Here is a 40748-nt window from a genome sequence, read left to right as displayed (position 1 = left end):
GGGGGCCCCCCCCCCCCCCCCGCCGGCGCGCCCCCCCCCCCCCCCCCCCTCGGCGCCCCCCCCCCCCCCCCCCCCCCCCCCCCCCCCCCCCCCCCCGGGCGGCGCCCCCCCCCCCCCCCCCCCCCCCCCCCCCCCCCCACCACAGGTGCCCGTAACAGGCGTGACGCCTGTTGATCTCCTACTGGTCGCGGTACATCTCGGCGACGAGGAAGGCCAGGTCAAGGGACTGGCTGCGGTTCAGACGGGGGTCGCAGGCCGTCTCGTAGCGCTGGTGCAGGTCGTCGACGAAGATCTCGTCGCCGCCGCCCACGCACTCGGTGACGTCGTCACCGGTGAGCTCGACATGGATGCCGCCCGGGTGGGTCCCGAGACCCTTGTGGACCTCGAAGAAGCCCTTGACCTCGTCGAGCACGTCGTCGAAGCGGCGGGTCTTGTGGCCCGAGGCGGCCTCGAAGGTGTTGCCGTGCATCGGGTCGGTCACCCAGGCCACGGTCGCACCGGAGGCGGTGACCTTCTCGACCAGCTCGGGCAGCTTGTCGCGGACCTTGTCCGCGCCCATCCGCACGATGAAGGTGAGACGGCCCGGCTCACGGTCCGGGTCGAGGCGCTCGATGTACTGGAGCGCCTCCTCGGCCGTCGTCGTCGGGCCCAGCTTGATCCCGATCGGGTTGCGGATCTTCGACGCGAACTCGATGTGCGCGCCGTCGAGCTGACGGGTGCGCTCGCCGATCCACACCATGTGGCCCGAGACGTCGTACAGGTGGCCCGTGCGCGAGTCGACGCGGGTCAGCGCCGACTCGTAGTCGAGGAGCAGCGCCTCGTGGGAGGCGTAGAACTCGACGGTCTTGAACTCCTCCGGGTCGGTGCCGCAGGCCCGCATGAAGTTCATCGCGTTGTCGATCTCACGCGCGAGCTGCTCGTAGCGCTGGCCGGACGGGGACGACTTCACGAAGTCCTGGTTCCAGGCGTGCACCTGGCGCAGGTCGGCGTAACCGCCGGTGGTGAAGGCGCGCACCAGGTTGAGCGTGGAGGCGGACGCGTTGTACATCCGCTTCAGGCGCTCGGGGTCCGGGATGCGGGCCTTCTCGTTGAAGTCGAAGCCGTTGACCGAGTCGCCCCGGTACGTCGGCAGGGTCACGCCGTCGCGGGTCTCGGTGCCCTTGGAGCGGGGCTTGGAGTACTGGCCGGCGATCCGGCCGACCTTCACCACCGGCACCGAGGCGGCGTACGTGAGGACGGCGCCCATCTGGAGCAGCGTCTTGAGCTTGTTCCGGATCTGGTCGGCCGACACGGCGTCGAAGGCCTCGGCGCAGTCGCCGCCCTGGAGAAGGAACGCCTCTCCCTTGGCGACGGACGCCATCCGGGCGCGCAGCTGGTCGCACTCGCCCGCGAAGACGAGCGGCGGATACGACGCGAGCTCCGCGATCACATCGCGCAGAGCCTCGGCATCGGGGTACTCGGGCTGCTGCGCCGCGGGCAGGTCTCGCCAGGTGTTGCCAGCGCTCGCGCTGGACTTAGCGTTCACGGTCACCCGGACAACATTACGGGGTCGTGTCGGGCGTCCCATCCACATGCCCATCAAGTGAGACGAACCGCGCTCGATCGGTGACTCCCCGGGCGGGGGGGGGGGGGGGGGGGGGGGGGGGGGGGCGGGGGGGCCGGCGGGGGGGGGGGGGGGGCGGGGGGGGGGCCCCCCCCCCCCCCCCCCCCCCCCCCCCCCCCCGGGGGACGGGACGGGGTCCTAGTCCACGTCGAGCCGGTCACGGTCGATGGAGATCCGTACACCGCCGTGGGTCTCGGTCGTGTCGCCCACGTACTGGTGGACGCGCTGGTGCTTGTTCCACAGCGTCGAGGGGATCGAGGAGTCCGACGTGCTCGACACGCGGTTCCAGCGGGCGAAGTGGATCACGTCGGGCAGGGTGACGCGGCTCTTGTTGGCGATCAGGTCGGACACCAGGGACGAGGTGTTGCCGTACGCGCCGGAGCGGTAGCCGAGCGCGTGCAGGCGCACGGTGTACGCCTGGAGGTAGGCGAGCACCGAGTCGGTGACCTTGCCTCCGGGCTCGTAGTGCTCCAGGTCGAGATAGAGCACCGTGCCCTTGCCGAAGCCCAGCGCGGCCGCCTGCTTGACGGCGTCGTCGGCGCCCGCGGTGCCTTGCGACACCGGGCTGGTGATGGCCGCGCAGCCGCCTCCGCAGCTGCCGCCGTCGGAGGAGGGCTGCCGGCCGACGTACAGCGGGAAGAACCGCCAGCCGCGCGTGTACTGCGTCCGCACCCAGTCGGCGGTCAGGTGCTGCTGGGCGCAGGCGCGGTTGATGCCGCCGATGTAGACACCGATGGCGCCGTACGGGGAGTCGTCGCGCCAGGCGTTCATCGCCGACTGGCTCGGGGCGGTGCAGGCGTCGAAGCCCTCGCCGCGGAAGGAGGTCGCGTCCTTCGGCAGCGGGGCCACCGCGCGCTGCCGCGCGGGTTCCTCGCGCCGGGCGGCGGCGACGGGCAGTCCGGCGCTGCTCAGGACGTCCTGGATGCGCGCGCGGTCGTATCCGTAGGCCGCGGTGACGGCGATGCGGTCGGCGGTGGCCCGGTAGGTGCGGGCCGTCGGGTTCTCGGTGACGGCCCTGGGGGCCACGGGGGCGGGCTGGACCAGCAGCGCCTCGGTACGGCCGCTGGCCCTGGCCGGGCAGTTCTGGTCGGTGCCGGGGGTGCCGAGGTAGACGGCGTGCCGGTCGAAGCGGACACAGGTGTCGGGATGTTTCTTCAGGTCCACGATCCGCCAGGAGTCGGGGACGGTGAAGATGTAGCCGCGGTAGGCGACCTGGGTGAGGTCCTCGGTGTCGCCCGTGCGCGGGGCGGAGCTCGCGGGGACGAGCGGCCCGGCGGCTAGGGCGGCCGCCGCGAGGAGCACGGTCAGGGCGCGGGCGCCCTTGCGGCGGGGCTGGGACGAACGGACTGCGTGCATGGTTCTCGTTTCTCGGTGCGTTCGGTCTGTCTGGCCATCCATGGCCGGTGACCGGACGGTCGGAACGCCCCGCGGGACCGTTTCACGCTGTTGCCCGCCCCTCACCGTCGGGTAAGGTGCGGCGCATGTTCGCGCATTCGAACCAGAACTGGTGGTGGACCGCTCATCCGGCGGCCCGCTGACTGCGCGTAGACACGACTTCGCGAAGGCCGCCCGAGGGGCGGCCTTCGGCGTTCGCGGACCCGGGCCGTTCCTCTCCGAGATGCACGATCCGAGAGAAGGACCGCACCGATGAACCTGCTCGACCTGCCGGCCGATCCCCGTCCCTTCGCCCTGCTGCGCCGCCGTACTCCCGGCCACGACCACGACGTGGTCGAACTGCTGCTGGGGCCGGTGCGCGAGGTGGAGCGCCTCGCCGACATCCCCGACGAGGGTCTCGCGCTGATCCCCTTCCGGCAGATCAGGGAGCGCGGCTTCGACGTCCGCGACGACGGCACCCCGCTCGCGGTGCTCGTCCCCGAGGAACGCCGTGAACTGCCCCTCGCCGAGGTGCTGGCCCAGCTCCCGGACCACGACGTACGGGTCGAGGGCGGCGGCTTCGACGTCGGCGACGAGGAGTACTCCGGGATCGTCGAGCGGGTGCTGCGCGAGGAGATCGGGCGCGGCGAGGGCGCCAACTTCGTGATCCGGCGGACGTACGAGGGCCGCATCCCGGGGTTCGGGCGGGCCGACGCCCTGGCGCTGTTCCGCCGGCTGCTGGTCGGGGAGCGGGGCGCGTACTGGACGTTCGTCGTGCACACCGGGGAGCGGACGCTGGTCGGTGCGAGCCCGGAGGTGCACGTGCGGATGTCCGCCGGGACGGTCGTGATGAACCCGATCAGCGGGACGTACCGCTACCCGGCCGGGGGCCCGACGCCCGAGGACCTGCTCGCGTTCCTCGCCGACGGCAAGGAGATCGAGGAGCTCTCGATGGTCGTCGACGAGGAGCTCAAGATGATGTGCACGGTCGGGGACATGGGCGGGGTGGTGATCGGGCCGCGGCTCAAGGAGATGGCCCATCTCGCGCACACCGAGTACGAGTTGCGGGGCCGCTCCTCGCTGGACGTGCGGGACGTGCTGCGGGAGACCATGTTCGCGGCGACCGTCACCGGCTCGCCCGTGCAGAACGCCTGCCGGGTCATCGAGCGTCACGAGGTCGGCGGGCGCGGCTACTACGCGGGGGCGCTGGCGCTGGTCGGGCGGCGGCGGGAGGACGGGCCGGACGACGGGCCCGGGGCGCAGACCCTCGACTCCCCGATCCTCATCCGCACGGCCGACATCGACGCGGACGGCCGGCTGCGGGTGCCGGTCGGCGCCACTCTCGTACGGGGGTCGGATCCGGCGGGCGAGGTCGCCGAGACACACGCCAAGGCGGCGGGGGTGCTGGCGGCGCTGGGGGTGCGGCCCGGCCGGCCGCGCCCGGACGGTGCCCGGCCGGGGCTGGGCGACGATCCGCGGGTGCGGGCGTCGCTGGACGGGCGGCGGGCCTCGCTGGCGCCGTTCTGGCTGCGGATGCAGGAGCGGTCCCGGGAGCTCGCCGGGCACGCGCTGGTCGTGGACGCCGAGGACACCTTCACCGCGATGCTCGCGCATGTCCTGCGCTCGTCCGGGCTCGATGTGACGGTACGCCGGTACGACGAACCGGGGCTGCGCGAGACCGTCCTCGCGCACGAGGGGCCTGTGGTCCTCGGCCCGGGTCCCGGCGATCCCTCCGACGCGGCGGACCCCAAGATGCGCTTCCTGCGCGGTCTGACCGCCGAGGTGCTGCGTGAGCACCGGCACGGCGTCCTCGGCGTCTGCCTCGGGCACGAGCTGATCGCGGCCGAGCTGGGGCTGGACATCGTCCGCAAGGACGTGCCGTACCAGGGCGCGCAGACCCGCATCGACCTCTTCGGGCGGCCCGAGACCGTCGGCTTCTACAACAGCTTCGTGGCCCGCTGCGACGACGAGGCGCTGGCGGAGCTGTCGGCGCACGGCGTCGAGGTCAGCCGGGCCGCGAACGGCGAGGTGCACGCGCTGCGCGGTCCCGGCTTCGCGGGCGTGCAGTTCCACCCGGAGTCGGTGCTGACGCTGAACGGCGCGGCCGTGGTGCGGGAGCTGACGGGTCAGCTGCGCGGCACGAGCACGTTCTCCGAGCGGCGGCCCTCGGTGTAGTCGAGGACGTTGGCGGCGGTGGCGTCGACGATCTGGCCGACCGCGTCACGGGTGTAGTAGGCCTGGTGCGAGGTGACCAGGACGTTCGGGAAGGTGACCAGGCGGGCCAGGGTGTCGTCCTCGACGGTCTCGAGGGACTTGTCGAGGAAGAACAGTCCGGCCTCCGCCTCGTACACGTCGAGGCCGACACCCGTGAAGCGGCCCTCGCGCAACTGGGCGACGAGGGCCTGGCTGTCGATGAGGCCGCCCCGGCTGGAGTTCACCAGGATCGCGTCGTCCTTCATCATGCGCAGGGCGTCGGCGTCGATGAGGTGCCGGGTCCCCGGCATCAGCGGGACGTGCAGGGAGACGAGGTCGGACTCGGCGAGAAGGCGCTCCTTGGAGACGTACGTCATGCCGAGCTCGACGCACGCCGGGTTCTCGGCGATGTCCCAGCCGAGGAGCTTCATGCCGAAACCGTGGGCGATCCGGGCGAAGGCCTCGCCGATCTTCCCGGTGCCGACGACTCCCGCGGTGCGGCCGTGCATGTCACGGCCCATCAGCCCTTCGAGACGGAAGTCGAAGTCGCGGGTGCGGTTGGACGCGCGCACGATACGGCGGTTGACGGCCAGGCCGAGGGTCCAGGCGAACTCGGCGACGGAGTAGGGCGAGTAGGAGGAGACCCGGGCGACCGTCATCCCGAGGCGCTCGGCGACGTCGAGGTCGATGTTGTTGAACCCGGTGGAGCGCTGGGCGACGAGCTGTGTGCCGCCGGCCGCCAGGGTCTGCAGGACACGGTGTCCCAGGGCGCAGTTGACGCTGGTGGACACGGCCTCGTAGCCGGTGGCGATGGGTGCGGTGTCCTCGCTGAGGAAGACGTCGAGGCAGCGGACCTCGTGGCGTCCCTCGAAGACCTTCTCGATCAGGGGCTTCTCGTCGGACTGGACGCCGAACGCCAGAATCTCCACCGGTCTCTCCCGTGCTGGGGTACGGGCCGAATATACGGCCCGTACCCCGGTGCCGCTCAGGCGCGGGCGGGGTGCCGCCTCAGCCGAAGAACACCCCGACCTCCGCGTACAGGGCGGGGTCGACCGTCTTCAGCCTGGCGGTGGCCTCCGCGATCGGGACACGGACGATGTCGGTGCCGCGCAGCGCCACCATCTTGCCGAAGTCGCCGTCGCGGACCGCCTCGATGGCGTGCAGCCCGAAGCGGGTGGCGAGCCAGCGGTCGAAGGCGCTGGGCGTCCCGCCGCGCTGGACGTGCCCGAGGACCGTGGTGCGGGCCTCCTTGCCGGTGCGCCGCTCGATCTCCTTGGCCAGCCACTCGCCGACACCGGAGAGCCGCACGTGCCCGAAGGAGTCCAGGCTGCCGTCCTTGAGGACCATGTCGCCGTCCTTGGGCATGGCGCCCTCGGCGACGACGACGATCGGCGCGTACGAGGCCTTGAAGCGCGAGGTCACCCAGGCGCAGACCTGGTCCACGTCGAAGCGCTGCTCGGGGATGAGGATGACGTTCGCGCCGCCGGCCAGACCCGAGTGGAGGGCGATCCAGCCCGCGTGGCGGCCCATCACCTCGCAGACGAGGACGCGCATGTGCGATTCGGCGGTGGTGTGCAGGCGGTCGATGGCCTCGGTCGCGATGTTGACCGCCGTGTCGAAGCCGAAGGTGTAGTCGGTGGCGGAGAGGTCGTTGTCGATGGTCTTCGGTACGCCGACGATGTTGATGCCGTACTCGTCGCCGAGCCGCGCGGCGACGCCCAGGGTGTCCTCGCCGCCGATCGCGATGAGCGCCTCGACCTCCTGCTTGACGAGGTTCTCCTTGATCCGGCGGATGCCGTTCTCCTGCTTGAGGGGGTTGGTGCGCGAGGATCCGAGGATGGTGCCGCCGCGCGGCAGGATCCCGCGCACGGCCGGGATGTCGAGCCGTACGGTGTCGCCTTCGAGCGGCCCCCGCCAGCCGTCCCGGTAGCCGACGAAGTCATAGCCGTACTCCTGCACGCCCTTGCGGACGACGCCCCGGATGACGGCGTTGAGCCCGGGGCAGTCGCCGCCTCCGGTCAGTACTCCGACCCGCATGGAAAGTCCCTTCGCCACGGTTGGCTGTCGGACTCACGCTAATAGTGATCCAGGTCACTTCGGCATGGTGCGGAAGGGCTGTTCCGGTGAATTGTCGGCCAGTTGATCAATAGATCACCCGAAAGACGGCATCTGTGGCGGTCAGGCCTCGTCCAGTCCGCGCTCTATGGCGTAGCGGACCAGCTCGACCCGGTTGTGCAGCTGGAGCTTGCCCAGGGTGTTCTGCACATGGTTCTGGACGGTGCGGTGGGAGATGACCAGGCGCTCGGCGATCTGCTTGTAGCTCAGGCCCTTGGCGACCAGGCGCAGCACCTCGGTCTCACGGTCGGTCAGCTGCGGGGCCCTCGGCTCGTCGGCGCCCGTGGCCGGGACGGGTTCCGAGGCCAGCCGGCGGTACTCGCCGAGGACCAGTCCCGCGAGGCCGGGTGTGAACACCGGGTCACCGGCGGCGGTCCGGCGCACCGCCTCGGTCAGCTCCTCCGCGGACGCCGACTTCAGGAGGTAGCCGGTCGCGCCGGACTTCACCGCCTCCAGCACGTCGGCGTGCTCTCCGCTGGCGGACAGGACCAGGACGCGCAGGGACTGATCGGCGCCGACCAGCTCCTTGCAGACCTGGACGCCGGGCTTGGCGGGCAGGTTCAGATCGAGGACGAGCACGTCGGGTGCCACCGCCAGCGCGCGGCGCACGGCCTGTTCGCCGTCGCCGGCGGTCGCGACCACGTCGAACCCGGCGGCCGCCAGGTCACGGGCCACGGCGTCACGCCACATGGGGTGGTCGTCCACCACCATGACCCTGATGCCGCTCTCCTCCGCCCGCGGCTGCGCCGCAGTCCCGCCCGTCATCGCCCTACCGTCGCCTTCGTCATCGTGTCCTCGCCTTCCCCCGCGCGTCCTTCGGTACCTTCAGCTCGACCTCGGTGCCCTGTCCCGGGACGGAGATCAGCTCCGCCGTCCCGCCCAGCTCGCGCAGCCTGCCGCGGATCGACAGCGCCACTCCGAGCCGCCCCTCGCCCTCGGCCTGGGCCAGGCGTCCCTCCGGGATACCGGGGCCGTCGTCGCGCACCGTCACGATCACGGCGTCCGGTTCGTCCTCGACCAGGATCCAGGCGCGGGCGTCCTCGCCCACGTGCTGACGGACATTGTCCAGGGCGGCGCCCACGGCCGCGGCCACCTCCCGCGCGGCGGGCGGGCCGAGCGGCACCGGCGCGCCGGGCTCGGAGAGGGTCACGCGCGCGGTGGCGTACGGGGCGAGCAGGGCGCGCAGGTCGAGCGGAGCCCCGGGGTCCGCGTCGTCGGGTTCGTCGACGGCGCGGACCACCGCGCCGAGCGCGGCGTCCTCCGACACCCGTGAGACGGGCACCATGCCGCCCGACACCAGCGTGCGCAGCGCGGCCTCCTGCTCGCCGGCCATCCGGCCGAGCTCCGCGGCCTCGCCGCCGAGCGCGCTGCCACGCCGCTGCACCATGGCGAGGACCTGGAGCACTCCGTCGTGGATGTCCCGGGCGAGGCGCTCGCGTTCGCGGGTGGCCGCCTCGATCTCCAGGGCGCGGGCGAGGGTGCGCTCGGAGGCGCGGGCCACCTCGACGACGTAACCGATGGCGATCGAGGCGACCCAGACGAGAATCACGTTGTGCACGGTGTCCCGGGCCGGGGCTCCGCGCTCGACGAGGTTGGCCGCGGCGACGAGTGTGGAGGCGAAGGCCGCCCACCGCCAGCCGCCCTTGATCGCGAAGGCCAGGACGGCACCCGCCGTCCATATCGACGGCAGCGTCGGGCCGCCCGCGTCGATGCGCTCGGCGGAGTCGGCGACACGGGTGAGCAGGATCCCGGCCAGTGCGACGGTGAGGTCGGCGACGAGGAACCGCTTGGTGCAGTTGGCCGCGCCGGCGACTCTCGGCAGCGTGGCCAGCGTCCAGACGAACAGGAAGGCGAAGAACGCGACGGCCACCCACGGGCGGGCGAACTTGTCGTACGTGGTGGCGAAGAGCCCGATCGCGTACAGCACGGTCAGCACCCGGTAGCCGCTCAGCGCACGCCACAGCGGCTGCTCGACCGACATCCTCATGACTCTCTCGCGCTTGGCCATGTCCCCCGCCCCCCGACTGCCGACGTCCCTACGGACGCTCCTGGGACCCGGACCGTTGCCTGTCGGCCGGCCCGGCTTCCCCCACGCCCCCCTGACCGGCCGGAGGACCGGCCTGATCCCCGTTTCGTTCCCCGGCCGGGTCCTCGGCCTGCTCCCCGGTCGGGTCCTCGGCCTGCTCCTCGGCCCGGTCCTCGGCCCGCCGGTCCTCGGCCTGGTCCTCGGCCCGGTCCTCGGCCTGGTCCTCGGGCGGTGCTTCAGCCTGTGCTTCGCCCAGCGCTTCGGTCCGCTTCCCGCCCAGCGCTTCGGCCTGCTTCTCGGCCTGTTCCCTGGCCGCCTGCTTCTCGGCCTGGGCGAGTGCCGCCCTGGCCGCCTTCTCGGCGTCCTTCTCGGCCTTCGCCGCCTCCGCGATCTGCCGCTTGGCGGCCGTCGCGTACATGTCGACGTACTCCTGGCCGGACAGCTTCATGATTTCGTACATGACCTCGTCGGTCACCGCGCGGAGCACGAACCGGTCGTGCTCCATGCCGCTGTAGCGGCTGAAGTCCAGCGGCTTGCCGATGCGGATGCCCGGACGCATCAGCTTGGGCATCAGCTTGCCCGGAGGCTGGATCTTCTCGGTGTCGATCATCGCCACCGGGATGACGGGCGCGCCGGTGGCGAGGGCCACGCGCGCGAGACCGCCGGGCTTGCCGCGGTAGAGGCGCCCGTCGGGCGAGCGCGTGCCCTCCGGGTAGATGCCGAACAGCTCACCGCGCTCGATCACCTCTATGCCGCTCTTGATGGCCGCCTCGCCCGCGCCGCGCGCGCCGGACCGGTCCACCGGGAGCTGGCCGACGCCCTTGAAGAAGGCGGCCGTCATCCGGCCCTTGATGCCCGGGGTCGTGAAGTACTCGGCCTTCGCGATGAAGGTCACCTTGCGTTCGAGGACCGCCGGCAGGAAGAACGAGTCCGAGAACGACAGATGATTGCTCGCCAGAATGGCCGGGCCCTCGGCGGGGATGTTCTCGAGGCCTTCCACCCAGGGTCTGAAGGCGAGCTTCAGCGGCCCTCCGATGGAAAACTTCATTGCGCCGTAGATCACCCGAGTGCCTCCTGTGTCGTGGATCAGACCTTAACCCGGAGCACCGTCAAAGGACCCGACGACCCTGGTCGGTGTCAGTACGGTCGCGTACGGTGAAGCACGACCCGGAGTCGTTTTCCGCCCCAACTCATGAACAGGAGACCGAGGTGCCGGTCCTTCCTGGAGCCGAGCCGTTCCGCCACGAAGGCGGAGAGGTCGGCGTCCTTCTCTGCCACGGTTTCACCGGCTCCCCGCAGTCGTTGCGCCCCTGGGCGGAGTACCTCGCCGAGCGCGGTCTGACCGTCGCGCTGCCCCTGCTCCCGGGGCACGGCACGCGCTGGGAGGACATGCAGGTCACCGGCTGGCAGGACTGGTACGCGGAGGTCGACCGCGAGCTGCGCGCGCTGCGCGAGAGGTGCTCGCGGGTCTTCGTCTTCGGGCTGTCGATGGGCGGCGCGCTGGCCCTGCGGCTCGCGGCCAGGCACGGCGACGACATCGACGGCATCGTGCTCGTCAACCCGCTGAACAAGGTGCACGGTCCCGCCGCCCGTCTCCTGCCGGTCCTGCGGCACCTGGTCCCCTCGACGAAGGGCATCGCGAGCGACATCGCGAAGGAGGGCTCCGAGGAGATCGGCTACGGCCGGGTGCCGCTGCACGCCGCTCATTCGATGCGCCTGCTGTGCGGGATCGTGGACGCGGAACTGCCGCAGGTCACCCAGCCGCTCCTGCTGCTGCACAGCCTCCAGGACCATGTGGTCTCCCCCGCCGACTCGGCGCGCATCCTCGGCCGGGTGTCCTCCATGGACGTGACGGAGATCGTGCTGGAACAGAGCTACCACGTCGCGACGTTGGACCTGGACGCGGACCGGATCTTCGAGGAGAGCCACTCCTTCGTCACCCGGCTCGCGCCCGGTGCCGGCAAGGAGGCCGACGCCGCTCGGACGGGCCCACAGGAAGGGACGGCAGCCGGTGGCTGAGCACGACGCGGACCGCGGCGATCCGGAGGAGAAGGGCGTACCCGTCGGCGAGCCGCTCGACGGGGCTCGCGGCGAGGGCCTCGGCGACGCGCTCACCGAGTCCGCCGGGGAGCGGCTCGAGGAGTCGCCCGGTGACGCCCGCGGGGAGTCCTCCGGCGACGAACAGAGCGTGCCGTTCGACGAGGAAGCCGCCTGGAAGTCGATCGTCGAGGGATACGGCGAGGAGCCGCCGGACCCGCCCGGCTCGCGGCCGTTCCGGTCGGTCGAGGATCTGGCACTTCCCGAGCCCGGGCCGGACACCGACTCCGGGAGCACCGGGGACGGCGAGGGCGACGACGCCCCGGATCCGGGAGCCGGGTCCGAGCCGGATGCCTCCACGGGCGACCTGCCCTCCCCCGGTGACCTGCCCTCCGTCGTCAAGCCGCTCGGCAGCTCGGTCGCCTTCGCCCCCGGTGTCGGCGGCCCGCGGGACTACCGCGCGCCCGAGCCGTCCGAGGGCGACTTCGACGAGGACGACGAGGGCCACTTCGTTCCGCCCGAGCCGCCTCCGCTGCCCGCCGCGGACACGACCGCCAAGTTCGCCTGGCTCGGCGTACTCGGCGGCCCCGCGCTGCTTCTGCTGGCCGTCCTGTTCGGCTGGGACATGACCTGGTGGCTCACCACCCTCGGCATCGGCGGTTTCCTCGGCGGCTTCGCCACCCTGGTGACGCGCATGAAGGACGACGACGAGGACCACGAGGACCCGGGACGCGGCGCGGTCGTCTGACCACGACCCCGCCCCGGCCCCGGGTGCGGGTACGGGTACGGGTACGGCGGGAGGTTCCGGCCCGTCCCGGGGACGGGGTGATCACGCGGGCACTCTGAGGGCGGCCAGTACGGGCAGATGGTCCGTGGCCGCCCTCAGGTCGTCCTCGCTCACGCCGGGCAGGCCGAGCGGCACTCCGCAGCCGAGGACCTCGATGCCGGGCGTGGCGAAGACGGCGTCGATGCGCCGGTCGGGGCCCGCGAACGTCCAGGTGTGCTCCCCGCCCCAGGGACGGGTCGCCCAGCCGTCCTGGAGCGCGCCCGCCAGACGGCGGAACGTCGGTCCTGTCGGGCGTTCGTTGAGGTCGCCGCCCACGACGGCGTGCGGGGTGCCGAGACCGGCGAGACGGTCGAGGAGCAGGCCGCCCTGCTCGTAGCGCTCGTCCTTCTGGAGCGACAGATGGCAGCTCAGCACGCCGAGCCGGGCTCCGCCGAACCGCACGGCCGCCGTGGCGAAGCCCCGCCGGTGCAGCCCCGGGGTGAGCGGGAGCAGGACGTCCTCGGTGCGCTCCACGGTGGCCCGCAGGGTGCACAGCAGCGCGGGCCCGGAGGCGGTGGCGCCTCCGGACAGGATGACGAGGCCGGAGGCGGCGGCGAGACGCGCGAGCTTCTTGCGCCAGCGGAAGAAGCGCGGCGCCTCCTGGACCAGGACGAGGTCCGGTGCGCAGGCGCTGATCACCCGGGCGAGCGCGGCGGTGTCGTCGCGCATCGAGCGGATGTTGTAACTGAGCACGCGGATGACGGCCGAACCGTCGGATTCGGTGCGGGACGCGGGCAGCGGACTGGCGGAGGAGCTGGTCGGCATGGCGATCAAGATACGCGCCGGGAGCCCGCCGGAAGGCCCGAAGAACCACATGGCTCGCCCGCACGGGGCGCCGGGCTGGTGGAGCGGTGTTCCTGACACGCCGAGGGACCCCTCGATCGGGTGAGGCGGACGCCTGGGCGGGGGATACGGCGGACACGGGGGGCGCCCGCCGTATCCCGTGGAGTCGGGCGGGCGCGGCGGTCCGGCGCCTCCCGGGGGATACGGCAGGCGCGGGGCGACGCCTCCCGGGGACGGGCCGGACACGGCGGCGCCCGCCGTCCTGTGAGGGTGCGGCGGGCGCTGCCGTGCGAGAGGTGCGGGACCTACATGATCGGGTCGGGCTCCCGGGCCAGGTCCGCCGCTCCGACGAGACCCGCCTTGTTGCCCAGCTGGGCGGCGATCACATCGGCGACCGGGCGCCAGTTGCCGCCGACCAGCCAGCGCTTGTACGACTTACGGATCGGGTCGAGGACCAGCTCGCCCTCGTCCGAGAGGCCGCCGCCGACGATGAAGGCGGACGGGTCGAAGAGCGAGGCGAGGTCGGCCAGACCCGCGCCGGCCCAGCGGGCCAGCTCGCGGTAGGAGTCCACCGCAACGTGGTCGCCCTGCCGGGCGGCCATGGAGATGTGCTTGCCCTCGATGCCGTCGGGGGTGCCGTCGCCGAGACCCAGGAGGACCTCCGCCGCCTCCGGGGTCGCGTTGGCCCGCTGCTTGGCGTAACGGACGAGGGCGCGCCCGGAGGCGTACTGCTCCCAGCAGCCCTGCGAGCCGCAGCCGCACAGCAGTCCGTCCGGCACCATCCGGATGTGGCCGAACTCCGCGGCCACGCCGAAGTGGCCGCGGCGCAGCTTGTTGCCGATGATGATGCCGCCGCCGAGGCCGGTGCCCAGGGTGATGCAGATGACGTTGCGGTGGCCCTTGCCCGCCCCGAACTTGTATTCGCCCCAGGCGGCCGCGTTCGCGTCGTTCTCCACGACGACCGGGAGGCCCACACGCCGCTCGACCTCGGCCTTGAGCGGTTCGTTGCGCCAGTCGATGTTCGGCGCGAAGTAGACCGTCGAGCGCTGGCGGTTCACGTATCCGGCGGCACCGATGCCGACACCGACGATGTCGTGACCGGCGCGCGCGCCCTCCACGGCCGAGGCGATGGCGTCCACGATGGCCTGCGGCGTGGTGGGGGTCGGCACCTTGTGCGTCGAGAGGATATTGCCTTCCTCGTCGACCACACCGGCCGCGATCTTCGTGCCGCCGATATCGACGCCGATGGTGAGTCCCATGAATCCCTCAGTTTCGGTCGAGCCCCGCTACGGCCAACCGTACCCGAGGGGCGATTAGTCCAGGTCGATGTGTTCGCCCGGACCGGACTCCTCGTCGCGGGAACCTGTGCCCCGAGTGGTCCAGCGGCGCTCCTGGTTCTCGACGGCCGAGCGGTAGGCGGCGAGCAGTTCCGAGCCCGCGGCCGCCAGGTGGTCGAAGACCTCGGGGTTGCGCTCCAGCACCGGTTCCACGGCGGCCTTGGCCTGCTGCACGACCTGGCTGACCATCTGCTGGGCGGTGCCGGAGGCGACCGCTCCGAACAGCGGCGACTGGAGCCCGGAGAGCTTGTCGGCGACGGCGTCGACGAGTTTGCGCAGTTCCTCGGCGGCCGAGCCGGGCGGCGGGCCGTGCTGGGCGCGGCGACGGGCCTGCTCCGCGGCGAGGTCCTCCGCGCAGGCCGTCGACCAGGCGTCGGCGTCCGCGGCGTGCGCTTCCTCGACGCGCACCTCGTCGGCCGTCTCCTCCTGAGCGGCGTCGGACGGTGGGCGCTCTTCGCTCATGGCGGGACTCCTGCCTACGTTTTCCTTGCTCTCGACGTTACCCGAACGGGGGTACCTCGTTCACCGTGCCCGGCTCCCCGGATCGGGTACGGCCGGTTCTCGGCGGCGCTTCACTTCTCGCGCGGCCACAGTCCGGGATCCGGCGTGAAACGGATGCGCAGCTCGCCCTCGCGCAGCGCGGCTCCGGCCACCGTGCAGCGGCGCAGCGCGGACGGGAGCGGGACGATCCTGCGGAACTGGCCGACGGTGACGACGAGTTCGTCGCCGCGCCGGATGAGGTCGAGTTCGTCGCGTATCGCGCCGGGCAGCGGAATGTGCCACACGAGCACGCCGTCGTCGGCGAGCCGGTCGGCGACGGGCCACTCGACGGGGGTGGGCGCGGTGTTGACGCCGGGCACGGCGAGCGCGGCGAGGTCGTCGGTGCCGCGCGGGTCGTGGCCGCGGTGCGGGACCTCGTGGACCGTGTGCGTCTCCCGCCACTCGTCCAGGGCCTTGCGCTGCTGGGCCGCGAGGGCTCCCAGCCAGGCGTCGTTGGTGGCGCCGGGCAGCACCCGGTTCGCGACGAGTCCGTCGACGGGCAGTCCGCGCAGGGCGAGGGCGGTGGCGGCGGTACGGACGGCGTCGGTGCCGGCGGGTCCGGGCTCGGCGACCAGTCGTACGGTCGTGGCGCGGTCCTCGACCACGCCCTGCACGGCGGCCAGCTCGATGTCCCAGCGTCCCGCGGTCTCGTACAGCCACTCGGAGGGCATGGGCACGCCCGCGAGCCGCCCGAGGACCGGGCGCAGGGCTCGGGCCGCCTGGCGCTCCGGCGGGAGCAGGCGGCGCAGATAGCGGCGGAGTTCCTCGGGCAGCGCCAGGAGGGCGAGGGCCTGCGGGGTCGGGGGCAGGTCCACGACGAGCAGGCCGTACGCCTCCGACAGCGCGGCGTCGCGCAGGGCGCGCAGCAGGGCGAGTTCCTCGGCGCCGGGGAGCGGGGTGACTTCCTCGGCGTCCAGGCGGGAGGCGCCGAGGAGGTCGAGGGCGGTGGTGGCGCGCCGCTGGAAGGCGGTGAGGTCGTCGCGGAAGCGGGCGGCTGCGTCGGGGCGCCAGGCCGTGAGACCGGGGGCGGCTTCCACGGGGTCGGGGCCGGTGGGGACGCCGAGGACGGCGCCGAGGGTGTCGGTGCGGTCGGCGGTGAGCACCAGGGTGCGGGTGCCTTGCCTCGCCGCCTTCAGCGCGGTGGCCGCGGCGACGGTGGTACGGCCTGTGCCGCCTTGGCCGGTGATCAGGATGGTGCGCATGGGGGTGAACGCTACCGGTGCGGTGGCCTCGGCGGTTTTCGGGTTCCGGTCCGGTGGGTGGGTCGGCTTCGGTCCGGTGGGTGGGTCGGGGCCGTGCCGGTGCATCAGCCCGTCGCCGTTGGGTGAGGCGTGGCCGTCGGTGGCGACGGGCATCGATGTACCGGCACGTCCCCTCACGCCGGATCCCGGCTGCGGGTACGCGCCCGCTTGGGTGCGGGTGCGGTATTCAGCCCCGGCCGGGAAGATCCAGCCCCTCCGGCGTTTGAGGAGCGGGGTCCGGGGCGGAGCCCCAGGGGGCCGCCTCCCTCCGGGCCGCCTTTCGGGTGCAGGGGCAATATTCAGCCCCTCCGGCGCTTGAGGAGCGGGGTCCGGGGCGGAGCCCCAGGGGTGGGACGGGTAGGGGCGGAGGGGGCGAAGACGTGCTTGTGGGGGCCGCTGGACCTGGGGCGGGATGAGACGCCGGGCAGACCGGGCCGGGGTGTGAGGGTGGGCCCCCTCGGGGGACTAGGCCGTTTCCTCTACGCGCTTCTTCAGGCCGGCCAGGGCGCGGTCGATGATGACCTTCTCGGCCTTGCGCTTGATCATGCCGAGCATCGGGATCTTGACGTCGACGGTCAGCCGGTAGGTGACCTCGGTGGCCCCCTCGCCCGCGGGCTTGAGGAGGTAGGAGCCGTCCAGCGAGCGGAGCATCTGGGACTTCACCAGGGTCCAGGAGACCTCGTGGTCGCCGGTCCAGGTGTAACCGAGAGTCTGGTCGTCCTTGATGGCGCCGGCGTCCATGACGAGCCGGACCTGTTCGGCGCGGCCGAGCTCGTCCGACTTGAGGACCTCGGCCTCCTTCACCTCACCCGTCCAGTCCGGGTACCGGGCGAAGTCGGCGATCACCGCCATGACGTCAGCCGGTACCGCCTCGATCGTGATGCTCGAACTGGTGTGTTCCGCCATCGCGGTGGCTCCTCCAGATGCGGTCCGGTGAGGGAGGTCGGTGCGCACGTGTGTGCAGCGTGAAGGCTACCGCGCACGACCACGGACGCCTCACCCCACCTGGCACTCGGAGCCGTCGCGGCGTCACCACTCCAGCGCCCAGGGCCGGCCCGACCCCGCGAAGTGCCCCACATTGACGCATTCCGTCGCCCCCACACGCATCCGGCGGACGAGAGGCTGATGGACGTGGCCGAAGAGCGCGTAACGGGGGCGCGTGCGCCGGATCGCGTCCAGCAGCGCGAGGGAACCGCGCTCGAAGCGGCGCGCCACGGTGTCGTACACGAGTTCCGGCACCTCCGGCGGGATGTGCGTGCACAGCACGTCGACCTCGCCGACCGCCTCGATCTTGGCCGCGTACTCCTCGTCGCTGATCTCGTACGGCGTCCGCATCGGTGTCCGCAGCCCTCCTCCGACGAAACCGAAGACGCGGCCGCCGATCTCGACCCGCTCGCCGTCGAGGACGGTGGTGCCCGGGCCGGCGTACTCCGGCCACAGGGCCGGCATGTCGACATTGCCGTAGGTCGCGTACGTCGGTTCCGGGAAAGCGGCGAACATCTCGGCGTACTGCCTGCGCACCGCCTTCTCGATCGCCGCGGCCCGGTCGGTGCCGATGCCCGCCCACAGCCGGGCACCGAACGCGCGCGCCTCCTCGAAGCGGCGGGCGGTGCGCAGCTCGACGATGCGGTCGGCGTTCTCCACGCCGAAGAGGTCCGGGAAGATGCCGCGCGCGTGGTCGGCGTAGTCGAGGAAGAGGACCAGGTCACCGAGGCAGATCAGAGCGTCGGCGCCGTCGCCGGCCCGCGCCAGGTCGCGGGCGTTGCCGTGCACGTCGCTGACCACATGAATACGCGTCCTGGGACGGCCGACCGGTGTGGATGCCATGACGATCAAGCGTAGGCCGGTGCGGCAAACGTGAACAGAGGCGGCCGGACCTGCGATTACTGGCACGCGCGGAAGGGCGTGGACTACTGTGCGCGCAGGAACGCCACCACGTGTGACGCATGGAACATCTCGCCGGGACCCCCTGTCGAAGACCCCATACCGGCGGGTAACGTCCGGGCAGTCCAGTCGTACTCAGGATTTCAACAAGTGATCTCTTGAGTACTTGCCCGAGCCTTGGACCGCACCGTCGCATCACACAGAGTCGTGGCGCCGGCGCCCTATGAGGAGCAGCAGTCTTGCGCGAGTTCAGCCTTCCGGCTTTGTACGAGGTCCCTGCGGACGGAAATCTCACCGACATCGTCCGCAGAAACGCCGCGCAGCATCCCGACGTAGCCGTGATCGCCCGCAAGGTGGGCGGCACCTGGACGGACGTCAGCGCCACCACCTTCCTCGCCGAGGTGCTGACCGCGGCCAAGGGCCTGATCGCCTCGGGCGTGCGGCCCGGTGACCGGGTCGGCCTGATGTCCCGTACCCGCTACGAGTGGACGCTGCTCGACTTCGCGATCTGGAGCGCCGGCGCCATCACCGTGCCGGTGTACGAGACCAGCTCCCCCGAGCAGGTGCAGTGGATCCTCGGCGACTCCGGCGCCACCGCCTGCATCGTGGAACTGCCCGCGCACGCGGCCTGCGTCGAGTCGGTACGGGACCGGCTGCCCGCCCTCGAACACGTCTGGCAGATCGAGGCCGGCGGCGTCGAGGAGCTGGGGCGCCTGGGCGCGGACGTCAGTGACGCCACCGTCGAGGAGCGCAGCTCGTTCGCGAAGGCGGACGACCCGGCGACCATCGTCTACACCTCCGGGACCACCGGCCGCCCCAAGGGCTGCGTCCTGACCCACCGGGCCTTCTTCGCGGAGTGCGGCAACATCGTGGAGCGGCTGCGCCCGCTGTTCCGCACCGGTGAGTGCTCGGTCCTGCTGTTCCTCCCGCTCGCGCACGTCTTCGGGCGGCTCGTGCAGGTCGCGCCGATGATGGCGCCGATCAAGCTGGGCTGCGTCCCGGACATCAAGAACCTCACCGACGAGCTGGCCTCGTTCCGGCCGACGCTGATCCTCGGTGTGCCGCGCGTCTTCGAGAAGGTCTACAACTCGGCGCGCGCCAAGGCCCAGGCGGACGGCAAGGGCAAGATCTTCGACAAGGCCGCGGACACGGCGATCGCGTACAGCCGCGCGCTGGACACCCCCTCGGGGCCGTCCCTCGGTCTGAAGATCAAGTACAAGACGTTCGACAAGCTCGTCTACAGCAAGCTGCGCGCGGTGCTCGGCGGTCGCGGCGAGTACGCGATCTCCGGCGGTGCCCCGCTGGGCGAGCGGCTCGGCCACTTCTTCCGCGGTATCGGTTTCACGGTCCTGGAGGGCTACGGCCTCACCGAGTCCTGTGCGGCCACGGCCTTCAACCCGTGGGACCGTACGAAGATCGGCACGGTCGGCCAGCCGCTGCCCGGCTCCGTGATCCGTATCGCCGACGACGGCGAGGTGCTGCTGCACGGCGAGCACCTGTTCCAGGGGTACTGGAACAACGAGGCCGCCACCGCCGAGGCGCTCGCCGACGGCTGGTTCCACACCGGTGACATCGGCACCCTCGACGAGGACGGCTACCTCCGCATCACCGGCCGCAAGAAGGAGATCATCGTCACGGCGGGCGGCAAGAACGTCGCTCCGGCCGTGATAGAGGACCGTATCCGGGCGCACGCGCTGGTCGCGGAGTGCATGGTGGTCGGCGACGGGCGGCCGTTCGTCGGCGCGCTGGTCACGGTCGACGAGGAGTTCCTGGCCCGCTGGGCCGCGGAGCACGGGAAGCCGGCCGGCTCCACCGCGGCCTCGCTGCGCGAGGACGCGGACCTGGCCGCCGCCATCCAGGACGCGATCGACGACGGCAACGCCGCGGTGTCCAAGGCCGAGTCGGTCCGCAAGTTCCGTATCCTCGACCACCAGTTCACCGAGGAGTCGGGGCACCTGACGCCGTCGCTGAAGCTGAAGCGGAATGTGGTGGCGAAGGACTACGCGAACGAGATCGAGGCACTTTATCGGGGCTGATGCCCGAGCGGCCGGGTTCCACCCCGGCCGGGAACTTCACGGCTCGGCCCCCTTCGCTGGAGGGGGCCGAGCCGTTTCCGTTCCTGGGTGCGGGGTGCGGGGTGCGGGGTGCGGGTGAGGGGGTCCGGATCCCGCCGTGGGGGTGGGGTTCGTCCCGGGCGGGAGGCTCGTCGTGGTTGCTCGCGCAGTTTCCCGCGCCCCTGAGCGCGCCCTGACGGGCGCCCGCCAGGGGGCCGTTCAGGGGCGCGGGGAACTGCGCGGCCCGCAGGCGCAGGCGGGCGGCAAGCGGCAGCCCCGCGGGCGGGCCCGGTACCGCTAGAGCAGCTCCCGGAGGCGTTCCGCCAGGAGGTCCCAGCGCCAGTTCTCCTCGACCCAGGCCCGGCCGCGTTCTCCCATGCGGCGGCGGAGTTCGGGGTCGCCGAGCAGGGTGACGATGCGGTCGGCCGCGTCCTCGGCGGAGCCGCCGCGGACGACCCAGCCCGTCTCGCCGTCGAGCACGGCGTCGGGCGCGCCCCCCGAGTCGCCGGCCACCACCGGAAGGCCCGTCGCCGACGCCTCCAGGTAGACGATGCCGAGCCCCTCGACGTCGAGTCCGCCCCTGCGGGTCCGGCACGGCATCGCGAACACGTCCCCGGCCCCGTAGTGCGCGGGCAGTTCCGACCAGGGCACCGCCCCGGTGAACCGGACCGAGTCCGCGACCCCGGTCTCGTGCACGAGCTTGCGCAGCTCCTTCTCGTACGGCCCGCCCCCGACGATCAGCAGCACCGCGTCCGGCTCCTTGGCCAGGATCCGCGGCATCGCGAGGACGAGGGTGTCCTGGCCCTTGCGCGGGACCAGACGGGAGACGCAGACGACGACCGGCCGGTCGGTGAGGCCGAGGCGGGCCCTGACCTCGTCGCCGCCCGAGCCGGGGTGGAAGGTCCGCTCGTCGACGCCGGGCGGCAGGCGCACCATGCGCGCGGCCGCCTCGGGGGTCAGCGCGGAGGCGATCCGCGAGCGCGTGTACTCCCCGAGGTGGGTGATCGTGTCGGTGGACTCTCCGATCCGGCGCAGCAGCGTGCGGGCGGCGGGAAGCTGGGCCCAGCCGGCCTCGTGGCCGTGCGTGGTCGCCACGAGGCGGGTCGCGCCCGCTCTGCGCAGGGCCGGCGCCATCAGGCCGAGCGGCGCCGCCGCCCCGAACCACACCGACGTACAGCCGTGTTCACGCAGCAGGCCGACCGCCCGCCGGGTGGCGCCCGGCGTCGGAAGCAGCATGGTCGTACGGTCCCGTACGACGGTGAAGGGCTGCTCGGCGTCGAACGCGGCGGTCGCCTCGGCACCCTCGTGGCCGCGCTTCCAGGTCGAGGCGTAGACGACGATCCGCCCGGGATCCAGGCGCAGCGCCATGTTGTGCAGAAAGGCCTGGATGCCGCCGGGGCGGGGCGGGAAGTCGTTCGTCACGATCAGGGTCTTGTGCATCGTGTTCGACAGTACCGAACCTATACTCACAGCTCCGCACGGCCGCGCTTGACGGCTCGTACACAGACCGGTGGGTCACCCTGGGGCCGCGAACAGCGCGGCGGCGAGACACACGCGGATTCCGGACGATGAGGGCCAGGTGGGCATGACCGGGGCACGGAGCGCGAGGTTCCCCTTCGCCATGACCGCACTGCTGGCGATCTGGGGCCTGACCAGGCTGGCGCTGCTGCTCTTCGTGGCCAAGGTGTACGTCTTCCCCGGCCCGGACGTCACCAGCGACGTCTCCGTGATCTACCACGGCTGGTACGAGGTCCTGCAGGACGGCCGGTTCCCGCTGCACGACGTCACCTGGCAGTACCCGCCGGCCGCCTCCCTCGCGATCCTCTCGCCCGCCCTGCTGCCCTTCCTCGACTACGCGCACGCCTTCTTCGTGCTGGCCTTCGTCGCCGACCTGGTGGTGTTCGGGCTGCTCCTGTACGCGGGCTCACGCTCGGGCAAGAGCGTGCGGGGTGCCTGGGTGTGGATGATCGGGGTTCCGCTGCTCGGCCCGACCGTGTACGCCCGCTACGACGTGATGGTGACGGCCGTCGCGGTCGCCGCGCTGCTCGCCGGCTCCCGCCACCCCCGGGTGATGGGCTTCCTCACGGGCTTCGGCGCGATGGTGAAGGTCTGGCCGGTCCTGCTGCTGCTCGGCGCCGTGCGCCGGCGGTCCTGGGCCTGGGCGGCGGGGACGGCGACCGGGGTCGCGGCGGTGTTCTTCGCGACGATGCCGGGCGCGTTCGCCTTCCTGACCTTCCAGCGCGACCGTGGCACCGAGGTCGAGTCGCTCGGCTCCCTCGTCTTCCACGTGGCCAGGCACCACGGCTGGAACGGTCGGGTGCTGCTCAACTACGGCTCGGTGGAGTTCGTCGGCCCCTACGTCGACGTGGTGAGCACGGCGGCCCTGGTCCTCACCGGGTTCGCCTTCGGCTGGCTGCTGCTGTGGCGGCTGTGCGTCAAGCGGTTCCTGTCGCACACGCTCGCCGACGCGGCGTTCGTCGCCGTCCTGATGTTCACCGCGACCAGCCGGGTCATCAGCCCGCAGTATCTGGTGTGGCTCGTCGGGATCGCCGCGGTCTGCCTGTGCTTCCGGGCGAGCCGGATGGTGCTGCCCGCCTTCCTGGTGCTGGTCGCGTGCTTCGTGACGGTGCTGGAGTTCCCGACCTGGTTCGGCGACGTCGTCGACAGCACGGACCTCGGCATCACCCTCCTGGTGCTGCGCAACGGCCTGCTGGTGGCCGCCTCGGTGCTGGCCGCCCGGGAGCTGTGGCGCTCCACGGTCTCCCGGCCGGCGCCGGATCTCCCCGCTCAGGCCGCCCGAGCCAAGGAGACCCTGGCGTCCTCCTGACGCCCGGTCCGCGCGCTCCGCCGGGCCCACAGCCACAGGGCCGCGCACTGCACCGTCATGGACAGCGCGAGGGCCAGACAGATGCCCGGCAGCCCCAGTCCGGACAGGGCGAGGGCGAGGGGCAGCTGGACCGCCGTGCCGGTCAGCGTCACCCGCAGCAGCACGGGCGCTCCCCCACTGCCCTCGAAGACCCCGCCGAGGGCGATGAAGCAGGCCATCAGCAGCAGGTAGGGGCCGACGCAGCGCAGGAACAGCACGCCGTCGTGGGCGACCCCGGGGCCGGCGCCGAAGGCCCGCATGATCCAGGGAGCCAGGGCCCCGAGCAGTCCCGCGGCGAACAGGCCGGCGGTCCCCGAGACGAGGACGGCCTGCCGTCCGATGGCGCCGCGCTCGTCACGCCCCGCGCCCCGGCTGTGCGCGGTGTGGATCGAGGCGGCCTGCCGGACCGAGTAGAACGCCATGGTGGCGACGTACATGACCTTGTAGGCGATCGCGTAGGCGGCCACCGCCGTGGTCCCCAGGCGGGCAACGATCGCGACCAGGACCAGGGCGCCGCCCTGCCGCACGGTGAAGTCGGCGGACATGGGCAGCCCGGTGGTGAGACACCGGCGCAGGGCCGCGCCGGTGCCCTCGGCCGGCGTCGCGCGGGCCGCCTTCGACAGCAGGGTGTCGCGGCGCAGGGCGCGCAGGCCCGCGACGAGGGCCACCGAGCGGCACAGCACGGTCGAGAGGGCGGCACCCCGGACGCCGTACGCGTGGATGAGAAGCGGGTCGAGGACGAGGATCAGGCCGTTGGCCAGCAGGGCGAGGCGCATCGGGGTGCGGGTGTCGCCGGCGCCCTTGAGGATGCCGTCGACGAGGTTCTGCGCGAAGAAGACGGCGATGCCGGGCAGGGAGACGGCGAAGTACTGGACGGCGAGGGTCAGCGCGCGTCCGTCGCCGCCGAGGACCAGCCGGGCCAGCGGCTCGCGCAGCAGGAAGCCGCCCAGGGCGATCACCGGTGTGACGGCGGCGCACAGCGCCCAGCCTCCGCGGACGGCCGCCCGGACCGCTCCCGGGTCGCGGGCGCCCCGCGCGTGCGCGACCAGGACGGTGGTGCCGGAGGCGAAGACCAGGGCGACGCCGAGCAGCACGTTCTCGGTGTTCGTCGCGACGGCGACGGCGGCCACGGCGTCACGGCCGAGCCGGGAGACCCAGACGGTGTTGATGATTCCGGCGGCGACGGAGGCGAGCAGCGAGAGGTAGACGGGGTGGGCGAGTGCCATGAGCTGCTTGCGATGCGCGTCCAACGAAGGCCCCCTCGATACGAGCTACCTCGATTAGAGGTAGCTCGATAAGAGGTACCATGGGTGGGTGCACCCCGCAACCACCCGGACGCGCCGACCTCGCGGGCCGTCGGCGTCCACGAAGGAAGGGCCGGCCTGATGCTGGAGCTGTCGATCCTGGGCTTCCTGTACGAGGAGCCGCTGCACGGCTATGAGCTGAAGGAGCGCATCAAGGCCCTCACCGGCCACGTCCGGCCGGTCAGCGACGGCGCCCTCTACCCGGCGATCACCCGCCTGGTCGCCGCGGGCCTGCTCGACCAGCACACCGAGCCCGGCAGCGGCGCGGCCCCGCGGCGCATCCTGTCGCTCACCGACAAGGGCCGCGAGGACCTCCTGGAGCGGCTGCGGCACCCCAGGCAGGCCGAGATCACCGACCACGTCCGCTTCAACACCCTGCTGGCCTTCCTGCGCCACCTGGGCGACCCCCGCGAGCAGGCCGCGGTGCTGCGCCGCCGCCAGGAGTTCCTCCAGGCCCCGACGAGCTTCTTCTACGAGGGCGGCCGGCCGGTGCGCGCGGAGGAGGCCGACGACCTGTTCCGCCAGGGCATGCTGCGGGTGGCGCGGGCGACCGGCGAGGCGGAGCGGGCCTGGCTCGCGGAGGCCGTTCACCGGCTGGAGGGGTGAACGGCCCCACGCGTCAGCCGAGCTGGTCCCCGAGGTACTGCCGCCACAGCTCGGCGAACCGCTCCGGCGTCGTGCGCAGCACGTCCCGCAGCGCGTCCTCGACCGCCCCCGCGCGCTTCCCGTGGTCGCCCACCGCGCGGTAGAAGTCGTTCAGCCGGACCTCGCCCCAGTGGTCCGCGATCAGCCGGCAGGCCATCCAGCCGCCCTCGTACGCCCGTGCCAGCGCGCCCGCGTCCGCGGTGAACCCGAAGTCCTCGTCGTCGGGCAGCGCGGCCGGGACGCGCCCCTCGGCCACCGCGCGCTGGAGTTCCGGCGCGACCTGCCCGGGCGCCCGCCCGCTGCCCCGGTAGCCGGCCCAGTCCGCGTACCCCTCGGAGAGCCACAGCGGGGTGGCGGCCGTGGTGTGGGCGCGGGTGGCCACGTGCGTGGTCTCGTGGGTGAGCACGACCTGCTTGCCGAGGCCGCCGAGAACGCCGTACGCGTCCGGGTTGACGATGATCCGGTCCGCGGGCGCCTTCGCCGAAGGTCCCGCCTCCCCGGTGGTGACCGCGGCGATCCCCCGGTACCCGGACGCCGGAGCCCCGAGCAGCCCCGCCATCCCCTCCAGCGACTTCGGCACGAGGACCACGACGTGCCGCGACCAGTCCGCGCCCCAGGCGTCCGACACGGCCGGCACGGCACGGTCCGCGAGACCCGCGAAGGCCCGCAGCCGCTCGCCGGACTGCCCGACCCCCAGGACGAGGCTGTGCTCACCCCGTACGGCCGTCACGGCCCCCTCGTCCCACAACTGGTCGCCGCCCTTGCCCGACGGCTTGTCGGAGGTGACGCGCCAGGTCCCGCCGGCACGGGTCAGCGCGAGGGCGCGGTCCACCTTGACCGGTGCCGTGTCGTAGCCCGCGATGCGGTAGCGCAGTTCGGCGCGGGCGGTGGCGCTGTCGCCGGAGCGGCTCAGACCGGCCAGCCGGTAGGACCAGCCCGCCAGCGGTACGTCACGCAGGTTCGCGAGGCCGGTTCCGGCGCCCACCGCCGCGCCGGTGGACCGGAACGCCGCGTCGTCCCGGTCCAGGACCGCGGCCGCCCGCCGGTCGAGGACGCGCTGCACGTCGGCCGCCGCGGTGTCCGGCGCCGTCCGGCCGCCGCAGCCGACGAGCCCGGCGAGCAGCAGCACCACGGAGAGCCCCGCTCGCGACGCGCACCTTCGACCAGCCATTCTCCCGATCGTACGGCGCCCGCGCCCGCCCGCCGGAACGCTCGCCCCGCCCGCCCCGCGCCCGGTCCGCGCCCCGTCAGACCCGGGTGACGGACGAGATCGGCATCATCCCGACCGGGTCGTAGCGCACCGGGGCGCCCGGATAGGGCGCGTGGATCACCTGGCCGTTGCCCACGTACATCCCGACATGGCCGGCGTCCGACCGGTAGGTGACCAGGTCACCGGGCCGCGCCTGGGAGAGCGGGATCTGCCGTCCGGCGAACCGCTGGGCCTGCGAGGTACGCGGCAGACCGACCCCGGCGTGCGCGTAGGACCACTGCATGAGGCCCGAACAGTCGAAGCCGCCGGGCCCGTTGGCGCCCCACACATAGGGGCGGCCGAGCGCCGAGCGGGCCGCGGCGACGGCGACGGCCGCGCGTGACGAGGAGGCGACCGATCCGCCGAGGCCGGGCACGTCGGTACGCAGCGAGCGCGACGCCCGGTCGTAGGCGGCGCGGTCGGCGTACGGCAGCGAGTTGAGCAGCTGCCGGGCCTTGGCCAGTTTGCCCTCGATGACCCGCTTGTTCCGGGCGACCGTCGTGCGGCTGCGCGCCAGTTCGGCGAGTTTCCCGTCCGCCTCCTCGCGCTCCTGGGCGAGGCCGCGCAAGGCGAGCCGGAGTTCCCTGAGTTCGCCGGCCTGGCGGGTGCTCATCCGGTCGAGCGCGGAGGCCTTGTCGAGGTAGTCGTCCGGGTCGGCCGAGAAGAGCAGCGCGAGGGAGGGGTCGAGGCCGCCCGAGCGGTACTGCGCCCCGGCGAGCGAACCCAGCGCGTCCCGCATGGTGTTGACACGGTCCTGCTGCCGGGCGATCTCGTCCTGAGCCGTGCCGATCTGCTCACGCAGCCGGTCGCCGCGCTCGTCGGCCTTGTTGTACGCCTCGGTGGCCTTCTCCGCCTGGGCGTAGAGGCGGTCCACCTCGGCCCGGGTGTCGCCCCGCGGCGCCGCGGAGGCGGGCAGGGTGCCGAGCGCGGCGGCCGCCGCGGACATCACGCAGGCCGCGACACCGAAGGCGCCGGCGCCCCGGTCGAAGCCGGTCGGTGCAAGGCGGCGATGGAACCCCACGAGTTGCCGCACTCCCTTCCGCTGACGGTCCCCTCCGCCGGGGGAACGCGGCAGACAGTAACCGTGCGACCACGCGGCGACCAAAGCCCTCCGCGGGCACACACAGTGACGCCCCGCCGGAGACGCAGGTCACCGACGGGGCGTGGGGTCAGCGCGAGTTGTCGCAATTCGCCCGTTTGGGCGGCGCGGCAGGAGGGCGCTCCGGGCGGCGGGCTTCACATCCCGTCCGCCCGTGCGGATCAGATCCGGACGCCGAACTGGAAGGGCATGTTGCCGATCGACTCGTAGCGGACGACCGTGCCGGTGCGCGGGGCGTGCAGCACCTGGCCGTTGCCCGCGTAGAGACCGACATGGTGCTGGTCGCCGTAGAAGATGACCAGGTCGCCGACCTGGAGGGCACTCTGCGAGTAGATGCGGGTGCCCGCGTTGGCCTGGTCCTGGGATATGCGGGGCAGCTGCACGCCGGCCTGCCCGTAGGCCCAGGAGGTGAGGCCCGAGCAGTCGAAGGAGCTGGGGCCGGTGGCACCGTAGACGTACGGCGAGCCGATCCTGGTCTTGGCGGCGGCGAACGCGGCGGCGGCACGGCCCGAGGCGGCCGGGGTGTCACCGAGGTCGACACGCTCGCTGGCGCGGGTGGCCCGCTCCTGCTCCTCGGAGGCCAGCGCCGCCTTCTCCTGCGCCGTCAGCGTGTTCAGGAGCTTCTGCGCGGAGCCCAGCTTGCTCTGGACTTCCTTCTTCTTCTTGGCGAGCTCGGCCCGGGTGTCGGAGAGGTCCTTGAGCTTCGCGGAGGCCTCGGCACGCTGCTGGGCGAGCGAACGCTGCTTCTCCTGGACCTTCTCGAGCGACTCGACCTGCTGGGCGCTCAGCTGGTCCATGGCCGAGGCCTTGTCCAGGAAGTCGTCCGGGTCGGAGGAGAGGAAGAGCGCCACGGAGGGGTCGATGCCACCGGTGCGGTACTGGGCGCTGGCCATCGAACCGAGGCCCTCGCGCAGCTCGTTGAGCTCTTCCTGGCCGCGGGCGACGTTGTCCTGGAGAGCGCTGATCTGCTTCTGCAGCTTCTGCTGCTTCTCCTTGGCCCCGTTGAGCTTCTCAGTGGCCTGCTCGGCCTCTTCGTAGAGCTTGTCGACCTTGGTCTTGACCTCGTCCTTGTTGGGCTTCTCGGACGGCGCCGCGTTGGCGGCGTTCGCGCTGAGGACAACAGCGGCAGCGGCGGCGGTGGTGAGCACGGTCACACGGGCGCGGCTCGGCTGCTTGGGTCGACGGTGGGACGCCACGAAGGCGAGCTCCTTCTTCCTCCAGCCGCCTGCCGAAAACGCCGACGGGCGGTGCCCCTCCACCGTCACTCCTCATGAGTGATCACCCTAGTTGGAGGTTCAGGCCATGACCCTAGTGACCTACTTGTGATCAGTTCAAATCCAAACCTGAAAATTCTTTGTCACGGAGCGCATTCTTTGCCATCAACTCACCAGCAGTGATGTCCGCTTGACACTACGTCGCGTGAACATCCGGCGAATTGAGGCATCAGGCCCAGAAGTTATGCATGGTGCGTACGCGACTCATGCGACTTAGGCCACCGATCGTCGCGCGCGTGAAACCCGGCCCCTGGAGAGCGGAACGAGACTCCGGAGCAGGCGCGGAAGAGCCGGTGGAACATGACGAAAGGGAGGAAGCGTGCGGAAGGCTCAATGCCGGAGGAGAAGCGCGAAACGGGCACGAGGGGATCACGAAGGGAACCCGAGGGGATCGCAAAGGGATCGCGAGGGGAGGACGTGCGACGGGAACGTGCCCGCGGGAGTCGCTCAGCCGCGCGAGAAGCGCTTGAGGAGCACCACGGACGCCACCGGCCGGGCGCCCGCCTTGGCGATCCCGTCCGCGACCTCGCGGTCGGTCGAGGCCACGATGACCGGCCGGCCGGGCGGCTCGGCCCGCACGAGCTGACGGATCAGCTCGTCGGCCGTGACGCCGGGCTTGGAGAACAGCACCCGCACCCCGCGCGGAGGCGCGAGCAGCACCGGCGCGGCCAGTTCGGCCCCGTCGAAGACACAGGTGACCTCGGCGCCGGTCTGCGCGGCCAGCTGCGAGAGCTGGCCGAGCAGCCGCAGCCGCTGCTTCTCCAACGGCATCTGGGGATAGCCGGTCTTGGTGACGTTGTAGCCGTCGACGACCAGATGCGCCTGGGGCAGCGCGAGCAACTGGTCCAGGATCGCCGGGTCGTTCTCGGACAGCGCGCGGGCGGCGATGTCCTTGGGGGTCATCCGTCCGGGCTCGACCGCCTCGACCGTCTCCGCGGGCCGCACCGAGACGGGAGGCAACGCCAGTTCCCGGCGCAGCCCCTGGGCCGCCTCCAGCACGGTGTCGAGCAGCAGCCGCACCCGCATGTCCTCGACGCTGCGCCCCTCCCGGGCCGCCTTGCGGGTGGCCTCCAGGGCCGCCTCGGCCTCCGAGAGACGCGCCTTGAGCCGCCGCGTCTCGCTCTCGGCCGCGGACACCTGGGTCTGGCTCTCCGCCTTCGCCCCGTCCGTCTCGGCCTGGAGCTTGCGCAGGGCCGCCTCACCGCGCTTGACGTCGCTGAGGGCCCCGCGCAGCTTGCGGTGAAGCGATTCCGCTTCCTTGCGGGCCGCTTCCAGTTCCGCGCGCAGCCGTTCGGTCTCGGCACGCGTCTGCCCGCGGGCCTCCTCGAGTTCCGCGCGCAGCCGGTCCAGTTCGGCGCGGCTCTCCTCGCCGGCGCGCTCGGCGTCCGCCCGCAGGGCCTCCTCGCCCGCGGCGGTCACCAGCTTCACCCAGCCCGCGGGACGCACGACATAGGCCGCGGCCGCCACGTCCAGCGGATCCGCGGCCGGGGGCGGCGCGCCCGAGTCGAGAGCGCCGACGAGCTCCGGCTGGGCCTCTCTGAGCTTCTCGGCGATGCGCTGTCTGAACAGCGGGTCCGTCTCCAGCGCCGAGGCCATCGCGTTGCCGGCGAACTTGGCGCGGCGATTCGGGGCGAACCGGGCGTACTGCCGCAATTGCGTGGGCAGTTCGGACACCGTCAGCCCGCCGAAGCCGTCCGAGACGATCTGTACGACGCGTCGGCGCACGCCGTCGGGCAGCGGACGGTCGAGCACCTCGGCGGTGCCGTCGTCCGGCTCCCCACCCGTGGTCTCCACCATCCGTTCACCCCAATATCCGTGCGGGGCCCGCTCCCTCAGGAGCCGGCGCCCGGCCTGTCCACCAGTTCGACCTGATCCACCGCGTTGCACCAACGGCACCGCACCGACTCGATGGTCTCACTGACCACCTCGCGCTCCTCGACCCTGGGCTCACCGGCCAGGTCCAGGTGCACATACTCGACGACCTTCGACGAGCGGGTCACGTCGAAACGTGTGAGGTTGCCGCAGAGGGCGCAGCGCCAGCGGGTCTTGGCGTCGGGCAGGGGAACTGTCATAGGGCAGCCGCTTTCCTTCTCGTGTCCGTCCGGCGCCGGTTTCCCGGTGCTATGGCTCGTAACCCTACGGCCTGGCGGGTACTCGACGCTCGGCTGTCCACGGCGGCGAGGCGGTCTGTGCGCATCGGTGCGGTTACGTCATGCTCTGCACCATGATCGGCAATTGGAGTGCGACGGTCGTCAGGGCGCTGCGGGGCCGGTCGACGCCGGTGACGTACGCACTGATCGTCCTGTGCTGTCTGATCTTCGTGATCGGTCCCGCCTCGGGTCTGGATCCCGCGTACGGCACCGGGGACGAGCTGCTGGTCGCGCAGCGGGCCTATTTCCGCCGCTGGGGCGTGGTGCCGGCGGCCCTGTTCGGCGGGGCCCCCGGCGAGGCGCTCACCCCCGCGACCGCCCTGTTCATCCACGGAAGCTGGCTCCATCTCCTGGGCAACATGCTCTTCTTCTACGTCTTCGGGCTCATGACCGAGGAGCGCATGGGCCATCTGGAGTTCGCCCTCTTCTACCTGGGCTGCGGCTATCTGGCCCTGCTCGGCTACGCCGCCGCCAACGCGACCTCGCAGCAGTCCCTGGTCGGGGCCTCCGGGGCGATCTCCGCGGTGCTCGGCGCGTTCCTGTACCTGTTCCCCAGGGCCCGGGTGACCAGTCTCTTCCCGTTCCTGTTCTTCCTGCCGCTGCGGTTCCCCGCCTGGGTGGTGCTGCCGTTCTGGTTCACGCTCCAGTGGCTGGCGGCCGGCCGCAGCTCCCCGGGCCCCGGAGTCGCCTATCTGGCCCACCTCGTGGGCTTCTCCCTGGGTTTCGTCTACGCGTGGGCGCGGTTCCGGCCCCGAAGGCCGCTCGCGCCCGTTCGGGGGGGTGCTGCCGGGGCCCCGGTGGAGCGGCCGGGCCAGGTGGACCGCGAGTAGGGTGAGATCCCCAGCAGCGGCCCCCTAGGGAGAGAACCAGCCGTGATCACCGCGATCGTCCTCATCAAGACCAGCGTGGACCGGATCCCCGAGATCGCCGAGTCGATCGCGTCCCTGGAGAGCGTCAGCGAGGTCTTCTCCGTCACGGGTACCTACGACCTGATCGCCATGGTCCGGGTCCAGGCCCACGACGACCTGGCGGACGTCATCCCCGGCAAGATCAGCAAGATCCCGGGCGTCGAGGCGACGGACACGCACGTGGCGTTCCGTACGTACTCCCAGCACGACCTGGAGGCGGCGTTCGCGATCGGTCTCGACTCCTGACCGACGCGGCACCGCCTCCGGGCGAAGCCGCCGTGGGCGTCAGACCGCCGGGACGCAGCGGCCGTCCTCGGTGCGGTACCGCCAGCGCGCGCCGTCCCTGACGAGCTCGCGCACCGCGCGGACGAAGCGCTCGACGTGCTCGTCGGGGGTACCGGCGCCGAAGCTGACGCGGATGGCGTTGAGGGATTTCTCCCCGGGCGCCGCCTCGGGGGCTCCGCACTCCCCCTGGGTCTCCGGGGCGCTGCCGAGCAGCGTGCGGACGAGCGGGTGGGCGCAGAAGAGGCCGTCGCGCACCCCGATGCCGTACTCGGCGGAGAGCGCGGCCGCGAAGTGCGAGCTGTTCCAGCCCTCGACGACGAAGGAGATGACGCCGACCCGCGGGGCGTCGTCGCCGAAGAGGGAGAGGACCCGGACCTCGGGGACCTCGGCGAGGCCCTCGCGGACGGTGCGGATCAGGTGCCGCTCGCGGGCGAGCAGGTTGTCGAAGCCCTCGTCGGTGAGCGCCTTGCAGGCCGAGGCGATCGCGTAGGCGCCGATGACGTTCGGCGAGCCGGCCTCGTGCCGGGCGGCGCTGTCGTGCCACTCCACGTCCACGCCGCCGTCCGCGCGCCGGGTGACCTTGCGGCTGGCCCCGCCGCCCGCGAGGTAGGGGTCGGCCTCGCGCAGCCAGTCGGAGCGGCCCGCGAGGACACCGGAGCCGAAGGGCGCGTACAGCTTGTGCCCGGAGAAGGCGACCCAGTCGACGTCGAGGTCCTGGACCGACACCGGGTGGTGCGGGGCGAGCTGCGCGGCGTCGAGGACGATGCGGGCGCCGTGGGCGTGCGCGGCGGCGGCCAGCTCCCGCACCGGCCACAGCTCCCCGGTGACGTTCGAGGCGCCGGTGACGCAGACCAGGGCCGGGCCGTAGGGGTCGCGGGCGGCGAGGGCGTGCTCCAGGGTGTCGACGGCCTCGGCGGGGGTGCGCGGGGCGTTCAGGTAGGTCACCCGGGCGTCGCGCCAGGGCAGCAGCGAGGCGTGGTGCTCGGTCTCGAAGACGAAGACCTGGCAGTCGGCCGGGAGGGCCGCTGCGAGCAGGTTGAGCGAGTCGGTGGTGGAGCGGGTGAAGACCACCTGGTCGCCGGCGCGGCAGTCGAGGAACTCCTCGACGGTCCTGCGGGCGTTCTCGAAGAGGTCGGTGGAGAGCTGCGAGAGGTAGCCGGCGCCCCGGTGGACGCTGCCGTAGTAGGGCGCGTACGCGGCCACGTCGTCCCACACCCGCTGGAGGGCGGGTGCGCTGGCGGCGTAGTCGAGGGCCGCGTAGGTCACCTCGCCGCCGGTGACGAGCGGGACGGTGACATCCCGGCCGAGAACGGGCAGGGGGGCACAAACGGTCTGGTCGGCGGCAACGGTGGAGACAGACATGGCGAGCTCCTGTGAGAGGCAGGCGGGATCACCGCGCGAGCTGGCCGCCGGGAGGCAGGGCTGGGCTCGGCGCGGGAAAAGGTGAAAAGGGTGTGCGGAGGCGGGGCTCTACGCCCTAGCGCATTCGCTTGCTCACAGAAGGCTCCCTCGAACGACCAGGACCCCTGGTTGCATCCGCCCGACGGGCGGGAGGGGTCCGCGCTTGCCGTAGGCCTCGCTGCCTACGACCTGGTCTTCACCCGGGGCACCCCGCCACGGACGGAGGGTTGCCGGACAGCCGGCCGGGGCCTGATGGCTGTCACTCATGACCTGGTACAGCATCTTGCCAGAGGATCTTCCACGCGCAAGGCGCAGTCCGGATTCTGGACTGCGCCTTACTCCGTGTCACCGGTGGATCAGGCGTTGCTGGCGGCCACCCAGCGCTCCAGGGTGCGCTTCGCGGCACCGGAGTCGACCGACTCGGCGGCTTTCGCCATTCCGGCGCGGAGCTGGTCCGCGAGCGGCGCGCCGGTCGGCGACAGGGCCACCAGGGCCGCCGCCGAGTTCAGCAGGACCGCGTCCCGTACGGGCCCCTGCTCGCCGTCCAGGACGCGCCGGGCGACCTCCGCGTTGTACGAGGCGTCGGCGCCGCGCAGGGCCTCCACCGGGACGATGTCGAGCCCGACGTCGCGGGGGTCGAAGCGCTCCTCGGTGACCTTGCCGTCGCGGACCACCCAGACGTGGGAGCCCGCGGTGGTGGTCAGCTCGTCGAGGCCGTCGTCGCCGCGGAAGACGAGCGAGGAGTTGCCGCGCTCGGCGAACACGCCCGCCACGATCGGCGCCATCCGGGGATCGGCGACGCCGACCGCCTGGGCCTTCACGCGGGCCGGGTTGGTCAGCGGTCCGAGCACGTTGAAGGTGGTACGGATGCCCAACTGCCCGCGGGCCGCCGCCACATGACGCAGCGCCGGGTGGAACTTGACCGCGAAGCAGAAGGTGATCCCGGCCTCCTCGGCCACCGCGGCGACCCGGCTCACCGGCAGTTGGAGATTGACGCCGAGCTTCTCCAGGACGTCCGACGCCCCGGACGCGGAGGACGCCGCCCGGTTGCCGTGCTTGACGACCTTGGCGCCGGTGCCGGCCACCACGATCGAGGACATCGTGGAGATGTTGACGGTCTTCGCGCCGTCGCCGCCCGTTCCGACGATGTCGACGGTGTGTCCGGGCACCTCGATCACATTGGCGTGCTCGTACATCGCCCGGACGAGTCCGGTGATCTCCTGGACGGTCTCGCCCTTGGCCCGCAGGGCCACCACGAACCCGGCGATCTGCGCGTCGGTCGCCTCGCCGCGCATGATGCGGTCCATCGCCCAGGCCGTGTCGTCCGCGCTCTGGTCGCGGCCTTCGAGCAGGCCGTTCAGTACCGCGGGCCAGGAACGGCCCGCCGCGGTGTCGCCTCCAGCGGGGTTCACAGCGCTCATGGTCGCTCCTGGGTTCGTGGGTCACGCGGTCGCGGGTGACACGGGTCGTGGGTGACGCGGGGTGGATCCCCCCGCACCACCGGGTGAGTCCACCCTATCCAGCCCGGAGGACGGCAAAGAGCCCCGTCCATGTCATGGACGGGGCTCCAGCCGTGGCGAACAGCCGGGGATCAGTGGTGGCCGTGGCCGCTCGTGATCTCCTTGTACTCCTCGACGGTGGGCTTGGGGATCTGGCCTTCCTCCCCGTAGAAGCCCTCGCTCATCTTGGCGCGCAGCTTCTGCGTGCCCGAGACCTTGCGCTCGACACCGTTCTCGTCGACCGTCGGGCCGATCTCGACCGGCTTGTACTGCTCGTGCGCGGTGAGCGTGTGCAGCGCGTCCTGGCTGAGCGGCTCGTGGACCTCGATGAACTCACCGTGCGGCAGGCGCTTGATGATGCCCGACTCGCGGCCGTGCAGCACCTTGTCCCGGTCCCGGCGCTGGAGGCCGAGGCAGATCCGCTTGGTGGCGATGAAGGTGAGCACCGGAACGACGAAGAACGCGATACGCACGAACCAGGTGATCGAGTTGATCGACAGGTGGAAGTGCGTGGCCCAGATGTCGTTGCCGCCGCCGACGAGCAGGACGAAGTACCAGCTGATCCAGGCGGCGCCGAACCCGGTCCGGGTCGGGACGTTGCGCGGGCGGTCCAGGATGTGGTGCTCGCGCTTGTCGCCGGTGACCCAGGACTCGATGAACGGGTAGACCGCGATCGCGACCAGGACCAGCGGGAAGATCACCAGCGGGATGAACACGCCCAGGACGAGCGTGTGGCCCCAGAGGTTGATCTCCCAGCCCGGCATGACACGGATCAGGCCCTCGGAGAAGCCCATGTACCAGTCGGGCTGGGCGCCCGTGGACACCATGTCCGGACGGTACGGACCCATCGCCCAGATCGGGTTGATCGAGGCGATCGCCGCGATGACCGCGATGACACCGAAGACCAGGAAGAAGAAGCCTCCGGCCTTGGCCATGTAGACCGGCAGCAGCGGCATGCCGACGACGTTGTTGTTCGTCTTGCCGGGGCCCGCGAACTGCGTGTGCTTGTGGTAGAAGACCAGGATCAGGTGGCCCACCACGAGGCCGAGCATGATGCCCGGCAGCAGCAGCACGTGCACCGAGTAGAAGCGGGCCACGAAGTCGCCGCCCGGGAACTCGCCGCCGAACAGGAAGAACGACAGGTACGTGCCCACGATCGGCACGGACAGGACCGCGCCCTCCATGAAGCGGACACCGGTGCCGGAGAGCAGGTCGTCCGGGAGCGAGTAACCGGTGAAGCCGGTGAACATGCCGAGGACGAACAGCAGGAATCCGAAGACCCAGTTGACCTCACGGGGCTTGCGGAACGCACCCGTGAAGAACACGCGCATCATGTGCACGAACATGCCGGCGAGGAAGATCAGCGCGGCCCAGTGGTGGATCTGGCGGATCAGCAGACCACCGCGCACATCGAAGGAGATGTGCATGGTCGAGTTGAACGCCTCGGACATCAGCTGGCCCTGCAGCGGGACGTAGCTGCCGTGGTACTCCACCTCGTTCATCGACGGGTGGAAGAACAGGGTCAGGTACACACCCGTGAGGATGATGATGATGAAGCTGTAGAGGCAGATCTCACCCAGCATGAACGACCAGTGGTCGGGGAAGATCTTGCGCATGTTGGCCTTGGCCAGGGAGTAGATCCCGAGGCGGCCGTCGGCCCAGTCGGCGACCCGCTCACCGGCGGGTGCCTTCTCGCGCGAGGAGCGCGAGTCGGAGGTGGTGGTAGTGCTCATCCGCGCTCCCAGAATGCAGGACCGACGGGCTCCTGGAAGTCGCTGAGCGCCTCGAGGTAGCCCTCAGCGTTCACGCCGATCTGCAGCTGCGGCAGGGCGTGACCCGCCGGGCCGAAGATGACCCGGGCACCGTCGGAGAGGTCGAAGGTGGACTGGTGGCACGGGCACAGCGCGTGGTGCGTCTGCTGCTCGTACAGGGAGATCGGGCAGCCGACGTGGGTGCAGATCTTCGAGTACGCCACGATGCCCTGGTAGGACCACTCGAGTTCCTGCTTGTCCTTGATGTCCTCCGGCTGGAGCCGGATGATCATCAGGGCCGCCTTGGCGATCTCCTTCTGGAAGTCCTCGTCGTGCTCCTCCAGGCCCTCGGGCTTGGCGAAGGTGAGCGAACCGACGGCCAGGTCCGAAGGACGCAGCGGCTCGTTCGTGTTCATGTTGACGAGGAGCTTGCCCTTGGACCACAGCGTGTGGCGCAGCTTCGTGCCGGGCAGCGGGCCGAGGTCGCGCAGCAGCATGACGCCGGAGAGCGGGAACAGGGCCAGCGCGCCGAACATCGTGTTGCGGATCAGCTTGCGACGGCCGAGCGCGGACTCCTTGGCGCCGTCCTTGAAGTCGGCCAGGACCTTGGCCTTGACCTCGGGCGCCGCCTCGATCGGGTGACGCTCGTCGGCGATCTCCACGTCGGACATCAGGGTGCGGGCCCAGTGGACCGCGCCCGCGCCGATCGCGAACAGCGCCACGCCGAGCGTCATGCCCAGCGCGAAGTTCAGCGCGCTGATGTGCCCGAGCGGGAAGATGTAGACCGACTTGTCGTTCGGGATCGCCACGTAGGAGGCGATGAAGCCGACGGTAGCCACCATCGACAGCACGAACAGCATCGCGACCAGACGCTCGGACCGCTTGGCGGCCCGCTCGTCGATGTCCTGGATGCGGTGCTCGTGGGGCGGCAGCCCCGGGTCCGCGAACGGGTTCTGCTCGTCCGCGACGGCTACCGGACCGTGACCGTGACCGGCGTGGTCGTCGGAGGCCCGCTCAGCGGGCACGTTCTCTTCTGGAATGTCTTGGCTACTCATGACTTCTTGGCCTTTGCGGTCCGAGCGGCGACCCAGACGGCGACGGCGACCAGGGTTCCGAGACCGAAGACCCAGCCGAACAGGCCCTCGCTGACAGGCCCGAGGCCGCCCAGCTCAAGACCGCCCGGGCTCTCGGTGTCGTCACCGTTGACCGCGTCGAGGTACGCGATGATGTCCTGCTTGTTCTTCTCCGTCAGCGTGGTGTCGGGGAAGGACGGCATGTTCTGCGGGCCCGTCTGCATGGCCTCGTAGATGTGCTTCGGGTCGACACCCTCCAGGGTCGGCGCGAACTTGCCGTGCGTCAGCGCGCCGCCCTTGCCGGTGAAGTTGTGGCACTGGGCGCAGTTGGTACGGAAGAGTTCACCGCCCTTGGCGATGTCCGCGCCCTCGGGGCTGACCTGGTTCTTGGTCGGGATCGCGGGGCCGGCGCCGAGCGAGGCGATGTAGGCCGCGAGCTGGTCGATCTCGGCCTGCGTGTAGATGACCTTCTTGCGCGGGATCTGAGCGCCCGGCTGCTGGGCCGGCATACGGCCGGTGCCGACCTGGAAGTCGACCGCCGCGGCGCCCACACCCACCAGGCTGGGACCGTCGGAGCTGCCCTGACCGCCGGTTCCGTGGCAGCTTGCGCAGCCCACGGAGTACAGCTTCTGGCCCTCGGTGATACCGAGGGACTGGGCGGTTTCGTCGGCCTGCGCCTTGCCCGCGGGTGCGAACGCGGCGTACAGCCCCCCGGTGGCCGCCAGCGCGAGGAGTAGGACGACGACCGCCGCCAGCGGATGGCGTCGTCGTGCGGAGAGCTTTTTCACGGATTACCCCGGTGTCAGGATCTTCTGCGTCGGTGCTTCTGGATGTTTCGGGCGGTGGGCCCGATTACTTGATCAGGTAGATCGTGGCGAAAAGGCCGATCCAGACGACATCGACGAAGTGCCAGTAGTAGGACACGACGATGGCGGCGGTCGCCTGCTCGTGAGTGAACCTCCGAGCCGCGTAGGTGCGACCGAGGACCAGCAGGAAGGCGATGAGTCCGCCCGTCACATGCAGTCCGTGGAAGCCGGTGGTCAGGTAGAACACCGAGCCGTACGGGTCGGAGGAGAGCGAGAGCCCGTCCTTCGTGACCAGTTCGGTGTACTCGAAGACCTGACCGCCGATGAAGATCGCACCCATGATGAAGGTGACGATGAACCACATCCGGAGCTTCTTCACGTCCCCGCGCTCGGCGGCGAAGACGCCGAGCTGGCAGGTCAGGGAGGAGAGCACCAGGATCGTGGTGTTCGTCGCCGAGAACGGAAGGTTCAGGCTGGACGCCATTTCCTTCCAGTGATCCGGCCCGGTCACCGATCGCAGGGTGAAGTACATCGCGAAGAGGGCCGCGAAGAACATCAGCTCGGAACTCAGCCAGATGATGGTTCCGACGCTGGTGAGGTTCGGCCGATTGACCGACGGGTGCGCGTGCCCGGTTTCTACTGTCGTTGCTGTCGCCACGACCGACATTATGTCGGTCGCTTATCCCGCCCTCACGCCGGGGGGTGCCGTTCGGGGTGTTGACCGGGTGTGTCCAGCCCGGATGGACCATCGAAGCCGTGTCCGAACCGGTGCTGACGAGGCGTTCAAGGGAGTAGCATCCGCGCATCGGGCGGGGACGATCAGCCCGATCGCACGATGTCCGTACGACGCTGACGTCTCGGAGGAAGAATGCAGCCGACCGCCACGGTGCTGGTCTACAGCGACGACTCCAACACCCGCGCGCAGGTGCGGCTCGCCACCGGGCGCAGGCCCGCCCCGGACGTTCCCCTCGTCGAGTTCATCGAGTGCGCGACGCCGGCCGCCGTCATCAAGGAGCTCGACAAGGGCGGCATCGACGTCTGCGTGCTGGACGGTGAGGCGGTGCCGATGGGCGGCATGGGGGTGTGCCGGCAGATCAAGGACGAGATCTTCAACTGCCCGCCCGCGCTGGTGCTCATCGGACGCCCGCAGGACGCCTGGCTGGCCACCTGGAGCCGCGCCGACGCCGCGGTGACCCTGCCGGTCGACCCGGTGGAGTTCGCCGCCTCACTGGCCTCCCTGCTGCGTCGCAAGAACCTTCAGAGCGCCTGAGCGTCCCGCGCCCCCTCGGGGGGCGCGGCCTCACACGCTCTCGGGGCGCAGTCTGGCGCGCTGGGCCGGGTTCGGGGCGTCCGGGGACCCGGCCATCAGCGCGCTGCCGTCGCGCCAGTTCTTCCAGTCGAGGTTCCAGTCGCCGAACCCGTTGCCGAACGCGTCCATGGTCTTGCCGTCGGAGTTGACGACCTTGACTATGTCGCCCTCGTTGAACGTGTTGAAGAACCATTCGGCGTTCTCGGTGCTCATGCCGGTGCAGCCGTGGCTGACGTTGGCGTAGCCCTGGGAGCCGGTCGACCAGGGCGCGGCGTGGACGTACTCACCGCTCCAGGTCACCCGGGTGGCGTAGCGCACCTCCAGGTCGTAGGAGTCCGAACTGCCCTCGGCGATACCGATGCTGGTACCGCGCATCCGTACGAGGGACTCCTTGCCGAGCACGACCTTGACGCCGTTGCGCGTGTCGAAGCCGGGCTTGCCGGTGGTGACGGGGATCTTCTTGATGTCCTGGCCGTTGCGGGAGACCGTCATGGAGTGGGTGGCGGCGTCGGTCAGGGCGATCAGGCGGTCGCCCGTGGTGATCTTCACAGTCTTGGCGTCGCCGCCCCAGAGGCGTTCGCCGATCCTGACGCCGGCGAGGTTGCTGTGGGCCGTCAGGGTGGCGTGGGCGGGCCAGTACTCCTTGGGGCGGTAGTGCAGCGTCTTGTCGTCCACCCAGTGCCAGGCGCCGTCCACCGCGGGGACGGAGTCGACCCTGAGGGCGCGTTCGACGATCGTGCGGGCCGCCCTGTCCTTGACGGGGGCGCTGAGTTCGGCGGTTATCGGCTGTCCGACGCCGTACTTGCCCGCTTTGGGGCCGAACGCGACGTTCAGCAGCTTCTTCGTCTTCGGCGTGCTGGTGTCGAAGCCGATGACCTTGCGGCCGGGGGCGCCGTCCTCGTCCTCGGTGCTCACGTGCACCGTGTAGTGGGCTCCTGCGGCGAGCGGCGAGGTGCTGTGCCAGCGGCTGCCGTCGGCGGCCAGTTCGCCCGCGACATGGCGTCCTGACGCGTCCGTGGCGGTCACGTCGGTGATGCGCCCCTCGTCACTCTCGGAGGTGATTTCCAGGGGCTTGTCGGGGTCGACCTTGGTCTGCTTCTTGCTGTCCTCGGAGAG

36 protein-coding genes, 1 pseudogene and 1 riboswitch (1 of these 38 cut by a window edge) are annotated in these 40748 nt (G+C 71.5%); of the genes and pseudogenes, 10 read left to right on the top strand and 27 right to left on the bottom strand.

Annotated elements, in window-relative coordinates:
• Nucleotides 1–178 precede the first annotated feature (178 nt).
• Both ACFYW9_RS17505 and ACFYW9_RS17500 read right to left on the bottom strand, forming a co-directional pair.
• Nucleotides 179–1531, bottom strand: a complete 1353-nt coding sequence (locus tag ACFYW9_RS17505; RefSeq protein WP_351867540.1) for a class II 3-deoxy-7-phosphoheptulonate synthase — start codon at nucleotides 1529–1531, stop codon at nucleotides 179–181.
• 210 nt (nucleotides 1532–1741) lie between these two features.
• Entirely contained in the window at nucleotides 1742–2959 is a 1218-nt protein-coding gene (locus ACFYW9_RS17500) for a glycoside hydrolase domain-containing protein (protein ID WP_351867543.1), read from the bottom strand.
• Nucleotides 2960–3084: 125 nt separating this feature from the next.
• Here ACFYW9_RS17500 and ACFYW9_RS17495 point away from each other — a divergent pair, with 125 nt between their 5' ends.
• Both ACFYW9_RS17495 and ACFYW9_RS17490 read left to right on the top strand, forming a co-directional pair.
• The gene (locus tag ACFYW9_RS17495; protein ID WP_351867684.1) at nucleotides 3085–3141 is read left to right on the top strand and encodes a trp operon leader peptide; all 57 of its coding nucleotides are present in this window, start codon (nucleotides 3085–3087) and stop codon (nucleotides 3139–3141) included.
• 109 nt (nucleotides 3142–3250) lie between these two features.
• Nucleotides 3251–5152 carry an anthranilate synthase family protein gene (locus tag ACFYW9_RS17490; protein ID WP_389150613.1) on the top strand — a complete coding sequence of 634 codons (1902 nt, stop codon included), beginning with the start codon at nucleotides 3251–3253 and terminating at the stop codon, nucleotides 5150–5152.
• Here the strand turns inward: ACFYW9_RS17490 and ACFYW9_RS17485 are convergent.
• The 5 genes and pseudogenes from ACFYW9_RS17485 to ACFYW9_RS17465 form a co-directional block, all read right to left on the bottom strand.
• Nucleotides 5104–6099, bottom strand: coding sequence for a 2-hydroxyacid dehydrogenase (locus ACFYW9_RS17485; RefSeq protein ID WP_389150610.1), 996 nt, complete (start codon nucleotides 6097–6099; stop codon nucleotides 5104–5106). The genes ACFYW9_RS17490 and ACFYW9_RS17485 overlap by 49 nt on opposite strands.
• 79 nt (nucleotides 6100–6178) lie before the next feature.
• Entirely contained in the window at nucleotides 6179–7207 is a 1029-nt protein-coding gene (locus ACFYW9_RS17480) for a 6-phosphofructokinase (protein ID WP_351867551.1), read from the bottom strand.
• Between the two features lie 141 nt (nucleotides 7208–7348).
• Entirely contained in the window at nucleotides 7349–7996 is a 648-nt protein-coding gene (locus ACFYW9_RS17475; RefSeq protein WP_328458478.1) for a response regulator transcription factor, read from the bottom strand.
• 73 nt (nucleotides 7997–8069) lie between these two features.
• Nucleotides 8070–9293: a MacS family sensor histidine kinase gene (gene macS / locus ACFYW9_RS17470; protein WP_389150605.1), complete on the bottom strand. Its 1224-nt coding sequence runs from the start codon at nucleotides 9291–9293 to the stop codon at nucleotides 8070–8072.
• 277 nt (nucleotides 9294–9570) lie between these two features.
• A pseudogene (locus tag ACFYW9_RS17465) lies at nucleotides 9571–10359 on the bottom strand (lysophospholipid acyltransferase family protein); the annotation flags it as partial.
• 161 nt (nucleotides 10360–10520) lie between these two features.
• On the opposite strand from ACFYW9_RS17465, the gene ACFYW9_RS17460 reads away from it, so the two are divergent.
• Both ACFYW9_RS17460 and ACFYW9_RS17455 read left to right on the top strand, forming a co-directional pair.
• Complete coding sequence (locus ACFYW9_RS17460; RefSeq protein WP_351867560.1) at nucleotides 10521–11330, top strand: alpha/beta fold hydrolase; 810 nt, start codon at nucleotides 10521–10523, stop codon at nucleotides 11328–11330.
• Entirely contained in the window at nucleotides 11323–12096 is a 774-nt protein-coding gene (locus tag ACFYW9_RS17455; protein WP_389150601.1) for a hypothetical protein, read from the top strand. The genes ACFYW9_RS17460 and ACFYW9_RS17455 overlap by 8 nt, the downstream gene beginning before the upstream one ends.
• Before the next feature lie 81 nt (nucleotides 12097–12177).
• On the opposite strand, the gene ACFYW9_RS17450 is transcribed toward ACFYW9_RS17455, so the two are convergent.
• From ACFYW9_RS17450 to ACFYW9_RS17425, 6 genes are all read right to left on the bottom strand, one after another.
• Nucleotides 12178–12939: an endonuclease/exonuclease/phosphatase family protein gene (locus ACFYW9_RS17450; protein WP_389150598.1), complete on the bottom strand. Its 762-nt coding sequence runs from the start codon at nucleotides 12937–12939 to the stop codon at nucleotides 12178–12180.
• 323 nt (nucleotides 12940–13262) lie between these two features.
• A complete protein-coding gene (locus ACFYW9_RS17445) occupies nucleotides 13263–14216 on the bottom strand; it encodes an ROK family glucokinase (protein WP_037623263.1) in 954 nt (317 codons plus the stop codon).
• 54 nt (nucleotides 14217–14270) lie between these two features.
• Nucleotides 14271–14756 carry a DUF5304 domain-containing protein gene (locus ACFYW9_RS17440; protein ID WP_389150594.1) on the bottom strand — a complete coding sequence of 162 codons (486 nt, stop codon included), beginning with the start codon at nucleotides 14754–14756 and terminating at the stop codon, nucleotides 14271–14273.
• Between the two features lie 110 nt (nucleotides 14757–14866).
• Entirely contained in the window at nucleotides 14867–16036 is a 1170-nt protein-coding gene (locus ACFYW9_RS17435; RefSeq protein WP_351867574.1) for an ArsA-related P-loop ATPase, read from the bottom strand.
• Between the two features lie 504 nt (nucleotides 16037–16540).
• A complete protein-coding gene (locus ACFYW9_RS17430; protein WP_351867575.1) occupies nucleotides 16541–16981 on the bottom strand; it encodes an SRPBCC family protein in 441 nt (146 codons plus the stop codon).
• Between the two features lie 123 nt (nucleotides 16982–17104).
• Nucleotides 17105–17860 (bottom strand): metallophosphoesterase, encoded by a 756-nt coding sequence (locus tag ACFYW9_RS17425; protein ID WP_389150640.1) that lies wholly within the window; start codon nucleotides 17858–17860, stop codon nucleotides 17105–17107.
• A gap of 338 nt (nucleotides 17861–18198) precedes the next feature.
• On the opposite strand from ACFYW9_RS17425, the gene ACFYW9_RS17420 reads away from it, so the two are divergent.
• On the top strand, nucleotides 18199–19995 hold the full coding sequence (locus ACFYW9_RS17420) for an AMP-dependent synthetase/ligase (protein ID WP_329299221.1): 1797 nt from the start codon (nucleotides 18199–18201) through the stop codon (nucleotides 19993–19995).
• A gap of 315 nt (nucleotides 19996–20310) precedes the next feature.
• On the opposite strand, the gene ACFYW9_RS17415 is transcribed toward ACFYW9_RS17420, so the two are convergent.
• Nucleotides 20311–21453 carry a glycosyltransferase family 4 protein gene (locus ACFYW9_RS17415; protein WP_351867581.1) on the bottom strand — a complete coding sequence of 381 codons (1143 nt, stop codon included), beginning with the start codon at nucleotides 21451–21453 and terminating at the stop codon, nucleotides 20311–20313.
• 181 nt (nucleotides 21454–21634) lie between these two features.
• On the opposite strand from ACFYW9_RS17415, the gene ACFYW9_RS17410 reads away from it, so the two are divergent.
• A complete protein-coding gene (locus ACFYW9_RS17410; RefSeq protein WP_389150587.1) occupies nucleotides 21635–22840 on the top strand; it encodes a glycosyltransferase 87 family protein in 1206 nt (401 codons plus the stop codon).
• Here the strand turns inward: ACFYW9_RS17410 and ACFYW9_RS17405 are convergent.
• Nucleotides 22801–24129: an MATE family efflux transporter gene (locus ACFYW9_RS17405; protein WP_389150584.1), complete on the bottom strand. Its 1329-nt coding sequence runs from the start codon at nucleotides 24127–24129 to the stop codon at nucleotides 22801–22803. The two genes, ACFYW9_RS17410 and ACFYW9_RS17405, sit on opposite strands and share 40 nt — an antisense overlap.
• A 135-nt stretch (nucleotides 24130–24264) precedes the next feature.
• Here ACFYW9_RS17405 and ACFYW9_RS17400 point away from each other — a divergent pair, with 135 nt between their 5' ends.
• Entirely contained in the window at nucleotides 24265–24789 is a 525-nt protein-coding gene (locus ACFYW9_RS17400) for a PadR family transcriptional regulator (RefSeq protein WP_351867687.1), read from the top strand.
• 13 nt (nucleotides 24790–24802) lie between these two features.
• Here the strand turns inward: ACFYW9_RS17400 and ACFYW9_RS17395 are convergent, their stop codons facing one another.
• From ACFYW9_RS17395 to ACFYW9_RS17375, 5 genes are all read right to left on the bottom strand, one after another.
• The gene (locus ACFYW9_RS17395) at nucleotides 24803–25999 is read right to left on the bottom strand and encodes a hypothetical protein (RefSeq protein ID WP_389150581.1); all 1197 of its coding nucleotides are present in this window, start codon (nucleotides 25997–25999) and stop codon (nucleotides 24803–24805) included.
• Nucleotides 26000–26075: 76 nt separating this feature from the next.
• A complete protein-coding gene (locus ACFYW9_RS17390; protein WP_351867589.1) occupies nucleotides 26076–27098 on the bottom strand; it encodes an NlpC/P60 family protein in 1023 nt (340 codons plus the stop codon).
• A gap of 239 nt (nucleotides 27099–27337) precedes the next feature.
• Nucleotides 27338–28372: an NlpC/P60 family protein gene (locus ACFYW9_RS17385; protein WP_351867592.1), complete on the bottom strand. Its 1035-nt coding sequence runs from the start codon at nucleotides 28370–28372 to the stop codon at nucleotides 27338–27340.
• A gap of 525 nt (nucleotides 28373–28897) precedes the next feature.
• Entirely contained in the window at nucleotides 28898–30247 is a 1350-nt protein-coding gene (locus ACFYW9_RS17380; RefSeq protein ID WP_389150577.1) for an NYN domain-containing protein, read from the bottom strand.
• 35 nt (nucleotides 30248–30282) lie between these two features.
• Nucleotides 30283–30522: a hypothetical protein gene (locus ACFYW9_RS17375; protein ID WP_351867597.1), complete on the bottom strand. Its 240-nt coding sequence runs from the start codon at nucleotides 30520–30522 to the stop codon at nucleotides 30283–30285.
• A 152-nt stretch (nucleotides 30523–30674) separates the two neighbouring features.
• On the opposite strand from ACFYW9_RS17375, the gene ACFYW9_RS17370 reads away from it, so the two are divergent.
• Together ACFYW9_RS17370 and ACFYW9_RS17365 are read left to right on the top strand one after the other, a co-directional pair.
• Nucleotides 30675–31430, top strand: a complete 756-nt coding sequence (locus ACFYW9_RS17370; protein WP_389150572.1) for a rhomboid family intramembrane serine protease — start codon at nucleotides 30675–30677, stop codon at nucleotides 31428–31430.
• Between the two features lie 42 nt (nucleotides 31431–31472).
• A complete protein-coding gene (locus tag ACFYW9_RS17365; RefSeq protein ID WP_037624013.1) occupies nucleotides 31473–31754 on the top strand; it encodes an Lrp/AsnC family transcriptional regulator in 282 nt (93 codons plus the stop codon).
• A gap of 39 nt (nucleotides 31755–31793) precedes the next feature.
• Here ACFYW9_RS17365 and ACFYW9_RS17360 read toward each other — a convergent pair whose 3' ends face one another.
• From ACFYW9_RS17360 to ACFYW9_RS17335, 6 genes are all read right to left on the bottom strand, one after another.
• Nucleotides 31794–33155 (bottom strand): aminotransferase class V-fold PLP-dependent enzyme, encoded by a 1362-nt coding sequence (locus tag ACFYW9_RS17360; protein WP_389150568.1) that lies wholly within the window; start codon nucleotides 33153–33155, stop codon nucleotides 31794–31796.
• 193 nt (nucleotides 33156–33348) lie between these two features.
• Nucleotides 33349–33465, bottom strand: a riboswitch (SAM riboswitch).
• Nucleotides 33466–33550: 85 nt separating this feature from the next.
• The gene (gene trpD / locus ACFYW9_RS17355) at nucleotides 33551–34615 is read right to left on the bottom strand and encodes an anthranilate phosphoribosyltransferase (protein WP_351867607.1); all 1065 of its coding nucleotides are present in this window, start codon (nucleotides 34613–34615) and stop codon (nucleotides 33551–33553) included.
• 170 nt (nucleotides 34616–34785) lie between these two features.
• Entirely contained in the window at nucleotides 34786–36426 is a 1641-nt protein-coding gene (locus ACFYW9_RS17350; RefSeq protein ID WP_389150565.1) for a cytochrome bc complex cytochrome b subunit, read from the bottom strand.
• Nucleotides 36423–37499, bottom strand: coding sequence for a Rieske 2Fe-2S domain-containing protein (locus tag ACFYW9_RS17345; RefSeq protein ID WP_389150562.1), 1077 nt, complete (start codon nucleotides 37497–37499; stop codon nucleotides 36423–36425). Before ACFYW9_RS17345 ends, ACFYW9_RS17350 begins: the two co-directional genes overlap by 4 nt.
• Nucleotides 37496–38305 (bottom strand): c-type cytochrome, encoded by an 810-nt coding sequence (locus ACFYW9_RS17340; protein ID WP_351867614.1) that lies wholly within the window; start codon nucleotides 38303–38305, stop codon nucleotides 37496–37498. The genes ACFYW9_RS17345 and ACFYW9_RS17340 overlap by 4 nt, the downstream gene beginning before the upstream one ends.
• A 64-nt stretch (nucleotides 38306–38369) precedes the next feature.
• Nucleotides 38370–38990 carry a heme-copper oxidase subunit III gene (locus ACFYW9_RS17335; RefSeq protein WP_261706947.1) on the bottom strand — a complete coding sequence of 207 codons (621 nt, stop codon included), beginning with the start codon at nucleotides 38988–38990 and terminating at the stop codon, nucleotides 38370–38372.
• Nucleotides 38991–39191: 201 nt separating this feature from the next.
• Here ACFYW9_RS17335 and ACFYW9_RS17330 point away from each other — a divergent pair, with 201 nt between their 5' ends.
• Nucleotides 39192–39593 (top strand): hypothetical protein, encoded by a 402-nt coding sequence (locus tag ACFYW9_RS17330; protein ID WP_351867617.1) that lies wholly within the window; start codon nucleotides 39192–39194, stop codon nucleotides 39591–39593.
• 30 nt (nucleotides 39594–39623) lie between these two features.
• On the opposite strand, the gene ACFYW9_RS17325 is transcribed toward ACFYW9_RS17330, so the two are convergent.
• Nucleotides 39624–40748 carry the 3' portion of an Ig-like domain-containing protein gene (locus ACFYW9_RS17325; RefSeq protein WP_389150557.1) on the bottom strand. The gene runs 147 nt beyond the window's last position, so only the last 1125 of its 1272 coding nucleotides appear in the window; its start codon lies off the right edge, out of view; its stop codon occupies nucleotides 39624–39626.

The organism is Streptomyces sp. NPDC002698 (assembly GCF_042888945.1).
Taxonomy (GTDB): Bacteria; Actinomycetota; Actinomycetes; order Streptomycetales; family Streptomycetaceae; genus Streptomyces.
This window is presented reverse-complemented; position numbering and strand designations above follow the sequence as displayed.

Bases quoted from the DNA above. Each gene is read 5' to 3' on its own strand.
- ACFYW9_RS17500 (WP_351867543.1), bottom strand. From the start codon at position 2,959: ATGCACGCAGTCCGTTCGTCCCAGCCCCGCCGCAAGGGCGCCCGCGCC.
- ACFYW9_RS17490 (WP_389150613.1), top strand. From the start codon at position 3,251: ATGAACCTGCTCGACCTGCCGGCCGATCCCCGTCCCTTCGCCCTGCTG.
- ACFYW9_RS17480 (WP_351867551.1), bottom strand. From the start codon at position 7,207: ATGCGGGTCGGAGTACTGACCGGAGGCGGCGACTGCCCCGGGCTCAAC.
- ACFYW9_RS17475 (WP_328458478.1), bottom strand. From the start codon at position 7,996: ATGGTGGTGGACGACCACCCCATGTGGCGTGACGCCGTGGCCCGTGAC.
- macS (WP_389150605.1), bottom strand. From the start codon at position 9,293: ATGGCCAAGCGCGAGAGAGTCATGAGGATGTCGGTCGAGCAGCCGCTG.
- ACFYW9_RS17450 (WP_389150598.1), bottom strand. From the start codon at position 12,939: ATGCCGACCAGCTCCTCCGCCAGTCCGCTGCCCGCGTCCCGCACCGAA.
- ACFYW9_RS17445 (WP_037623263.1), bottom strand. From the start codon at position 14,216: ATGGGACTCACCATCGGCGTCGATATCGGCGGCACGAAGATCGCGGCC.
- ACFYW9_RS17440 (WP_389150594.1), bottom strand. From the start codon at position 14,756: ATGAGCGAAGAGCGCCCACCGTCCGACGCCGCTCAGGAGGAGACGGCC.
- ACFYW9_RS17435 (WP_351867574.1), bottom strand. From the start codon at position 16,036: ATGCGCACCATCCTGATCACCGGCCAAGGCGGCACAGGCCGTACCACC.
- ACFYW9_RS17430 (WP_351867575.1), bottom strand. From the start codon at position 16,981: ATGGCGGAACACACCAGTTCGAGCATCACGATCGAGGCGGTACCGGCT.
- ACFYW9_RS17415 (WP_351867581.1), bottom strand. From the start codon at position 21,453: ATGCACAAGACCCTGATCGTGACGAACGACTTCCCGCCCCGCCCCGGC.
- ACFYW9_RS17410 (WP_389150587.1), top strand. From the start codon at position 21,635: ATGACCGCACTGCTGGCGATCTGGGGCCTGACCAGGCTGGCGCTGCTG.
- ACFYW9_RS17400 (WP_351867687.1), top strand. From the start codon at position 24,265: ATGCTGGAGCTGTCGATCCTGGGCTTCCTGTACGAGGAGCCGCTGCAC.
- ACFYW9_RS17395 (WP_389150581.1), bottom strand. From the start codon at position 25,999: ATGGCTGGTCGAAGGTGCGCGTCGCGAGCGGGGCTCTCCGTGGTGCTG.
- ACFYW9_RS17380 (WP_389150577.1), bottom strand. From the start codon at position 30,247: ATGGTGGAGACCACGGGTGGGGAGCCGGACGACGGCACCGCCGAGGTG.
- ACFYW9_RS17375 (WP_351867597.1), bottom strand. From the start codon at position 30,522: ATGACAGTTCCCCTGCCCGACGCCAAGACCCGCTGGCGCTGCGCCCTC.
- ACFYW9_RS17370 (WP_389150572.1), top strand. From the start codon at position 30,675: ATGATCGGCAATTGGAGTGCGACGGTCGTCAGGGCGCTGCGGGGCCGG.
- ACFYW9_RS17360 (WP_389150568.1), bottom strand. From the start codon at position 33,155: ATGTCTGTCTCCACCGTTGCCGCCGACCAGACCGTTTGTGCCCCCCTG.
- trpD (WP_351867607.1), bottom strand. From the start codon at position 34,615: ATGAGCGCTGTGAACCCCGCTGGAGGCGACACCGCGGCGGGCCGTTCC.
- ACFYW9_RS17350 (WP_389150565.1), bottom strand. From the start codon at position 36,426: ATGAGCACTACCACCACCTCCGACTCGCGCTCCTCGCGCGAGAAGGCA.
- ACFYW9_RS17345 (WP_389150562.1), bottom strand. From the start codon at position 37,499: ATGAGTAGCCAAGACATTCCAGAAGAGAACGTGCCCGCTGAGCGGGCC.
- ACFYW9_RS17335 (WP_261706947.1), bottom strand. From the start codon at position 38,990: ATGTCGGTCGTGGCGACAGCAACGACAGTAGAAACCGGGCACGCGCAC.
- ACFYW9_RS17330 (WP_351867617.1), top strand. From the start codon at position 39,192: ATGCAGCCGACCGCCACGGTGCTGGTCTACAGCGACGACTCCAACACC.